This window comes from Starkeya nomas, assembly GCF_902703545.1.
Taxonomy (GTDB): Bacteria; Pseudomonadota; Alphaproteobacteria; order Rhizobiales; family Xanthobacteraceae; genus Ancylobacter; species Ancylobacter moscoviensis.
In genome coordinates, this window is the sequence record NZ_CACSAS010000001.1 from 3,089,749 (window position 1) to 3,147,419 (window position 57,671).

Annotated in this window: 35 protein-coding genes and 1 riboswitch (1 of these 36 running past the window's edge); of the genes, 18 read left to right on the forward strand and 17 right to left on the reverse strand. The window is 64.1% G+C overall.

Annotated features, from left to right (window positions below; all coding sequences use genetic code 11):
* Positions 1-147: 147 nt before the first annotated feature.
* Positions 148-1,188, reverse strand: a complete 1,041-nt coding sequence (locus STARVERO_RS14885) for a DUF7146 domain-containing protein (protein ID WP_021240078.1) — start codon at positions 1,186-1,188, stop codon at positions 148-150.
* 251 nt (positions 1,189-1,439) lie between these two features.
* On the opposite strand from STARVERO_RS14885, the gene STARVERO_RS14890 reads away from it, so the two are divergent.
* Positions 1,440-2,624 (forward strand): IS110 family RNA-guided transposase, encoded by a 1,185-nt coding sequence (locus STARVERO_RS14890; protein ID WP_159599700.1) that lies wholly within the window; start codon positions 1,440-1,442, stop codon positions 2,622-2,624.
* An 8-nt stretch (positions 2,625-2,632) separates the two neighbouring features.
* On the opposite strand, the gene STARVERO_RS14895 is transcribed toward STARVERO_RS14890, so the two are convergent.
* The 6 genes from STARVERO_RS14895 to STARVERO_RS14920 form a co-directional block, all read right to left on the reverse strand.
* A complete protein-coding gene (locus STARVERO_RS14895) occupies positions 2,633-6,922 on the reverse strand; it encodes a strawberry notch-like NTP hydrolase domain-containing protein (protein WP_159599702.1) in 4,290 nt (1,429 codons plus the stop codon).
* Positions 6,923-7,077: 155 nt separating this feature from the next.
* Positions 7,078-7,374, reverse strand: a complete 297-nt coding sequence (locus tag STARVERO_RS14900; RefSeq protein WP_021240080.1) for a hypothetical protein — start codon at positions 7,372-7,374, stop codon at positions 7,078-7,080.
* Positions 7,371-7,637, reverse strand: a complete 267-nt coding sequence (locus STARVERO_RS14905; protein ID WP_021240081.1) for a DUF6117 family protein — start codon at positions 7,635-7,637, stop codon at positions 7,371-7,373. The genes STARVERO_RS14900 and STARVERO_RS14905 overlap by 4 nt, the downstream gene beginning before the upstream one ends.
* Positions 7,634-8,050 carry a hypothetical protein gene (locus tag STARVERO_RS14910; RefSeq protein WP_021240082.1) on the reverse strand — a complete coding sequence of 139 codons (417 nt, stop codon included), beginning with the start codon at positions 8,048-8,050 and terminating at the stop codon, positions 7,634-7,636. Before STARVERO_RS14910 ends, STARVERO_RS14905 begins: the two co-directional genes overlap by 4 nt.
* 99 nt (positions 8,051-8,149) lie before the next feature.
* Positions 8,150-10,270 carry a ParB/RepB/Spo0J family partition protein gene (locus tag STARVERO_RS14915; protein ID WP_021240083.1) on the reverse strand — a complete coding sequence of 707 codons (2,121 nt, stop codon included), beginning with the start codon at positions 10,268-10,270 and terminating at the stop codon, positions 8,150-8,152.
* 174 nt (positions 10,271-10,444) lie between these two features.
* Positions 10,445-11,638, reverse strand: coding sequence for a DUF932 domain-containing protein (locus STARVERO_RS14920; protein ID WP_159599704.1), 1,194 nt, complete (start codon positions 11,636-11,638; stop codon positions 10,445-10,447).
* A gap of 266 nt (positions 11,639-11,904) precedes the next feature.
* On the opposite strand from STARVERO_RS14920, the gene STARVERO_RS14925 reads away from it, so the two are divergent.
* The 4 genes from STARVERO_RS14925 (at position 11,905) to STARVERO_RS14940 (ending at position 19,392) form a co-directional block, all read left to right on the forward strand.
* Positions 11,905-13,125 (forward strand): ATP-binding protein, encoded by a 1,221-nt coding sequence (locus tag STARVERO_RS14925; RefSeq protein WP_021240085.1) that lies wholly within the window; start codon positions 11,905-11,907, stop codon positions 13,123-13,125.
* Positions 13,126-13,187: 62 nt separating this feature from the next.
* Complete coding sequence (locus STARVERO_RS14930) at positions 13,188-14,360, forward strand: DUF6361 family protein (protein ID WP_244616778.1); 1,173 nt, start codon at positions 13,188-13,190, stop codon at positions 14,358-14,360.
* Positions 14,357-16,210, forward strand: coding sequence for a phospholipase D family protein (locus STARVERO_RS14935; protein ID WP_159599708.1), 1,854 nt, complete (start codon positions 14,357-14,359; stop codon positions 16,208-16,210). The genes STARVERO_RS14930 and STARVERO_RS14935 overlap by 4 nt, the downstream gene beginning before the upstream one ends.
* Positions 16,207-19,392 carry a C-terminal helicase domain-containing protein gene (locus STARVERO_RS14940; RefSeq protein WP_159599710.1) on the forward strand — a complete coding sequence of 1,062 codons (3,186 nt, stop codon included), beginning with the start codon at positions 16,207-16,209 and terminating at the stop codon, positions 19,390-19,392. Before STARVERO_RS14935 ends, STARVERO_RS14940 begins: the two co-directional genes overlap by 4 nt.
* Positions 19,393-19,459: 67 nt before the next feature.
* Here the strand turns inward: STARVERO_RS14940 and STARVERO_RS14945 are convergent, their stop codons facing one another.
* From STARVERO_RS14945 to STARVERO_RS23390, 4 genes are read right to left on the reverse strand one after another with little or no spacing between them, the layout of a single operon-like run.
* Positions 19,460-22,801 carry a DEAD/DEAH box helicase gene (locus STARVERO_RS14945; RefSeq protein WP_159599712.1) on the reverse strand — a complete coding sequence of 1,114 codons (3,342 nt, stop codon included), beginning with the start codon at positions 22,799-22,801 and terminating at the stop codon, positions 19,460-19,462.
* 14 nt (positions 22,802-22,815) lie between these two features.
* The gene (locus STARVERO_RS14950) at positions 22,816-26,211 is read right to left on the reverse strand and encodes a UvrD-helicase domain-containing protein (RefSeq protein ID WP_159601807.1); all 3,396 of its coding nucleotides are present in this window, start codon (positions 26,209-26,211) and stop codon (positions 22,816-22,818) included.
* Positions 26,211-28,865, reverse strand: a complete 2,655-nt coding sequence (locus STARVERO_RS14955; RefSeq protein ID WP_159601809.1) for a PD-(D/E)XK nuclease family protein — start codon at positions 28,863-28,865, stop codon at positions 26,211-26,213. The genes STARVERO_RS14950 and STARVERO_RS14955 overlap by 1 nt, the downstream gene beginning before the upstream one ends.
* Positions 28,866-28,885: 20 nt before the next feature.
* On the reverse strand, positions 28,886-29,029 hold the full coding sequence (locus STARVERO_RS23390; protein WP_004434301.1) for a hypothetical protein: 144 nt from the start codon (positions 29,027-29,029) through the stop codon (positions 28,886-28,888).
* Positions 29,030-29,157: 128 nt separating this feature from the next.
* Here STARVERO_RS23390 and STARVERO_RS14960 point away from each other — a divergent pair, with 128 nt between their 5' ends.
* Genes STARVERO_RS14960 through STARVERO_RS14985 form a run of 6 tightly spaced genes read left to right on the forward strand, consistent with a single transcriptional unit; the run spans position 29,158 to position 44,383 of the window.
* Positions 29,158-30,042: a BrxR family helix-turn-helix transcriptional regulator gene (locus STARVERO_RS14960; RefSeq protein WP_159599714.1), complete on the forward strand. Its 885-nt coding sequence runs from the start codon at positions 29,158-29,160 to the stop codon at positions 30,040-30,042.
* A 22-nt stretch (positions 30,043-30,064) separates the two neighbouring features.
* Positions 30,065-33,568, forward strand: coding sequence for a protein NO VEIN domain-containing protein (locus STARVERO_RS14965; protein WP_159599716.1), 3,504 nt, complete (start codon positions 30,065-30,067; stop codon positions 33,566-33,568).
* A gap of 8 nt (positions 33,569-33,576) precedes the next feature.
* Complete coding sequence (locus STARVERO_RS14970; RefSeq protein WP_159599718.1) at positions 33,577-34,068, forward strand: hypothetical protein; 492 nt, start codon at positions 33,577-33,579, stop codon at positions 34,066-34,068.
* Positions 34,065-38,285, forward strand: coding sequence for a sacsin N-terminal ATP-binding-like domain-containing protein (locus STARVERO_RS14975; protein WP_159599720.1), 4,221 nt, complete (start codon positions 34,065-34,067; stop codon positions 38,283-38,285). The genes STARVERO_RS14970 and STARVERO_RS14975 overlap by 4 nt, the downstream gene beginning before the upstream one ends.
* Entirely contained in the window at positions 38,269-41,073 is a 2,805-nt protein-coding gene (locus tag STARVERO_RS14980) for a DUF1156 domain-containing protein (RefSeq protein ID WP_159599722.1), read from the forward strand. The genes STARVERO_RS14975 and STARVERO_RS14980 overlap by 17 nt, the downstream gene beginning before the upstream one ends.
* A 13-nt stretch (positions 41,074-41,086) precedes the next feature.
* Positions 41,087-44,383 carry a DUF499 domain-containing protein gene (locus tag STARVERO_RS14985; RefSeq protein WP_159599724.1) on the forward strand — a complete coding sequence of 1,099 codons (3,297 nt, stop codon included), beginning with the start codon at positions 41,087-41,089 and terminating at the stop codon, positions 44,381-44,383.
* A gap of 68 nt (positions 44,384-44,451) precedes the next feature.
* On the opposite strand, the gene STARVERO_RS14990 is transcribed toward STARVERO_RS14985, so the two are convergent.
* The 5 genes from STARVERO_RS14990 to STARVERO_RS15010 form a co-directional block, all read right to left on the reverse strand.
* Entirely contained in the window at positions 44,452-44,871 is a 420-nt protein-coding gene (locus tag STARVERO_RS14990; protein WP_159599726.1) for a thermonuclease family protein, read from the reverse strand.
* Complete coding sequence (locus STARVERO_RS14995) at positions 44,868-46,121, reverse strand: tyrosine-type recombinase/integrase (RefSeq protein WP_159599728.1); 1,254 nt, start codon at positions 46,119-46,121, stop codon at positions 44,868-44,870. The genes STARVERO_RS14990 and STARVERO_RS14995 overlap by 4 nt, the downstream gene beginning before the upstream one ends.
* 147 nt (positions 46,122-46,268) lie before the next feature.
* On the reverse strand, positions 46,269-46,925 hold the full coding sequence (locus STARVERO_RS15000) for a JAB domain-containing protein (RefSeq protein WP_159599730.1): 657 nt from the start codon (positions 46,923-46,925) through the stop codon (positions 46,269-46,271).
* A 16-nt stretch (positions 46,926-46,941) separates the two neighbouring features.
* Positions 46,942-47,769 (reverse strand): type I methionyl aminopeptidase, encoded by an 828-nt coding sequence (gene map / locus STARVERO_RS15005; protein WP_200837914.1) that lies wholly within the window; start codon positions 47,767-47,769, stop codon positions 46,942-46,944.
* Positions 47,770-47,873: 104 nt separating this feature from the next.
* Positions 47,874-49,046: a GNAT family N-acetyltransferase gene (locus STARVERO_RS15010; protein WP_159599734.1), complete on the reverse strand. Its 1,173-nt coding sequence runs from the start codon at positions 49,044-49,046 to the stop codon at positions 47,874-47,876.
* 124 nt (positions 49,047-49,170) lie between these two features.
* Here STARVERO_RS15010 and STARVERO_RS15015 point away from each other — a divergent pair, with 124 nt between their 5' ends.
* The 5 genes from STARVERO_RS15015 (at position 49,171) to STARVERO_RS15035 (ending at position 54,008) form a co-directional block, all read left to right on the forward strand.
* Positions 49,171-50,379: a pyridoxal phosphate-dependent aminotransferase gene (locus STARVERO_RS15015; RefSeq protein WP_159599736.1), complete on the forward strand. Its 1,209-nt coding sequence runs from the start codon at positions 49,171-49,173 to the stop codon at positions 50,377-50,379.
* A 16-nt stretch (positions 50,380-50,395) separates the two neighbouring features.
* A complete protein-coding gene (locus STARVERO_RS15020; RefSeq protein WP_159599738.1) occupies positions 50,396-51,034 on the forward strand; it encodes a lysozyme inhibitor LprI family protein in 639 nt (212 codons plus the stop codon).
* 121 nt (positions 51,035-51,155) lie between these two features.
* Complete coding sequence (locus tag STARVERO_RS15025; RefSeq protein WP_159599740.1) at positions 51,156-51,917, forward strand: SDR family NAD(P)-dependent oxidoreductase; 762 nt, start codon at positions 51,156-51,158, stop codon at positions 51,915-51,917.
* A 148-nt stretch (positions 51,918-52,065) separates the two neighbouring features.
* The gene (locus STARVERO_RS15030) at positions 52,066-52,974 is read left to right on the forward strand and encodes a sugar kinase (RefSeq protein WP_159599742.1); all 909 of its coding nucleotides are present in this window, start codon (positions 52,066-52,068) and stop codon (positions 52,972-52,974) included.
* Between the two features lie 146 nt (positions 52,975-53,120).
* Complete coding sequence (locus STARVERO_RS15035) at positions 53,121-54,008, forward strand: cation diffusion facilitator family transporter (protein WP_144344408.1); 888 nt, start codon at positions 53,121-53,123, stop codon at positions 54,006-54,008.
* Positions 54,009-54,024: 16 nt separating this feature from the next.
* Here the strand turns inward: STARVERO_RS15035 and STARVERO_RS15040 are convergent, their stop codons facing one another.
* Positions 54,025-55,272, reverse strand: a complete 1,248-nt coding sequence (locus tag STARVERO_RS15040) for a lytic murein transglycosylase (RefSeq protein WP_159599744.1) — start codon at positions 55,270-55,272, stop codon at positions 54,025-54,027.
* A gap of 123 nt (positions 55,273-55,395) precedes the next feature.
* A riboswitch (TPP riboswitch) is annotated at positions 55,396-55,524 on the forward strand.
* A gap of 79 nt (positions 55,525-55,603) precedes the next feature.
* Between STARVERO_RS15040 and thiC the strand changes: the two genes are divergently transcribed.
* Complete coding sequence (thiC, locus tag STARVERO_RS15045; RefSeq protein WP_159599746.1) at positions 55,604-57,433, forward strand: phosphomethylpyrimidine synthase ThiC; 1,830 nt, start codon at positions 55,604-55,606, stop codon at positions 57,431-57,433.
* 75 nt (positions 57,434-57,508) lie between these two features.
* Positions 57,509-57,671: the beginning of an NUDIX hydrolase gene (locus STARVERO_RS15050; RefSeq protein ID WP_159599748.1), read on the forward strand. Its footprint extends 296 nt past the window's final position; the window shows 163 of its 459 coding nt (coding positions 1-163); the start codon lies at positions 57,509-57,511; its stop codon lies beyond the right edge, outside the window.

Sequence of the window (57,671 nt, forward strand, 5' to 3'; positions counted from 1 at the left end):
AAAATAGTCGGCCGCCGCCATTGCCGGGCCGCACCGGCTGTGGGCCGATCGCCCTCTCAAAGGCCGAGGCGCGGTTCATCTTCCGATGGATGAACGCATCCGGACGGGCACGATGACGGAGCACCGTTATCGCTTCCCTGTTCCAGGCTACGCTGCCAGGAGCATGAAGCGGGCGACGTCCTGCGGGACGAGTTGCACCCGGATATGCGCCATCAGTGCGTCACGGCCGAACGTGCGGAGATCTTCATTGAAGTCCCCGAGCATGGGTGACAGGGCAATCGCCTCAATCCCCACCGCGTTTGCCCGTTCGATCAGCGTGTTCCGCGCACCGTCCCCGGCGCGATCATTGTCGCGGACGACATAGAGCCGGCGCAGTGGGTCGTGGAACTGGATGGCAGCTAGGTGCGCCGCGGAGAGTGCCGCTGCCGCCGACATGCCGGGCATGACCTCACGAGCCGATAGCACGCTTTCGATCCCTTCGCCGGCCGCCAGCACGTCACCGGAGAGCCCGAAGCGGACCGCATGCCCAAGAAGGTCGCCCATCGCCTTGCGCTGGACGTCGATCGGCGCCTTGCCTGAGCCGTCGGGCGCGAGCCAGGTCCGATGCGTGCCGGTAATCCTGTCGGCGAGGTCGGTGACGGCGGCGACCATGGCCGGCCAGGTCTCGGTCGGGCTGTGCTCGTCGGGTTTATAGTAGCAGCGCGGATGGAAGCGTAAGTTTCCGGTTCCGTGCAAAGCCGTAATGCCGCGATTGCGGAGATACGTTTCCACGAGTGTGCCACCGATTGGCTGCGATATGGCGAACAGCCGCCGTGCCGCTTCGGCTGAGCCTGACGGCGCCGGCGCTGTTGCGTGCCGCTTTTGTGCGGGCTCTGGTTCGGGATGCGGGATGCTCAGAAAGCTGCGAGCCTCTTCGGCAACATCTGCGAAGTCGATGAGGCCGAGTGCTTCCCGTATCACGTCGAGTAGATCGCCGTGTTCGCCCGTCGCCGCGTCGGTGAATTTACCGGCAAGCCCCTTGGGCGAGTCCTTCAGCCGCACGAACATGGATCGCCCGGGATTGTTGCGGGCATCGCCAACCTGCCAGTAGTTGCCCTGTTTGCGGCCTGCCGAGAGATAGTGGCGGCACACCGCTTCGGCCTGACGGCTGAGACGGTGGGCAAGATCGGAAGCGTCGTGACGCGCCATCACGCAGCCCTACCAATGAAAAGCGTTTCAACATCTTCCTTTGCCGGACGGCTTTTATGTCCGAGGATGTTGGAAGGCAGGAGACTGGGTATGGCTATCATGCTGGCCGCCCTTGATGGCTCGGGAGGCAGATCCGCCCGGTCTCCACACCTGACCCGACCGCTGATTAGGCTCTGCGATTGATCGCTGTGTAGGGCGAGGACGGCGTGGGAAGGTTGCCAATTTAAGGAGGACCCTTCAGGGAGGAAGCCATGCACTTCTACGTTGGCGTCGATGCCGCCAAGGACATTCATTGGGCCTGCGTGATCGGCGCGGACGCAAGGCCTGTCTTCAGCCATGCCGTCAGGAACGATCCGGAAGGAATCGCGGCGCTGATCGGCGAACTGTCCGTGCTGAACGCCGAAAGTATAACCGTCGCCCTCGACCTGCTGGGCGGCTGTGCCACGCTGTTGTGCGCGATGCTGGCCGAAGCTGGCATGCGGATCGTTCATACACCTGGCCTGGCGGTCAACCGCGCGCGGCAGGGTATGCGCGGCGGAGAGAACAAGTCCGATCCTCGCGATGCGGCAACCATCGCCGATCTCGCGCGAACCCGCACCGACCTGCGGCCGGTCGAGATCGAGACCGAGATCGATGTCGACATTCGCTTGCTCGTCGGTCGGCGCCGCGAAGTCGTTGTCGATCAAACCCGACGCCTTGCGCGCCTGCGTGATCTTCTCTCCTCGCTCTTTCCCGCGCTGGAAAGGCGCATCGACGTGAAGACAAAGGCCGGCCTCGTCTTCCTGAGCCTTTTCGCCGCTCCGCACGAGCTGCGCGGCGCCAGGCCGCATCATCTCGTCCGCGCGCTGACGAAGGTCTATCCCCGCATGCGGGATGCCCAGTCCATGGCTCAGGACGCCATTGCTCTGGCCAAAGCTCAAACCATCAACGTGCCAGGCGCGCAAACCCGGGCCAAGCTGGTCCAGGACCTTGCCGGCGAGGCGCTGGCAGCCCGCGCCCAGCGCGACCGTATCGACGGCGATCTCCAAGCGCTTCTTGAAAGCCACCCTGACGCGGCCCTCATCCTTAGCCTGCCAGGGATGGGGGCCGTGCTCACGGCAGACTTCATCGCCTGCGTCGGTTCCACCCGCCGCTTCCGTTCGGCCGATGCGCTTGCAGCCGCAGCCGGCCTCACTCCGGTCCTGCGCCAGTCCGGAAAATCCAGAACCGTCCGACGATCCACAGGCGGCAACAAGACCCTCAAGCGTGTCTTCTTCCAATCCGCCTTCAACGCTCTCGCAGACCCGGAAAGCCGAGCCTTCTACGATCGGAAACGTGCCGAGGGAAAGCGTCACAATCAAGCCGTCATCGCCCTCGCACGCCGTCGCGTAAACGTCGTATGGGCAATCCTCCAGACCAGAATGCCATTCAGCCAAAACTTCAAAAATGCAGCTTGACGAAACCATTAGGCTGCCTCCCGTTCGGAGATACGATCGATGGGGTAGGTGTCGAGCAACTTGCCGAGCACGGTCGGTCCCGTGCTGTCGACCGGAACGAAGAACCGCAGTGACCAGGAGATGATCTCGGTGAAGAGGCCGTAGGCCCGCAGGCGTTCGCGCATCGTTTCGGCGAAGCCGGAGAGTTCGATGCGGTTCGCGCCCATGACGCGGACGCGGCGAAGCTGGAGGCCCTCGGCCAGATCAAGTATGGTCCGCCCATCGACCAACGCTGTATAGGCGTCGTCCGCCGTGAGGCTGGCTCTGCCGGTCGACGCGGCGTTTGCCGCCCATGCCGGAGAGACACGGCGGCCAATGACGCGCTCGCCGTTATCGGTCTGGAGCCGATAGACCCGCGTCGACTCGTTCGGCAGGCGTTTCCACACCGGCAGGAGGAGCCCGGCGACGATATGGATAGTGCTGTCGGCGAAGGGTGGTGTCTCTAGCACCTCCCGCTGCCATGCGGCTGCGAAGCTGGCATGATCAGCTTCCTGCCAATGGCTCTCTGCCATCATCTTCAGCGGAGCGTGGGTGTGTTCCATCGGCCGGATCAGCCGGACACGGCGTTCGATCTCGCCGTCATCAAGCATGAGCGAAGGGGCGGCCACCTGCACGGCAGCGCGGCCGGATTTGGCGTTCACCAGCAGCCTGCCGTGGTCATCTTCTACATGGGCAAGGGCGTCCGTCAGTGTCATCGGGCGATTGCGACGACGTTCGGTGATCGTAAGGAGCCGCGTTTGAGCACCCGTCGCGGGATGGGTGTAGATGGTCTTCCGGTCGGTGACGACGAAGCTCTCCGCCGTCAATGTCTCCAGCCCGATATCATATATGCCGCTGGCGATGGCGCCTTGGACCTTGGCATCGAGCAGTTGCTCGAAGGCGGTGAAGAGGATGCCCTGAAGCTCGATGGTCAGCGCCAGCAGACGGTTCAGGAACGTGGTGATCGGCGGCAGTTCGTCCTTGATACCGTTCATGTCCATCAGCTTCAGACCGGTGGAGGACTCGAACCGTTCCAGCGAGCAGCCGTCGATCTTGCCGCGCACGATCAGCACATAGAGCTGGCGGAGCGCGCCGCGCGCATAGGGAGATTCAAGATTGTCCTCCGGCCGGAACAGGCCCTGGCCACCGGTCTGCCGTTGTCCTCGCGTGATTGCGCCGAGCGTGTCGAGCCGCCGCGCGATGGTCGAGAGGAAGCGCTTTTCGGCCTTCACATCCGTTGCGATCGGGCGGAAGAGTGGCGGCTGTGCCTGGTTCGTGCGGTTGGTGCGCCCGAGCCCCTGAATGGCGGCGTCGGCCTTCCAACCCGGTTCGAGCAGATAGTGGACGCGCAGGCGTTGGTTCTTTGCTGAGAGTTCGGCATGATAGCTGCGGCCGGTGCCGCCCGCGTCCGAGAAGACCAGGACGCGCTTCAGGTCGTCCATGAACGCGGCGGTTTCGGCGAGATTGGCGGAGGGGGCGCGGTTCTCGACAACGAGGCGGTCGCCCTTGCGAACGATGCGGCGGGAACGGCCCGTTACTTCTGCCACCATGTCGGTGCCGAAGCGCTGGACGATCTGGTCGAGCGCGCCAGGCACTGGCGGCAGCGATGCGAGATGTTCGATCAGCTCGTCACGCCGGGCAACAGCTTCCCGGCTCTCGACCGGTTGGCCGTTGCGAAACACTGGCCGCGAGGAGAGGTTGCCTTCGCCGTCGGTGAAGGGCTCATAGAGCTGCACCGGGAAGCCGGTCTGCAAGTACGACAGCACATACTCGCGAGGAGTAATGTCCACCCTGACGTCGTTCCATTCCTCGGTGGGGATCTCGGCCAGGCGCCGTTCCATCAGGGCTTCGCCGGTGGACACGATCTGGACGACGGCGGCGTGGCCCTGCTCCAGATCGCGGTCGATGGACCGTATCAGGGTCGGCGTCTTCATGCTGGTCAGAAGATGCCCGAAGAAGCGCTGCTTTGCCTGCTCGAAAGCGCTGCGGGCGGCGGACTTGGCCTGGCGGTTCAGCGTGCCGTCGCTGCCGGTGATATTCGCCGCCTCCATCGCTGCGTCGAGGTGGTTGTGTATGACTTGAAAAGCTCCGGCATAGGCGTCGTAGATGCGGCGCTGCTCGTCGGTGAGCTGGTGCTCGACCAGTTCATATTCCACGCCGTCGTAGGACAAGGACCGCGCCGTATAGAGGCCAAGCGACCGAAGATCGCGCGCCAGAACCTCCATGGCCGCGACGCCGCCGTCTTCGATCGCCTCCACGAATTCGGCGCGGGTGGCGAACGGGAAATCCTCGCCGCCCCAGAGGCCGAGCCGCTGGGCATAGGCGAGATTGTGGACGGTGGTGGCGCCGGTGGCCGAGACATAAACAACGCGGGCATTGGGAAGCGCATGTTGCAGGCGTAGGCCGGCGCGCCCCTGTTGCGAGGGAGCGACGTCGCCTCGTTCTCCTTTACCGCCTCCGGCGTTCTGCATCGCGTGGCTTTCGTCGAAAATGATCACTCCGTCGAAGTCGGAGCCCAACCATTCGACGATCTGCCGGACGCGCGAAACCTTCTCGCCACGGTCGTCGGAGCGTAGCGTGGCGTAGGTTGTAAATAGGACGCCTTCCAAGAGCGTGACCGGCTTGCCTTGGGGGAAGCGCGAAAGCGGTGTGACCAGCAGGCGCTCCATGCCGAGCGCGGACCAATCACGCTGCGCGTCCTCGATCAGCTTGTCCGACTTGCTGATCCAGACGGCCTTGCGGCGTCCGCGCAGCCAATTGTCGAGGATGATACCGGCCGACTGACGGCCTTTGCCCGCACCGGTCCCGTCGCCAAGCATGAAGCCACGACGGAAGCGGACGGAGTGCTCGGCGTCGGCGGGCGCGGCCCGAACGACATCGAAGGTCTCATCGATCGACCACGATCCGGCGAGATACTCGCCATGCGCCTCGCCAGCATAGATTACCGTCTCGATCTGGGCATCGGACAGAAGGTCGTGGATGTTTGCCGGCAGCATCGGCCGATAGCTCGGCTTCGGCGGCGCAACGCTCGCCATCGCCGCTGACTGCACCAGCTTGGTGGGATGCGCCTGGGAGCCGGGAATACGGATCGACTGCAATCCGTATTCCTCATAGATGGCGTCGGTTAGCCGTGCGCCGTCCGGCGGCGTCCAGTCCATGGTTTCATAGGCGAGTTCGACGCCCTCGGGATCGACGGCAGCCATGGCGGGACGTGCGGCGGTCGAGCGGGCGAGGTAGCCACGAACAGTGCGTGGTGCGGTGATGGACGCCGTCGCGTTGCAAGTCGGCATGGCTGCGACAGGTCGCGGCGGAATCTGCGCCGCAATCCAGCCGAGCAGCGTGGCGATGTCCGGCGCCCTGCCGGGCGAGGTCGGAAAAATGGTCGGATCGTCGGCGGGCTGCTTGTCGATGACGGTGATCCGCGTCGGAAACGTGGTGCCGTGTTTTGCATAGACGGAACCATCGATCGCGGCCGTGAAGGCGACGCGGCTGCGCGACTGCAAGCGAATGAAGGCGTCGCGCCAGTCGGGGGCATCGGGCGCGAAGTTCGCGCCGGTGATCGTTACCAGACGACCGCCGGGCGCGAGGCGAGCAAGCGCCGAGGCAACATGGCGGTAGCAGGCATCGGCCATGCGGCCCGAGACGTTCGCCATTGCCGAGAATGGCGGGTTCATCAGCACAACGCTGGGGACCGCGGTGTGACCCAGATGATCGTCTATTTGGGCCGCGTCGAAGCGCGTGACGGCGATGGCCGGAAAGAGCGAGGCGAGGATATTGGCCCTGGTCTCGGCCAATTCATTGAGCAGCAGCGTGGCGCCGGAGATTTCGGCAAGGACCGCGAGCAGGCCCGTGCCGGCAGAAGGTTCCAGGACGACGTCGTTTGCCGTTATGTCGGCGGCGGTGACGGCGGCGAGGCCGAGCGGAGCAGGCGTCGAGAATTGTTGTAGCGCCTGGCTCTGCTCGGAGCGGCGCGTATGCGTCGGCAGGAGACCTGCAATCCTTCCGATAGCGGAAAGTCGTGCAGGCGGAGATGCTGCTTTACGGAAAAGCGCCTTTCCGTATTTGCGCAGAAACAGGACGGTCGCCGCTTCGCAGGCGTCATAGGCCGTCTTCCAATCCCAGACGCCAGTTGAGTCGGAAGCGTCGAACGCGGATTCCATCGCGCCGCGCAGCAAGGTGGCGTCGATGCGCTGCCCACGTTCGAGATGGTCGAGAAGACGATGCGCGGCGGCCAGAACGGTGGGTGCGGCTGCAGCGGCGACGGGAGATGCGATGTTCATGGGATGAGCTTTCGGGAGAGCGGGAACGGGAAAGCCCGGATGGCGCTCTCTCTCGACCGCCCGGCCTCATCTCGTCCCGGCGGCCCTCTTCCTCTCCGCGTCGCGACCGCGACATGAAAACAGCGCCCGGCCATGAGGCGAGGCGCTGTGAAGGCTCAGTTCCAGAGTCCGTCGGCGATCTCACGGGCGAGCACGGCACGCGCCCTGCGCATCACCGTGTCGCCGCTCGTATCGACGTGCCCGAAGAAGCGGGCTCGGGCGCCGTTTTCGGTCCAATCGGAATAGGTGCAGTATTCCTTGGCATCGAGCCGGAACGCGCGAAGGTCGCCCGCCCAGTGAGGCTTTGGCTCGATGATGACGGTGACACCGCCAGAAGTTTCCGGCCACGGCAGCGACCGTTCCGGTGGCGGACGTGTGCGATCGTCCGCGAAGATTGTTTCGACATCGGTCATGACGCCTCTCCCTGTGTATCAGGGCGCAGGAAGGTCGCAGGATCGTCGGGGGCTGGCGGAAGATAGGCGTCGTGGGGGTTCCCGTCGGCGAGATGACCGAAGGGCGTGAAGACGTAATCGCCGTTGTCTCGACCCACCGCACAGATCACATAGCGCCGGTTGCCGGATTGGGCGTCGAGGCACTCCATGAGCGCGAGATTGCCGTCCGCTGCTGCGCGCAGCAGGGTTTGGAAGTTGATCCGGGCGAAAGAGGGGATGCTCATATCTGGTCCCCCTCGTTGGACAGCGTTTCGGCGAGCCAGCCGTCGGTGTAGGTCCAATCCAGCGTTTCACCGGTGGCGAGATCGAGAACGTGCGCGCCGCCGCCGAAGCCGTCGAGCCGGGGCTTCGAGCAGGTGTTTGCATATTGGAATCCCCAACGGCCCGTCAGGCTGAATTGGGCGGCGCAGAGCTTCACGAATTGGATCAGGCGTTCGGGGTCGCCCGTTTCGTCGTCGCGCATCCAAAGCTGCGGGCCGCCATGTTCAGGCTGGATAGAAAGGAGGAAGCCGTCGGAGGGTGGATCTTCCGATGCGCCTTCTTCTGAGAGCTTGTTGTAGAGATCGAGCGCGCCAGCAGCGTTCTCGGACGTACCAACATCGAGCAGGCACGAGAAATGCGTGAAGTAGTCAGCCATGGTGAGCTCCTGAAACGAAAACGCCCGGCGCAGGTCGCCGGGCTGAAGGAAAAAAAGTGGGAAGGGGCGGGACGGTTGATGCCGCCCCGCGTCGGTGTGCTATTCGGCGGCGATGGCGTGCAGGGCTTCATCCTCTTCTTCCGACAGCTCATCCTCGTCGTCGAGGAAGGCAGGGAGCGCATCGTCGCCGTCGCCGTCCGTCGCCGGCTCGCCCTGCTCGACCAGGCGCAGCGGTTCGGGGAGCCAACCGGTGTCGGCCAGCAGGCGCTCGGCCTCCTTGGCCATGTCGCCCTTCTTGAGATGCTCGATGAGCTGGGCGGCCCGTTCGCCGGCGCCCTCGCGAACGGCTTCGAGGATGCGGGGCTTGGTGACGCGGCCGAGATAGTTGCCGACGGTCGGCCGCCAGCCTGCCGCAACCATTTCGAGGCCGGTGGCCCGCGCAAGCCGGTCGGCCTGCGAGAGGCGCACATCCAGGCCATGCTGGCTGACACTCGATCCGCTGTGTGGGTTCGGCCGCTCGAACAGCGCGTTCACGCCGAAGCTGACGCAATGGGCGAGCAGATCGAGCCGCGTCCCGTCGTCGAGATGGGTCAACCAGTCCCACAGAGCCTGATCGTCGGCGGGAACATGATCGCCCCATCGTTCATGCCGCTCGGTCACCTCACGTGCCGGTATGCTGGCCTTCAGGTCCTCCGACTGAGCAGAGAAGAAGACATGGCGGACGCTCGCCTCCAGGCAGCCGGTTGGCGCGGTACGCAGGAAGGTGTCGCTGACCAGCTTGTGCAGCAGCATGGTCATGGCGACATCGGGATGTTCCGCAACGGCATTGCGCAGCGCCAGGGTGCGGTGCGCGGTCAGCTCGATGACGAGGCGTTCGGGTAGCGGCTTGACGCCGTCGTCTTCGTCGTCTTCCGGTTCCGCAACCTGGCCGCCGATGGTGATGACCGCGCGCTGGATCGCAGGCGACCGGATTTCACCGGTTTCGGGATCGACCTCTTCATCCAACGTGTCGTGGTCGGCATCTTCGACCGGTCGCTCGTCCTCGGGACGGACATAGCCGCGATCGACGGAGAGCGAGCCGTCTGAGTCGAGGCTGACGAAGACGCCAGCGATGGCGATGTCGGCTGGATCGTAGATCGTTGGGCGCTGTTCGAAGGCGTCGAGCGCCTGTTCGATCTCGCCAAGGCGCGCATCGATCTCCTCGGGCAGTTCGTCGGCTTCCGCATATTCGGCTTCGAGCCGGTCATATTCGTCTCGCAGAGCTTCGCGGGTGGTGCCTTCGTCGTCGGTCAGATCGACCGTGGTCCCGGTCAACGCACGAAGCCCGTGCTCGTGGCCATAGGGGAAACTCAAGGCGGCCTCGACCCACTTCCAGCCTTCGCCCGCGATCTCGTCGGCAACGATCTTGAGCTTCTCGCTTACCAGGCGGTCGAGCAACCCAACATCTTGAAGCCAGCCGCCATCATCGGACTGGAACAGGTCACGCAGGGCGATGCCGCCGGCTGCCTCATAGGCCTCGATGCCGACGAAGATCGCCCGCTTGTCGGACGCGCGTACCGAAGTCTCCGTCAGCATGCGGCGGATCTGGTACGGTTCCTTCTGCCAACTGTCCTTGACGGCATCCCAGACCTGTTCCTGGCGGGCATGGTCCTGCGAGATGGTGAAAGCCATGAGCTGTTCGAGCGTCATGCCGTCATCGGCATAGATCTCCAGTAACACCGGCGAAACGGAGACGAGGCGCAGGCGTTGTTTCACGACGTTGACGCCGACGAAGAAGGCAGCGGCGATGGCCTCCTCGGTCATGCCTTTGTCGCGCATGGCCTGGAAAGCGCGGAACTGGTCGAGGGGATGGAGCGGCGCACGGTCGATGTTCTCGACGAGCGACACTTCATCAATGGTCACGTCGCTGTTCGGGTCGCCGACGACGCAGGGGACCGGTGCGGTCTTGGCGAGGCGCTTCTGCTTCACCAGCAGTTCGAGCGCACGATAACGGCGGCCGCCGGCGGGCACCTCGAACATGCCGGTCTCGGCTCCGTCGGCATCGAGAACCGGCCGGACGTGGAGGCTCTGGATGAGGCCGCGACGGGCGATGGACTCGGCCAACTCCTCGAGCGAAACGCCGGCCTTCACGCGCCGGACATTGGACTGGCTAAGTACGAGCTTGTTGAAGGGAACGTCGCGCGACGACGACAGGATGATCTTCTGAACGGCAGTTGCCATGTGAGTTACTCCGCGACGGGCGCCGAGAGCCTCTCTCTCGACCCGAAACCCGTCACGAAGCGAAGCGCCGCCCTCTTCCTCTGAAGGGAGCAGCGCCGCCGTACCGGAAAAACGTGGAGACGGAGATGCACGCAGCCGGAAATACGGAGAACAGGATTTCCGGCTTCGCGAGGTTCAGGCTGCCCGGTCCAGGAGTTTCTTCGCCTTGGCCTCCATATCGAGGCGAGCGTCCTGATGAGGCTTGGTGCGCGCGAGCGCGGTGATGCCCTGAACGAAATCGAAGATCGACTGGGGCGGACGACCTTCCTCGGCCAGCACCGTATCGATGATCTTTCCGGTTTCCGCTTTCGAGAAGCCGCGGCGGCGCAGGAAGTTCGTGCGGTCTTCGTCGGTCTTGGCCACGATCCGTTCGCGGGCCGCCTTGATGCCGTTGACGAAGGGCATGGGCGACGAGTTAGCGAAGTTCAGCAGTGCCGGAGCCGCCTCATGGGCGAAGCGCGAGGCGGCGTATTTGCTGTGGCGAATGGTGATTTCCTCGAAATCCTCGACGCCCCACAAATTTCGATTCTGGCATACCGCTCGGAGATAAAAGGACGCAATCCCAAGGGTTTTCGCGCCCACTTCGCTGTTCCAGGCATAAAATCCCCGGAAGTAGAGATCGGGCGATCCGTCCGGCAGGCGGCCGGCTTCAATCGGGTTCAGATCGTCGACAAGAAAGAGAAAGACGTCGCGATCGGAGGCGTAGAGCGTGGTGGTATCCTTCGAGATATCGACGTTGGGATTGTAGATCCCGCTTGACCAGTCGAGCACGCCGGGGACCTTCCAGCGCGTGTCACCCGTGCCGTTGCCCGCGATGCGCTGTACGGCCTCCACCAGTTCGTAGTCATGAATCCTGCCGTAATCGGGTCCGGTCACGGCGCGCAGCTCGACCCGTCCGTCCTCGATCTCGAAGGTTTTGATCTGCTCGGCCCGGTGCGAAGACAGACCATATTGCAGGTTGATTCCGGCAAGCGCGGCGGGAAGCTGACGTAGATAGGCGGCCGGTGCTCCAACCAGGCTGGCAAGCTGGCCGAAGCTCCAGTGCGTCGGCGCGATGGGGGCATCGGCGCCGGGCAGGGTCAGCGCCAGGCGCTCGGGATCGGAGCGGCTGGCTTCGACATGGATCAGTTCGCTCTCGACTACGCGTGTGCGGCTGCGTTCGGAGCGCCCGCGAACCGTGCGTGCCAGATCCGACAGGGACAGATAGCGCTCGTCGTCAGGGCGCGAGAACCATTCGGACGAGACGCGGCCGACGCGCTGGCCACGGGTGACATCGACCTTGTAGCCGCCGCTTACGTCGCGACGGGCTTCCAGAACCTGCATATTCATGGGACGAAACTCCATGACGGGCGCCGGAAGCCTCTCTCCCGGTCCTCAACCCGTCACGGACGATCCGGCCACTCTCTCACTCTACAGGGGGCGTTGCGGGGATCCCCCGCAGAAGGGGTCGGACGAGACCAAGGGCTCGGCCGCAGGGGAAGGCCTTCCCCCTTCACCCATTCCCGGATCACTGCGCTACCATTTCCAATCTACGGGTCATTGACTTCCAATTATCATGCATCATAGTTCCAGTCGTCAAAGAATCGGAAACAGGCATGTACGAACGGCTCGTCGAGCATCGGGTGGAGGAAGCCCTTTCAGACACCCCGGTGGTCCTGATCGTAGGACCTCGCCGGGCGGGCAAGACCACGCTTGTCCGGAAGATGGGGGAGGAGGGCCGGAGCTATATCACGCTCGACGATCAGACGGTGCTCGACGCTGCGCAGTCCGATCCGGCCGGTTTCATTCGTGGTCTGGATCGCGCGATCATCGATGAGATTCAGCGCGCGCCCGATCTGCTGCTGGCGATCAAGAAGACAGTGGACGAGGACTATCGCCCCGGCCGCTTCCTCCTGACCGGCTCGGCCAATGTACTTACCTTGCCGCGAGTTGCCGACAGCCTGGCGGGTCGAATGGAAACCATTCGAATGCTGCCGCTGGCCCGGGCGGAAATAACAGGCCAGGCGCCGACCTTTCTGGAGCGTTTGTTCGCGGGGAAACTTCAGGGGGACCGTGGGGCGATTGTTGGCGATGACCTCATCCAACTCGCCCTGTTCGGAGGCTTTCCCGAGGCGATCAGCCGTGACAGTGAACGGCGGCGGCAGGATTGGGCGCGGTCCTATCTGACGTCGGTTCTGACCCGTGATCTCAGAGACATCGCCGAGATCGAGAAGCTGACCGAGCTGCCGAAATTCGTTCGCCTGCTGGCGGAGCATTCGGGGCAGTTGGTCAACTACTCGCAGTTCGGCTCCAGCATCAATGTCAGCCACAAGACGGGACAGCGCTATGTGGCGCTGCTGGAGCAGGTCTTCCTCGTCTCGACATTGCAGCCTTGGTACACAAACGCGCTGAAGCGGATCGCCAAGACGCCGAAGCTGCATTTCCTCGATTCCGGCCTTCTCGCCACGGCGCGCGGGTTGACGTTCGATCGGGTGAAGGCGGACCGCGGCGTATTCGGCGCGCTTCTGGAAAGCTTCGTGTTTGCCGAAGTCCTGAAGCTCATGGATGCGTCCGACTTACGGCTTACGCCATATCATTTTCGCGATCAGCAGATGCACGAGGTGGATATTGTGCTGGAACGCGACGACGGCATGATCGTGGGGATCGAGGTCAAGGCGTCAGCGACGGTAAAGTCCAGCGACTTTGCCGGGCTGCGGACCTTGGCCGAAGCGTGCAAGGACCGGTTCGCCTACGGCGTCGTGCTCTACGATAGCACCGATCTCGTGCCCTTCGGCGACAAATTGGCCGCAGCGCCATTGTCCGCCTTGTGGAGCTGATGGTCATGCGACAATCGGCAAAACCATCCCGCACCAGACGCAGCCCGTCTATCGAACCTGCGTTGGGATGGACCTATCTGTCGCGGGAGGCGCTGGCGCGCGCCAAGGCGCAAATGGACGAAGAATCCATGGGCGTGCGCGATGAGATCGGCTTCCTGACGATCCATCAGCGTTATGCCGACCGCTTCTTCCCGGGTACATCGGTGCTGCACACGCGTGCCCGCTATGCGCTCTTCGTGCCTTGGCTGTTCGAGGATCTGGCAGGCCTGACGGGACCGGCCGCCGTGCGTGCTCTGCGCGAACGCGAAAGGGAGCTTGCGGGCCGGCTTAAGGACGCGGGCGAATCCCAGGTGATCGGGGGACGTGTGTTTCCCAAGCCGTCGAGCCAACCGCCATCGACCGTGTATTGGAATGCGCTTGCGGTCTGGGGCATATTGCGTCCCCGCATTGATGGGCGGACTATTTCGCGAGCACAGGCGCATCGGCTGTTGAAGAGCGCCGGAGCGGCGACCGATGACGATGGTCATCCGCTTGTCAGTTTCGACCCGCCGTTCGTGCCACTCCTCGATCGACCGGATAATTGGCGTGGCGGCCACATCACACTTCGGATGGCGGCCGCAGAAGCGGCTTTTCTGCGCGAGCATCTCGCACAGTTGCGTCGCGATGGTAGTCATGAGCTGTCCCTGCTCGCGAGACTGGCGCGTACCGAGGCTGCGGCGCCATCGGGGATGTGGGGAGCCGAGGTTAGCGCGGTCGCCGGTCCCGATCAGGCCGCGCTTGCCAGGGCACGGCAGGCCGCAAGTCTCGCGGGTGTAGGCCGGGCCATCTATGACGCGCTTCTGGAGCGTGTCGTCGAGACCGGCGACAAGCGGGAGATATCGACCCGACATCGTGACCATCTCGTCGCGATCATCGAAGAGCACGGTTCCATCGCGGCCAAGCTCGATGTCGATGCGCTTGAGACGGACATTGGCGCGCTGCCGTCGAGGTTGCGTGCTGTTCTGACGGCCACGAAGGACTGGATAGCATCCAGATCGGGAAATCCCGCCCCGCTCTTCGACGTCTACGCCGCGGCTGAAGCCCGCAAGGGGCCGCGCGCACGGCTTGCTTTGACTGTTAATGGACGAGATCGGCGCCTCGAATGGTCGAGCGATGAACATGGCCTCGCTGGGCCGCTCCACTATAGATGGGGGCAAGTCAGTACGCTCCTCGAAGATCTGGCGGACCCCGAATGAGCGAGGTGGTCGAAAGCTGGCCGGCGCTCTCGTTCCTGGAGGGGTTGCGTCCCGGCCCCGATGAAAGCGTCGAGCTCGCCTTGCTGGCGTCCTATTCGGCGGATCTGGGATCGATCGGCGCCACTTTGCTCGCGCTGGCGGGCAAGGACACCGACGCTGGCCGTGGCACTCCGTCCGATTTCGCCGATGCGGTCGAGAGGTTGCGCGGGAAAGTGCGCATTGTGATCCAGCGCGGCCGTCTCGCAAGAATGCGGCGTACCCCGCGCATCGCTGCCGTGCTGGATCAGTTCGTTCGCGAAGTCGATTTCGATGAGGCAACACATAGCTGGCACCCCAAGGCCGCTCTGGTGCGAACGTGCGGCGCGGACGGCGAGATCGGCTGGCGGCTTTGGGTCGGCAGCCGGAACCTGACCGAATGCGTAAATCGCGACATTGGGCTGCTGCTTGTTTCTGGTGGCAAAGGTGGTGCTCGGATCCCTGGTGCGGAAGATCTGGCGCGCGGACTGGCCGAGAAGGCCGAGCTGAAAGGCGCGCGTTCCGCTTCCCTTGCGGCGACGATTGCGAAGGTGGCCTGGCGGGCGCCAGCAGGCGTGCGCGTTGAGCGGATTCGCTGGTCGGCCGGGACGGGAGATCAGGTCGTTCCTGTCCCGCCACCGGGGACGGACGAGGTTGTCGTGGTGAGCCCCTTTGTCGACAAGAACTTTCTTGCCAGACAGACACCGAAGGGAACGAAACCGTCACGAAGCGTACTGCTGACGACAATGCGGGAGATCGAACGGGTCGGTCCGTCACTGGCGGTATTCGACGATTTGCTCGCACTCGATGCGCCCGACTATCCCATTGGCGATCCCGAACCTGCATCACAGCCTGCGGCGCTGGCGGTCGATGCTGGCGCGGCTGACGATGAGGAGGAGGAAGTCGGGCGCGGCCTTCATGCCAAGCTGTTGTTCATGCGGTCCGGGCGCAAGCGGACGCTTTGGCTGGGCAGCGCGAACGCAACGCTGCGGGCCTGGACCGGGCGCAACGCCGAGGTGACGGCCGAGCTGGCGGTTTCCGAGCCGGTCGAGAAAGGTCTGAGGGCGCTTCTCGGTTCGGCCCGTCCTGTAGCCGTCCCCGGCATGGAGTATTCGCCCGACGCGGCGGCCCTGGAGGAGGAGGCGCTTGAACGGGCGCGCGCCCAAGTGGCGGCGCGCTGGGCGGCAGAACTCAGCGTCGACGATGAAGGGATGCGCCTCACCCATCACTCCGATCTCCATCCCGGCGGACCGCATCCTGACGAAGCCGACATCGTGCTGGAAGTGGGCGCGCTTCATGGCGAGCTTCTGGTCTGGCCGGCACAGCAAACCGACATGCTTCTGGGGCCTGTTGCCGCCGCGGAGCAAAGCGAGTTCGTGCGCTTGCGAGTCAGTCGTGGAGACAAGGGGCTTTCGTGGCTGCAACGTGCGCCTGCCGAGCCACCATTCGGAGAGGATCGCGACCGCGCCGCATTCGTGCGCTTTCTTGGCGCCAGAGGGTTCCTCCTCTGGGTGGCTGGATTGCTCGCCGATGACGATCGGCAGGGTGAGGGCGACTGGACGAGTGACGAAACGCAGGAACGGGCTGGTTTGGCAGCGAATCCGGCGGCCGACACCTCGCTGCCGACCTTGGAAGAGATGCTGGCGGCATGGGCGCGCGACCCGAGCAAATTCAGCGAGATTGAGCGACGGGTCTCTCAATATCTGCCGGCCGTACTTGAGCAGGCTGGACAGGAAGACCCGCCAACAGGGGAGATGTTGAGGCGCTTCGATGCGTTGTGGGGCAAGCTTCGAAGCGGGCTCGGCGCGTCTGCAATCAAAGGCGGACGCCAATGAGCGTGCCCAAGCCTTTTCAGGAAGCCGCCGTGAATGCGGCGCTTGCGGCCTTCACGGACCAGATGGGCCGCCGCCGTTTTCTTGTGGCTGATGAAGTCGGTCTCGGAAAGACGGTCGTGGCGAAGGAATTGGCTCGCCGCATGTCCGGGGACGGCTCCCGGCCTTTGGTGATCTATTACATCGCCAACGGCCATGCGGTCTCGCATCAGAACAAGGGGCGCGTCGTTGGGTTCCTGGGCGATTCACAACGCAAGGCCGCAACCGCGACACCGGACCGACTCTCGCTGATCGCGATCACCAAGCGGCCGGACAATCCCGTTCTGATCTACGCGCTGACCCCAGCGACCTCCTTTCCAGGAGCGCGTGCGCGCCTCACGGGAGGACGCAAGGAAGAGCGAGCATTCCTCAAGGTGCTGCTCGAACAGACCTATCCCGCATTCGCCCGCGATCTTGATCCGGCCATATTGCGGCTCAGCGCGCGAGGTTCGTGGGACTGGGCCGTCAAGGACGCGGAAGCCAAATTCGCGGTTTCGCCGTCGCACCTCCGCCAGCGGTTTCGTGAGGCCCTGGCGGCAGAATTCGGTGAGCCGGTGCGCGCGATGCTTGATTTGGCGGTTCATGGTGATGCGAGCCGAAAGATCCATCCCCTCAAACCGACCACCTTCGTTGGTCGCCTCCGGCGCGCCCTTGCGCTGGCGACGTTGCGCCATCAGCCGCCCGATCTGGTCGTTCTCGACGAGTTTCAGCGCTACCGGCAGATTCTCGATGAAAAGGCCACCGATCCGCTTCTTCAGGCGCTTCTGGAACCTGAAGGCTCCGTTGCTCCGCCGGCGATCCTCCTGCTCAGCGCGACGCCTTATCGGCTTCTGAGCACACGCTGGGAGGAGGCGCGCGGCACGCTTGCCCATGCGGAACTCCTGGAACTGATCGAGTTCCTTGCCGGCCCCGTCGTTCGTGAACGGGCGAGGACGCTCTTTTCCGATTTCGGTGACAAGCTGCGAGACATCGCGGCGCATTCCGATGCGAGCCATCCTGAGTTGGAGCGTGACGTGGCGGACGCTGCCAGGATCAGGGATGAGCTTCGCACATTATTGACCCCGGTAATGTCGCGGACAGAGCGGGACAGTGTGGCGCTGGCCGATCCGCTCGCGGCAACGCAATTTCTTGATGCGGACCCGTCGCCCGAGGATTTTCAGGTCTATCGGCATCTTGTGGAGAGTTTCTCCGTGCAGATGCGTTATGAGGCGCTACCATATTGGTCCTCGGTTCCACTGCCCGCACAGGCCCTTGGTCCTCGCTATGCGGCCTGGAAGCGCGCTAAGATCAAGGCAGCGCCGAAGCTCACGCGGATGACGCGCGATCGTCGCAACAAACTCGATGCGCCAGCCGCATGGCCCGACGCGAAGCTCCGGGCGCTCAGCAGCGTCGCTCCGCCGAAGCTGCTGTCGCTTCCCTGGGTGGCGCCATCGTTCCCTTGGTGGCCGCTCGACGGTGGTTGGAAAAGCACTACGGCTGATCCCAAACTCCTAATGTTCAGTCGCTTTCGGGCAACCCCGCCCAGCGTGGCGGCACTCCTGAGTTTTGGTGTGGAGGCGCACTGCCTTCCCAAGAAGCATGGCGGCTATGAGAAGGCGTACCGACGGCGGCGCTTCAAGTTGGCGGCCGTCCCCGGTCCCGTGATGGCGGCGTTCCATCCGTCACCATGGCTGATCCGCAATACGGACCCGCTCGTGAAGGCCGGGACGACGATCGGCGCCGTTCGCAAGGAGGTTCGGCGGCAGATTCTCGCCGCTTTGCCCAAAGGCATCATTGAGCGGGATACCGTGAAGGCCAGGCGACGGCACAGGTCGATTGCAAGGACGCTGGCGGCGATCGAACGGATGGCAGATGTTGCCGACCTGTCCGTCGCGGGCTGGAGCAGCGCGATCGGTGACGACCGTGCCGCGCAGTCCGCTGTCCGGAAGTGGCGTCAGGCGCAGCCGATCGACCGGCTGTCCCCAATCGAGCTTTCAGACCTCGTGGATTATGCGATTGGGGCGCCGGGCGTCGCGCTCGGCCGGGCGTTGCTGCGGCATGACCCGACGATCCTTGACCCGGCACGCTATCCGGAGCTGGTCCAACTCAGTTGGCAGGGACTGCGCGCCTATCTCGACAATCCGGTGATCCTGTCATCGTTGTCGGGGAAGAGCGCGGTCGAGCAAGTCATGAGCGCGGTCGTGGATGGTGGCTTCGAGAGTGTTCTTGACGAGCATTGCTGGCTACGCGCTCAAAACCTCCATGAAGGCGTCGCGGGTCTCACCAAGGATTTGCAATCGTCGCTCGGGCTACGCGCGGGCAGCTTCAGCTTTCACGGAATTGGCGGGGCGCCGCACAAGATCCCTGTTCGTTGCCATGTCGCCGTGCCGTTTGGCGATGCCGAGACCGAGCCTGTCGTCAAGGTGGAGGGCGGCGCGGCACAAACCGCTCCAGCCCGACCCGATGAAGTTCGCAGGAGTTTCAACACGCCTTTCTGGCCGCACGTCCTGGCGACGACATCCGTTGGGCAGGAGGGCCTGGATTTTCACCCGTGGTGTTCGCATGTGGTTCATTGGGATCTCTCGTCCAATCCGCTCGATCTCGAGCAACGTGAAGGGCGCATCCAGCGCTATGCTGGTTTGGCTGTCCGACGCCGGCTTGCGGCAACATTGCGAGACGAAGTGCTGAGGGATTCTACGATGGCGGAAGGCTCACCTTGGCGATGCGTGCAGAGACATGCGGAGCGTTCCGTCGATGCGAGCGGCCTTCGTCCATGGTGGGTGCTCGATGGCGCCGAAATCAGCCGTCATGTTTTCGAGCGTCCCTTTGGAAGGGATGTCGCGCGCTTTGCCCAACTTCGAGAGCAGCGCATGATTTATCGTCTGGCTCTTGGACAGCCCAATCAGGAAGATTTCATCGATGTGTTGTCGCGGGGCGGCGAGGCAACGCGCAGGCTGCTGCAACCACTCGTTCTCGATCTTTCCGCAATGGGCCTGCGCCAGACCCCGATGACTGCCCGTGCAGCACCGACCAATGGCGACGGGCGACCAATGGCGATTGCCCCTTCGATAATGAATGGCGGGGATATGTTGGCGGCGACGACTGTGGCGATGCCGATTGATCCCAGACCAGCCGACCCGATCCTTCCCGGCGCTGATCCTGGCTGATCGGGGAAGGGCGACGATCGCCCCTCATGTCGAACGGAGCACCGGAGGCTGAAGGCTTGCCGGGAGATCACGCGCTGCCGATAATCCGCAACTTCATCGCTCGGGTTTCCAGCAGATACGTCTCGACTCCGGCTAACAGGTGCAAGCCTTCTTCGGTGACGGCTGCGCGGGAGAGGCCAGGTTGCACGATCCTGACGTCGAACTCGTAGCGATAGTCCTGCCAGCTCGCTTTCAGCTTTTTGAGAAACGCCGCCGTCCCTTGCTCGAAGCGCGAAGTCTGGCCTTTATCCAGACGCAGCTTCTCTCGCTTCAGCATGTGCGTAAACATGCGGTTGGGACGATCGCGCCATCGGGCAGATTTTTGGGCTTGGCCGCAGACCTCGTAGAGATCCTTGACGCGGGCTCCGGGCGCGTCCGCGCTGGAATATTTGCAGTGATGCAGGGTTACCTGCACAAGACCTTCCGTCACGCGAAGGGTGACGACGTCGGCGATTTCGCCGGCGCCGTCGTCGTCAAAGACGAGGTCATAGGCCTCCCCGTCAGCGAGCAGCACGTCGATCACCCGCCGTTGCACAGAGTCTGCGCGCTTTTCAGGTCCCTGCGCCTCAGCCCGGATATTTGTCCGGGACCAGTCCCAGACCTCGATCTGGTCCGAGGGGTAGGGGGCGACGGCAACACCATCTGGCAAGGCGTAGAGGTGGCTGTAGATCAGCAGTGATCCGTCCCCGAAATCGATCTGCGGGGAATCCTCGCCAAACGATTCCGACAAGGTCTTCACTTTGCCGCCAACCTTGATGGTCGTTTTCGCTCCCGATCGCTGGGGATAGCGGGCGCCGCCCTCGGCGAACACGATTTCGAACTCAGCGACATCAACATCGCTCCGTACCGAGAAGCGCAGCGGTCCGGTACGTTCATGATCGAGCAGTTCGATGTCACATTCGGCAAATGGCACGGCCCGGTCGCCGAAACTGATCTCTACACGGTCCTCGATCTGCGTGAGCAGCGACTCCGGCCAATGGATGGCGACGGGCGGCACGGTCGGCCGTTCATTGATCTGGCGGGGCCGCATTGCACTCTTGAACACACCGTCGGTGGTGATCCCCGGATCATTCACAGCCCGGCCGATATCGGCGCACCATTCGACCCAGTCGGTGAGATCGCGAACTGGAGAGATCGACCAGAATTTGCCTTTGGCCGAACAGCCGCGCGAGGCCGGCACCCCATCCAGGAAGCCGGTGGCGAAGACATTGTTCTTGATGCGGGACTGCGACTTGGCGGTATCGAGACCGTCGGCGACATCGACGCCCATATACATGGAGTAGCGAACGCCGCGGCCCTGATGATGGGTCAGGCCAAGATTGCGCAAGATGAGGCGGTTGAACCCGTGCAGGCTGCGGAAGACTTCCTCGCCTTCGACGCGGCGCGCCGTGTCGCCACAGATGGCTTTGGCGAGCCGGTCGTAGGGGCCTTTGGCCGAACTGCTGATATAAAGAAGCTGTCGGTCGGGATCCCAGTGCATCATGTGCAGGTCCCAGATGACGTTGGTTGCGTGTTGCGCGGTTGTCCAGCCGGCCTGCTCCTCAGAGCGCGTGACGAAGATGGCAACGCGTTGGTGCGGGTTGATCTTCATGCCGAGATAGACGCCGGGATTGTATAGATCTTCGGCCCGGAGCGGTTCCCAGGCGTCGCACGACGTCCGATAAACCACGGCGTTCATCTTCGGTTCGAGTGTCTGAAGAGGGATGTCGCTGAGGTCGCCGACGAAGCCCTTGAACATTTCGGCGCGCCGAACCTGCCGGTCGATTTTTGCGGTACTGAGCGCTTCAACCAGCGCATTCCAATCGGCGTCCTCCGCGTATAGCTTTGCAAGCGACCGGTCGATGTCGTCCACGCCAGTATTAGCGATGACGGTGGCATCGCCCAGGCGCGGATCTTGCCGGGTGAAGCGGCCGACGAACTGGATGGTGACGGCGATGCTCTTGTGCGGATCATGTAGGCCCGCGATCTTCAGCTCCGGGAGATCGAAACCTTCGCCCAGCATATCGACGCAGATGATAACCCGGCTGTCGAAGCGCCTCAGCGCGGCGAGGTTGGCGCGGCGCTCGCGGATAGACTGCTGGCTGTGAACGATAACCGGCCGGAATTCCGGGAACATCGCGCTGTAGAGCTGGTGGAGGTCCTTGGCGCGGTCAATCGTCTGGCAGCGTGCCATAGCGAGGTGATTCAGGCCTGCGTCCAGATCGCCCTGCAGAACCTCGCCGAGCTTCTCGGCAATGGCCAGGTCGGCATCGGCCTGGTCGAGCCCGAACACAGCCTCGAAACGGATCGGTTTGAAATAGCCTTCGGTCTGCGCCTTTTTGAGCGGATATGTGTAGATGAATTCGCCATCGACGCGCCGGCCGTCCTCACGGAAGGGGGTGGCCGTGAACTGGACGATGGGTAGCGGCGGTTCCCGATCGATAAAGAGGCCACGGAAGCGAGCCCAGGTCGGGGCGCCGATATGATGCGCCTCGTCGATGAAGAGCGCCGAAGCGCGCGCTGCCATCTGCTCCTGAATGGGCGCGTCCGCGCGCCCGGCGATCTGCATCGTGGTGACGACGACATTGGCGCTGTCGAAGATTTCATCGACCTCCGCCGGGCTCGTCGGAATATGGGACAGCCGCATGACAAGCGGAAAGGCTGCTGCGTCGGCGAGGCATTGCTGTTCCCTGAGAACGCCGAAGGTCTCGAACTTACCAGCGATCTGCTCGCGCAAGGCATCGGTCGGCACCACCACCAGCAGCCGCTCGAAGTTCTGATGGGCGTTGAGCGCGAGCATGGTCTCGGTCTTGCCCGTGCCGGTCGGCATGACCACGGTTGCCGGATCGGTTGACCGGGTTGCGTGGGCCAGCGCGGCGTGAAGCGCGCCGATCTGAGGACGCCGCAAACCCGGTCGCGCCGGCTCGCCAGTCTCGGCGGCACGTCCTTCGCGCAAGTAAACCGCGTCCGTCCAGGAGGCGGAGACGGCAGCCAGTCGATCGGTACGCTCGGCACGATCCAGCGTGGCGATATTGGCCGGCAACACGTTGACCCATCGGCCTTCGCCCAGTTCCAGCGCTTCGGCGATTTGCACAGCCTCGGTTGCGCCGGGCACCAGGAGAATGAGATCGGCCTCCAATGGTGTTGCCGTCTTCGCACTGATGATCTTCAGCGTCTCGCCCGATTTGAGGGAGGCCTCATAGCCGGTGACACGGCGGATCGCGAAAGGACGTAGTTTGCAGCGCACGCGGTGCGCTGGAACCGCCAACTGACGCACGGGGCTTCCCAGCACCTTGCCGTCTACGGCAAGGCGAGGGGGCAGTAACAGCTCGACCTCGGGATTGAAGAGATCGTCCTGGCTGGAATTGGTGGCACGCTTGCGGGTGGCCATCGGGGCGTCCTCCGTCAGGCCGCCATCGTCTGCAGCGAGGGCGAAACGGAGATCACCGTCGCGCTCGTCATCAGGACGATCAGGCCCTGCTCGGCACCGGTCATGTCGAGATAGGCACGCACCTGACCGCGGTAGTGGTCGAGCGTCTGCGGATCGGGGGCCACGTCGCTCTTCCAGTCGACGACGACGACCGGGCGGCCTTCCGCACCGACTGTCAGCGCGTCGGCAATGCCTGCCGTCGCTGCCAAGTCGGTTTCTTCGCCGCGAAGGGCATAGACGGGGAATTCCGCGAGTAGCGCGGGCCGGAGGGCCGCGATTTCCGGCAACGCCAGCGTCCGCGCGACACAGCCAGCCTGTTCTTCCGGGGCGAGCCCAGCAGCCGGATCAGTGACGGGAACCTTGCCGAGCGCCCGGATAAGTTCCTCGGCGCGCCTCGCGAGTGCCGCAGAGGCGTCATCGGTCTCGCCGGTCAGTACCTCTTCCATGAGCTTGTGCAAGACGAGCCCGCGCTCACGTCCACCTTGGACGGCCAAGGGCACCCCCAATTCGCTCGAAGTGTCGTCGTCCGACCCTGCCCAGATGTTGGCTTCCTCTTCCTGCAATACCGTGCCGGTCGCATTCTCGTCGCGGCTCGGGGCGAGCCAGGTCAGTCGCACCTGCCTGTCGGCGATTGCGCCGGCCTCCGCGGCAAAACCCTCGCGGGTCTGATTATTGATGGCGCTGCCGGCTGTGACAATCGCATCGAGCGGCAAGTGCGATACATCAAAAGCCGGAAGTTCGGCCAGCGTCAGGTCAACAAGGCCAATCCAGGCGGACTTGGAGGGCGTCACATCGAGCCGTGGTAGAAGCAGCAATTCCCGGGCGCGTGTTGCTGCGACATACCAGAGGCGCACGCGTTCGCGATCAAGTTCATCCTTTTCGGCCTGGCGCGCAACGTCGTAGCCAGACGGCGCGACGCCGAGAACGGGGCAATAGAAGGTGTCGGTCTGGCGATCGATCACCGCGCTGTCGGGCGCCATCACACCGGTCATGGTGTTGATGGGAATGACCACCGGCCATTCGAGACCCTTGGCGGCGTGCATCGTGAAGAGCGCGACGGCTTCCTCCTGAGCGTCGGGCCGCCCTTCGACCGCGCGAGCTTCATCGGTCCAAGCCGCTGTCATCGCCTCGGAGAAGGCCCGCAGGCCACGCACCGCGTAGCTGGTCGAGAGGCTGAGATAGAGATCGACATTGGCGAGCGCGCGTTCGGCCTGGCCGCGATGCCGATCGAGCAGAATGGGACGCAACCGCAGGACATCCACGGCTTGCGAAAGCAGTTCGTGCGGCGTCGTACTGTTTCCGCGCCGATAGAGCGCTTGCAGCTTTTCGACCACATCGCGCGCGAGCGGATGGACAATCGCCGTCGGGTCGACGCCGAGATCGAGGCGGGGGATCCGGTCAGGCTCGTCCTCGGTGCGCGGAAGCGCCCAGACGATGTCCAGCAGTTCCTCTTCGCTGAGCCCGACCAGCGGGCCTCGCAGCATTGCGCCGAGCGCCAGGGTGTCACGGCGATCGGCCAATACACGGGTCAGCGCAATGAGGTCCTGAACCTCCTGTCGGCGAAACAGGCCCTTGCCGGCCTGCGTCGCCACCGGAATGCCGCGCCGCTCGAGGGCTTCCTCATAGCGCCACAGATCCGCGCCGGTCGGCGCAAGGAGAGCAATGTCGCCCGGCTGGCAGGGGCGTTCGGTGCCGGCTTTGCGATCCAGAACCGGATGGCTGCCGATCAACCGGGCGCACAGGTCGGCCACGGCATCGGCTTCAGCGTCGCGTTGCCGCTCGGCGCTGGCCTTGCCATCTTCATCGGCGACGGCAATGTCGAGCGCGGCGACGCAGATGCCTTCGCCGCGATCGTCATGGAAGGGATCAAGCGACGTAAAGCCGGGTTGGCCATCCGCCGACAGGATCGCCTCGAAACGCTCGTTGACGAAGGTGAGGATCGAGGCGCAGGAGCGGAAATTGGTCGAGATCGACACGAGGCCGTCTGCATCCTGCACCGTGAAGGCGGTGCGGGCCTGAACATAGGCGCCGACGTCGGCGCCGCGGAATCGATACACGGCTTGTTTGGGATCGCCCACGAGGAAGAGTGCGCCCGGCCGAATCCGGAAGCCTGTCCAATCCTGCGGATCGTCCCCGGGCTCGCCGCACAAGCGCCAGAAGATTTCAGCCTGAAGCGGGTCGGTGTCCTGAAACTCATCGACGAGGACCTTCGCGAACCGCTGGCCAAGCGCCTGCCGCACCGCCTCATGATCCCGCAGCAGATCGCGGGCGGCATAGATGAGGTCGTCGAAGTCAAGCTGGGCACTGGCGCGCTTGTGTTCGTGATAACGCTCCATGATCGGCCTGGCTTCGCCGATCAGCGCCGCGAGAACCTGACCGGAAACTGCCTGGAGAAGGGCGTCCCAGGCCGAGCAGCACGCTTCGAAATGGGCTTGAGCGGCATCGTTCAGTCGTTCGCCGTCCGCCTTGGACAGACCCGCCTGCTTGGCCGCGGCGGCCCATTTGCCCTTCTTTCGATAGGAGGAAAAGGTGCCGGCCTTGGTGCAGAGATCAGGATGGGGGCGCGAGACGAGCAGTCCGACCAGGCCTGCAGGCGCGGCAGCGTCTGTGGCGGTCGGCAGCATCGTTGCCATTTCGGAGAACCGTGCCGCGTAGACTTCCGTTTCCGGTTCGCTTGCGGCGGTTGCCTGCATGAGAGCGGAGAAGTCGTCGGCCGTCTGCCGAAATGCCAGAAGATGGCCGGCGAGCGGTATCACCGCTGGCGCCACGAGGCTCCGGCGACGGCGCAGAGCCTCGGCGATCTTGTGCATCAGTGCCACGGTCTCGCCGGGACTGTGCAGCACCATCTCAGCCAGGATTCCACCTTGGCCGCCTGACAGGCGCTCGCGCAGCCAGCCATCGACGATTTCGAGAAAGGCAAGATCGGCTTGGTTGCGGTCCATGACGGCCGCGCCCGGATCGATATCGGCCTCGGCGGGATAGGGCTTGATCAGGCGCTGACAGAAACCATGGATGGTCGAGCAGGTGATCTCGTCGATGGCGGCGGTCGCTGCGATCAGATTATCGCGCTGCCCTTGTGACAGACCATCGGGTAGCCCGACTGCAAGCTCGGGTGCGATGTGACCCGCAGCGAGGTCGGCGACGAAATCTCGGACGCGGGCGAGGAGCTCGCTCGCAGCCAGTTCGGTGAAGGTGACAGCGGCGATTGCGCGTGGTGCAACGCCCTGCGCCAGCATGAGGGCGATGCGCCCAGCCATAACCGCGGTCTTGCCCGAACCCGCACCGGCCTCAACGAGGATGGAACGATGGTGATGGCTGATCGCGTCACGCCGAGCGCCATCGTCCTTAAGAGTCTTCGACATCATGTTCATCATTCCGCCTCCCAGACCAGAGCGACATCGCCGAGCCGCTCGGTTGCGGCGGTTTGTTTACGTTTGCAGTAAGTGGCGCTGGCATTGGCCGGCAGCGCAAAAGCGAGATCGTCATAGTCACCGCCTGTATCCGGACCCGGCAGTGCCGCGCCGCTCGACAATGCAATCCGTGCGGCCTGCAGATAGCCCGTGATTTCCGCCAGCACTGCCGCTGGATCGTCGAGTTGAAGGTCGAGCGGTTCGCGTGGGTAGAGCAGGGAGGCGCTGATCGCGACATGGTCGCCCAGCAGCGCCTTGACCGCGAAGGCGTAGAGACAACGCTGAAGCTCGCGCCCTCCGTTCAGGCGAATATCGCTCTTCGGGGGCATCCCGGTTTTATAGTCGCGCACGAGCGCACGGCTGCCGTCATCGGCGATGTCGAGCCGGTCGATGTAGCCGGCGATACGAAAGCCGGTGTCCGGGATCGTCACGGGCAGGCTTGCATCCCAAGGAAGCTCTGCCTGCGTCTTGGGGTCGGACCCGCCGAAAGGCACTTCGCCATAGGAGCGGCTGCCGGGCAGATGGTCGTCGCCGTAGATAAGAGCCTGACTGGAGAGAAGACGTGCTTCGCCAAGCGTCCGGCCCCAGATGACGTTGGGCGGAACTGGCCGCTCGCTTTCCCATTCGGCAGCTACCGCGTCCGCAGCTTCTGCCACGGCAGCGTCAATGGCGGACGCATCGGCGGAAGCCAGCCCTCCGGCCGCTTCGAGATTCCGCAAGGCGCGATCGAGCACCAGATGGATGAGATCGCCTGCCGCAAGCGCGTCGAGCACGAGCGGTTCGGTACTGCTTTGCGGGGATTTCCAACCAAAGGCATAGCGCCAGAGGAAACCGAGCGGGCTGCGCAGCAACGTCTTGAGCGAGCTGGCCGACTGGGTTCGCGCAAGAATCGCGAGAATGAGTGGATGGTCGGGCCGGACGAGGCCGTCATGCGGTGTGACCTCCGCCTGGCGCCAGTCGCTCCAGCAAGTACGTGCGCTGACCGCCTGGGGATCGCTGGTGAACTCCTGCGGCCGGGCCATAAGCCGATCGGTTTCGCTGAAAGCGTGGGTTGGGATCGCGTTGCGGCGCAAATAGGTTTCGTCTCCATGGCCGGCGAGCAAGGGGCTCCGGCCCAGGAGCCGTCCGTCGCTGTCGCGCCGGGCGCGTGACAGGACCACCTCGCCGGACGTTGTCGCGAGGATCGTTTCGAAATCACGGCGGTCGGCCAAGCTCACGGGCAGCGGGTCGAGTTCGCTGGTCGGGACAATATGGTCGGGGATCAGCCGGTCCTCGGCGATTCCGCGTGGCCAGCGCGAGGAGTTGAGGCCAACCAGCCGGACGAAACGGCGAGGTGACGCTGCAAGGGCGCCGGCTGGCATCCAGGCGACCGACACGCAGGCTTCCAGCCCGTCATCCTGTTTCAGCGTTTCGAGCGTGACATCGATCGAGGCGGCAGGCCCGGCGAGCAGCGCCTTGCGCCAGATCGACAAGGCTCGTCCCTTGAGAAAGGCTTCCCCGATGTCCTGCGCGGCATCTGGCCCCTTAGCCAGAAGGTCAACCGCCGCCCGCAATGCTGGGGCATGATCCATGCCATCGGGCCAGTCGTCCGGTTTGAGGCGTGTCAGCAGGCGGTTCCAGGCCGCAGAGGTGGACAAGGGCGCATCGCTCGGGAGGACGCGCAGCCACCCGTCGGGAAGCGAGGCCATTGGTGTCGACTCCCGGCACAAAGCCGAAAGGCGGCGCAGGCGCGATTGCGAGAGGCCGCGCACGACGATATCGGCAAGTGCTGCGGCGGCCTGTCCTTCGCGGGTCGTGGCGGTCCGGACGCCGTGAACGAAATGCAGATCGATATTGGCGTCGGCGCGCAACGCCAGAAAATGGTCATCGTAATCGGCGGGCGACGCCGTGGCGATCGCGACGTCGGAAGGTGAGACGCCTGACGCAAGCAACGCGCGCGCCCAGCGCATGGCCTCGATGGCTTCGTGATAGGCGGTCGCGGCGCTGACGGAGCCAACTGTCGGCTCTTCGGCCTTGGTCTGCACGACTACGACGCCGCTATCGCGGAGCCAGTCTGGGACGAAACGGGGGCCTGCCGTCCATTGCACCGGAATGCGTGCGGAGAGTTCCTTCACCAGAGGGCGCCAGCACGGAGACAGTTCGGTCAGCCCGGCGATTTCCATAGAGCCGAGAACGGCTGGCGCATGGGCGATACGGTGGCTGGCTGCGGCGACAATATCGACCGGACGCATCATCCCGTCGGGAAGTTGGGTGAGAACGGCCGCTTCCAGGCGAGCGATAGCGTCGAGACGGGGATGATATGTCGACCGGCCGGCCAAATCGATGCCCGAACGCCAAGCCTTATGCAGCGTGTCCGCGGCCGCGCCAATCATGCCCGGCAGCATCTTGATGCCTTCCAGCTCCCCCATCGGCGTGGCGGGAAGCACCGCCTGGATCGCCGCGCACAGGCTTTCCTCATCGATCGGCCGGACGAACCCGCCCGCGAGTCGCACGGCGGCTTGCTCGAAAGACATGATCTGGAGGCCATGGCGGCCGCTGCGCGCGGCCGCGAGGCGGGCCTCCCGCATAGCGAGGCGACCATGAACGATAAGAGTGGATCGACTCGCGGCTGTCATCGTCATCCCCCTTTTCCGGACTACTTCTTGTTCGGACGCTGGGTCAGCGCCGAGGCTGCCGCGCTTTTCGCGGCCTTGCTGCTCTTAGGATCCCGCAAAACCTTCGATGCGGCGCTCGCCGCCTTCTTACTGGTCACTTCGCGGTTTGGACTACGCTTGGGCATTGCCGTTCCTCACGAATTTCGCGCTCATCACCATTGACGAGCGCGGCTGATGGGAATAATAGTTATACGGATCGCAGCGACATGTCCATATACTTTTTATTCGCATTGCGATTTGGAGGCGAAGTGCAATGTTGGAAGGCGCCACGGCGTTGAAATGGGGTGTGGAACGCCGGCTCGAATTCATCGAGTTCCGGCTGTTCTGGGAGGGCTCGATCAATCGGGCCGACCTCGTGGAGATATTCGGCGTGTCGGTTCCCCAAGCGTCTAAGGACCTGACGCTCTATCAGGAGCGGGCGCCTGGAAACATGGAGTATGACACTCGCGCCAAGCGCTATGTCGCCGCCGAGCAGTTCGTTCTCCGTTTTTTGGAGCCGGATCCCTATGTCTATCTCTCGCAGCTTCGCTCGGTTGCCGAAGGCGCTGTGCCGGCGCACGATTCGTGGATTTCGGCGCTTCCCAGCGCAGACGTCGCGCTGACCCCTCGGCGGGACATTGACATCAAGGTTCTGCGCAAGATTCTCGACGCCAGCCGCGAGGGCGTCTCCCTAGACATTTTCTATCAGTCGATGAACCAGGCGCGGCCGGATCCGATCTGGCGCCGGATCACGCCTCACGCCTTCGGCTATGACGGTTTCCGCTGGCACGCCCGGGCCTATTGCCACCTTGAGCACAAGTTCAAGGATTTCCTGTTGCCGCGTGTTCTAGAGGTTGGTGCGAAGGGCGAGCCGGGGGTGGCTGGTGAGCAGGACTGGCTCTGGAACAACTATTTCGATGTCATCATCGGGCCACATCCCGCGCTCACGGCTAGCCAGAAGAAGGTCGTGGCCAAGGATTACGGGCTCGATCACGGTAATGGCGTACTCACAGTCCGGTACGCGATGCTCTTCTATGTTCTGAAGCGTCTGGGGTTGCTTGGTGACGCGGCAAAACAGAGCGCCCATACCCAGCATATCGTGACAATAAACCGCAAGGAGACTGAAGCTGCGCTTGAGAGGGCGGAGTTTCAGCTATGAACGGACGGGGGAGCGCCGACTGATGGTGGCACGGCTTGAGGAGGTAAAGAACGGCGCATCCGTGCGGGGCGTGGCCTCGGCGCAGGCCGTGCATGTCGTTTCCGTCGACTGGATCGGTGATCAGGCGATCAGCGTTGTTTACCGTGATCACAATGGTACGGTAGCCGAGGCTATTCTTTACCGGGACGACGAACATCGCCTTGAGGTCGAGCAGAACGGGCGGCCCTGGTCGTTCGACGCCGATGGCGCGCTACTGCGCCTGGTGACAGAAGCTAACCGCATCAAGCTGGCGCATTATTTCGACCCGTATTTGGCGATCCATACGAGTTTGGTCGATCCGTTGCCGCACCAGATTTCTGCCGTCTATGGCGAGATGCTGCCGCGCCAGCCGCTGCGCTTCCTGCTTGCCGACGATCCCGGCGCCGGCAAGACGATCATGGCCGGGCTGCTGATGAAGGAACTGATCGCCCGCAGCGATCTCGAACGCTGCCTCGTCGTCGCGCCGGGCAGCTTGGTCGAGCAATGGCAGGACGAACTCGGCCAGAAGTTCAATCTCGAATTTGACATCCTCTCTCGCGACATGATCGAGAACTCGCGGTCGGGCAATCCGTTCAGCGACCGTGATCGGCTGATCGTCCGCCTCGACGTGCTGGCGCGCAACGAGGAGCTTCAGGAGAAGCTCATGAGCGCGCGAGAATGGGACCTGATCATCTGCGACGAAGCCCACCGCATGTCGGCCACCTATTTCGGCGGCGAGGTCAAATATACGCGGCGCTATCAGGTCGGCCAGAAGCTCGGACAGGTCTGCCGCCACCTGCTGTTGATGTCGGCGACGCCGCACAATGGCAAGGAAGAGGATTTCCAGCTCTTCATGGCGCTTCTCGACGGCGATCGGTTCGAGGGCCGTTTCCGCGATGGTGTCCACTATGCCGACACCGAAGACATGATGCGGCGGCTGACCAAGGAGGAACTGCTCAAGTTCGATGGCCGACCGCTGTTCCCCGAGCGGCGGGCACGCACCGTCAAATATCAGCTCTCAGAAGGGGAGGCCGCGCTCTACACCGCCGTCACCGAATATGTGCGCACCGAGATGAACCGTGTGCAGCGCTTCGCCGAGGGTGACGGGAAGAAGCGCAACAATGTCGGTTTCGCCTTGCAGATCCTACAGCGGCGTCTCGCCTCGTCGCCGGCCGCCATCTACCAGTCGCTCAAGCGCCGCCGGGAACGGCTGGAAAACGAGTTGGGCGAAGCGCGCCTGGCCGCCAAGGGGCGTCGGGCCGGCGCATCCGAACCGGCGATCAACGCCGACATGCTGCGGAACATCGAGGAGTATGGCCAGGAGGAGATTGACGAGCTTGAGGATCTGATCTCGACGGGCGCGACGACAGCCGAGACGGTCGAGCAGCTCGCCCTGGAAGTCGAGACTCTGAAGGGCTTGGAGACGATGGCGCTCGGCGTACTGCGATCCGGCGTTGATACGAAGTGGAGCCAACTCAATCGTATTCTCGACGACGATTTGATGGTCGATGCGGCCGGCAATCGCCGCAAGCTGATTATCTTCACCGAGCCCAAGGACACGCTGCACTACCTGCTCGACAAGGTGCGGGCGCGACTCGGCAACCCCGAGGCCGTGGATGTGATCCATGGAGGCGTGTCGCGCGAAGAGCGGCGAAAGGTCGTGGAGCGCTTCATGCAGGACAAGGACATGCTGGTCCTGATCGCAAACGATGCGGCGGGTGAAGGCGTGAACCTCCAGCGCGGCCACCTCATGGTCAATTACGACCTGCCGTGGAATCCCAACAAGATCGAGCAGCGGTTCGGCCGTATCCACCGCATCGGTCAGACCGAGGTTTGTCATCTTTGGAATCTCGTCGCGGCCGATACCCGCGAGGGTGAGGTTTACGCGCGGCTGCTGGAAAAGCTGGAAGCTGCGCGCGAGGCGCTGGGCGGTCGTGTCTATGACGTGCTCGGCGAATTGTTCGACGGCGTGGCCCTGAAGGACTTGCTGTTCGAGGCGATCCAGTATGGCGAGCAGGAGGACGTGAAAGCACGTCTTTTCCAGCAGGTCGACGGTGCGGTCGATCAGGCGCATCTGCTCGAATTGCTGCGCCGCCGCGCCCTGACCAACGACACCATGCCGGAGGCGAGGGTCGAGGAGCTGCGGCTGGAAATGGAGCGTGCTGAGGCGCTGCGCCTACAGCCGCACCACATTCAGAGCTTTTTTGTCGAGGCGTTCCAGCATCTGGGTGGCCGGATCAAACGTCGGGAGGAAGGGCGTTGGGAGATTGCGCATGTGCCGGTGCGCATCCGCGAGCGGGATCGCCAGATTGGGACCGGCGCGCCGCTCCAGACGCAGTATGAGCGAATCTGCTTCGAGAAGGACAAGATCAACCAGCAGCCGGTCGCCGCCTTTGTTTGCCCAGGGCATCCCCTGCTTGAAGCGGTGATCAGCCTGATCCGCGAGCAGTATGAGCAGATCATGCGGCAGGGCGCGATCCTGGTGGACGACACTGATGCCGGCGACGCGCTGTCGGCGATTTTCCTGCTGGAACACGCCGTCCAGGACGGTCGCGTTACCAGCGCCGGCAAGCCGCATGTGATTTCGCAGCGGCTTCAGTTCGCTGCCATCGACAAGGCCGGGAATATCGTCAACGCCGGCATCGCGCCGCATTTGAATCTTCGGCCCGCCAAGCCGGAAGAGGTCGCCAGCGTGCGTCACCTGCTCGAGGAGAGCTGGCTGACCACCGATCTGGAGAAGGCCGCGATCCGTTTTGCGACGGTCGAGTTGGCCCAGGGTCATGTCGCCGAGGTCAAGGCGCGGCGCCTGCCCGAGATCGAGAAGGTCGAGCAGGAGGTTCGCGCTCGGCTCAAGAAAGAGATCAATTACTGGGACTCGCGCGCCTTCGAGCTGAAGGAGGAGGAGCGCGCCGGCAAGAAGACGCGCGTGAACTGGCAGAACGCGCAACGCCGGGCCGAAGACCTGGCGGATCGGCAGAAGCGCCGCATGGACCAGCTTGAACGGGAACGGTTCATCTCATCGCAGCCGCCGCGCGTGCGCGGCGGCATGGTGGTCATTCCGCGGGGCCTGCTGGAAGCACGTCAGGCGCCAAGCGTCCCGGACCATTTCGCGGAAGACCCCGCTGCACGCCGGGAGATCGAGCTTGCGGCGATGGAAGCCGTCATGGCGGCCGAGCGGGCGCTGGGCAATGAGCCGGCGGACGTCTCCGCCCAGAAGATCGGCTACGACATCGCTTCGCACGATCCGAGGGCGGGGCATTTGCGCTTCATCGAGGTCAAGGGGCGTATCGACGGCGCCGACAGCGTGATGGTCACCCGGCAGGAGGTCATCACCTCGCTGCATGAACCGGACAAGTTCATTCTCGCCATCGTGCCGGTCGCCGCCGGTTCTGCCCATGCGCCGCGCTATGTGCGCGGCCCTCTGGTGGACCGGGAACCCTCGTTCCTCGAAACCGCGATCCAGTTTGACCTCCGACGCCTGCTAGAGCGGGCGCAAGAACCGGCATAGGGGGCTACATGACCGGCATTTCGGATTTTTCCATCCTGGCTCCCGTGCCATTGGAGCACCTGCAATCGGGGCGCACAATCGCCAGCGCCACGGGTTTTGTCGCTTTCGGATCGCGGAAGTGGGAGCTGTTTCGCAAGGTTGACGAACTGCGCGGCGGTGCGCGGGTGCCGGTCCTGATCTATCCGTCGCACGAGGATGTGGCTGCCAAGCTCAGTTTTGTCGTGTCCTGGCTTGGTTGGTATGTCGGTTGCGAAGAAAGCGGAAACGGCAAGCATTCAAAGGGAATGACGCATCGCCCGCCGACGACGGGCCAATATACGGGCGATAATCAGGGCCACTGGGCGGTGTTCTGGCATGTTTGTGATCTGCACGAGCTGCCTGCCGGGCAGCGGCTGCCGATCTCCGCCATCCAAACTATCAAGGGTGGTTGGCGTAAGACCGCGCCGCCGCGCGGCCCGGAATTGGTCGCCACGCCTTCGACGGTGGAGCTTTCGCTATGAGCGTAAGCCGCCAGATCGAAACCATTGCTGCCGATCCGCCCGACTATTTCCGGTCGATCCAGGAGCGCGCGACCAAGCGTTGGGACCAGCTTGAGGCGGACCCGGAACTGGCCGGCCCTTGGCACCAGCTCTTCAAGCAAGTGCAGAGCCCCAGGCACATTCTGTCCGAGTTGCTCCAGAACGCCGACGACGCCGGCGCCAGCGAAGCGCGGGTGTCGATCGAGGACGATCGCTTCGTGTTCGAGCACAATGGCGAGGACTTCATTGAGGCGCATTTCGCCTCGATCTGCCGCTTCGGCTATTCCAATAAGCGCGCCCTGCATACGATCGGCTTCCGCGGAATCGGATTCAAAAGCACGTTCAGCCTGGGCGATCGGGTTGAACTGTTCACGCCGACGCTGGCGGTGGCCTTCGAACGTGTGCGGTTCACTCAGCCGCATTGGATCGATAGCCGTCATCCGACAACGGGAACCACGCGCGTCGAAGTGGCGATCGCCAACCCACTGCTGCGCCGAGAAGTCGAGAAGAACCTCGACGAGTGGCTGAAGAGCCCGGTGTCATTGCTGTTCTTCAAGAAGATCCGCCGCCTTCAGATCGGCGACAGCGAGGTGCATTGGCAGAGCCTTGGGCCTGGCCCCATCGCCGAGAGCGAATGGATGGCTTTGGATGAAAAAGCGGAAGCCCCCTTCCTCCTCGTGCGGTCGGGCGAGGAATCCTTTCCGGCCGAGGCGCTCGACGAGATCCGCAAGGAGCGGATGCTGGGGGCAGAGGATGGCGGTGATTTCCCGCCCTGCCGGGTGGAGATCGTGCTGGGTGCAAAGGGTCGCCTCTATGTCGTGCTGCCGACCGGTGTCGAAACGCCGCTGCCTTTTGCCTGCAATGCGCCCTTCATCCAGGACCCGGCGCGTCTCAAAATCAAGGACCCGGAGACCTCGCCAACCAATCGCTGGCTGCTGAACCGCGCCGGCGAGTTAGCCGCCAGCGCCATGATGGAGTGGCTGGAGCAGACGAAGACTGGCCCCCAGGACCGTGCAGACGCCTATGGTCTGCTGCCGGACGTCGACCGTGAGTCGGCCTCGCTTGAGGGAGCGTGCGGCGCGATCGTCGAACTGGCGTTTGACGCGGCCATCGAAGGCAGACCGATCCTCCTGACCGAGGAGGGGAGACTGGTCGAGGCAAAGGCCGCGATCACCGTCCCGCGGCCTGTATTCGACATCTGGCCGGCTGACCAGGCGATGGCGTTGCTCGACGCCAAGTCCCGGCCGGCGCTTTGCCAACATGTCTCAGCCAAGAACCGGACCAAGCTCGTTCACTGGGGGCTGATCGAGGAGTTCTCGAAGTCAGATTTGCTTGAGCGTCTGCGCAGCAACCATCTGCCGAAACCAGCGACGTGGCGCCACCTTCTGAACCTGTGGATCTATATCGCGCCCGAGGTGACGGGATGGCAGTGCCATGATGCCGACGCCCTGCGGATCGTGCCTGTGCAGGGCAAGGAGGTGCTCTATGCGGCATCGGAGATCGTTCGGCTCGGCGAAAAGAAGTTGCTTCAGTCGGAAGAGGATTGGGAGTTCCTCGCCAGCCATCTTATCGTCCTCAATCAGAACTGGACCCGCTTCCTCGCCGATCAGCGCCGTGACAAGGCCGAGGGCGTAACCCGCAGCGATCCCGTCGAGGCGGCCTTCGCGGTGCTAGAGGAGATCGGCCTCGACGGGACGAGCGACGTCAACGCGGTGATCGAGCGGGTCGCCGCCGACTATTTCGGCTCCGGCCAACCGAAACTCGTCGAATGCGTCCAGCTTGCCCAGATCGCAGCCAAGCTCGGCGTCACGATCGGCGACTCTTTCCGATATGCCTGCGCCGATCGAACACTCCGAGGGATCGGCAAGGGGGTGTTGTTCGACGAGAATGGCGGGCTGGAGGAGCTGTTGCCGGAGGCCGCCCGAAAGACGCAGCTCCTGCACGGCGACTATGTCGCGAGCTTCAAGTCCTGCACGCGGGAGGATTGGCTGCGCTGGGTGTCGTCTGGCCGGTCAGGGCTTCAGACAATGGCGCCCCTGGTCCAGAAGCGGCAGAGCCTTTACGGGCGACAGCAGCTCACATCGGAGGTGCAGGCGCGCGGCGCCCGTAGCGCGCTCTATTATCCCTATGTCACCAACCAGTTCGTCGTTGAGGACTGGGATTTCCCTGCGGACTATTGGCGGCATTGGGAGGGGCTGGCGAAGACGGACGCGGGTATCTGGGCGAAGATCGTCGGCAAGATCCTGGATCAGCGCGACACTTATTGGTCGCGAGCCGTCAACGCGCGCTTTTCACAGGTGGCGACCACCGGGTCTACGCGATCGGTTTCATCGGAGCGCTTGCTGACCGACTGGCTGCTGAAGCTGCGAGCCAAACCCTGCCTTCCCGACACCCGCAACATGATCCAGCTACCGGCCGACTTGGTGCGCAGGACACCCGAGACGGAGGCGTTGATCGACGTCGAGCCCTTCGTGCATGGGCTGCTCGATCGCGAAACCACGCGCCCGCTGCTCGACTTTCTCGGCGTCCGAAGCACGCCGAGCGGTCCCGGGCGTTTGCTCGACCGGCTGCGTGCCCTGGCCAAATCCGACAGGGCTCCGGCCCATGAGGTTGAGAAATGGTATCGCCGCCTCGATCAGATGCTCGACGGATGCTCGACCGTTGATGCGCAAAACATCAAGAACGCCTTCAAAACCGAGAAGCTGATCCTCGCCCAGGACGGGACGTGGGTGACGTCCGGCGGCGTCTTCCTGGCGGGGGACGAGGAGGATGTTCCCGGCGCGGCAATCGTGCGCGCGTCGGTGCTCGATCTCAGCCTGTGGCACCGTGTCGGTGTCGCCGATCGCCCATCGGCGGACCTGGCGCTGCAATGGCTCGGGACGCTGGCCTCGGGGAAGGTGCTGTCGGCCGACGATGCTCGGCGCGTTCGCACTCTGCTGGTCCGTTACCCGACCCGCATCTGGGAGGAGTGCCGGCACTGGCTGAACCTCGTGGGCGAGTGGGCGCCGGTCGAGACGCTCGCCTATGGCCTGAGCATGCAGACCCTGTTCCGGTGGAGCCACCTGCACGAATGGGTCAAGCGCAAGACTGCCGATTTTCAACGCCTGTCGGGGGAGACCGTGCAGGCACTGCCTTTTTCGGCGTTGCCGGCGCTATCGGACCTTGTCGAGGAACGCTTCAATCAGCCGTCGCTGCTGGCTGGTATGGAAGATCGCCGCGCCTGGCTCACGGCGTTCGGAACGCAGCTCGGACGGATCGAACTTGCCGATGCCGCCGAGACCGTGCGTGTGCGGGCGCTGGCGGAAGCGATCGCGGCGACGAGCTGGGTCCAGACCCCCAGGCTGGAGGTCGTACCTTATCTTGATGGCGTCCCCGCGGGGACGGCGCGGCTCACCGACATCCTGTGGCTCGAGGGCAAGCTGTTTGTCAGTCCGCTGTCCAAGGCCAAGCTCGCAAAGCGGGTGCCGGAAGAGATCGGCAGGAACCTCAGCGCAGATATTCGCGCGGCGCTGGCCTATGCGTTCGAGCGCTCGCCGGAGGACATCAGGGAGTATCTCGAAGAGAATTTCACCCTCGGCCCTGAGCACATCGTCGTCGCACCGATGGTCCAGCCCGTGGCCGAACCCGACGATGACGATGGCATCGACGGGGTTGCCGAAGAGGCGCACAGCGATGGCGAGCCGGTCGCGGCGGAAGATCTCTACCCGGAGAAGGATGAGCCCGAAACGCAGCCCACAGTCACGCCATCGGCTGGGGAGCCAGATCGAGAGCTGATCGAAACGGAGGTGGCGACCAAGCCCCGGGCCGCACCGAAGCCGCCCCGTCCGAGCGTGATGGCGCGGTTTGCGTTAGCGCAAGGCTATAAGGCCGATGGCGAGGATCGCTTCTTCCATGCGGACGGAAGCTGGATCGGTCGTGGCAATGGCACGCGCTTTCCCTGGGAGCGCCGCTCGGCGGGCGGGGAGATTCTGCGGCACTACTATCCCAAAGACCATTGCCTGGAGCACGAACCGCTCCAGCTCGAAGCCGACGTCTGGGGCCTGCTGGACCAGAAGCCGGACCTCTATTCGTTCATTCTCATCAACCCGGAAGGTGGTCCTGTCGAAATGACGGGCGCCCGCCTGCGCGCTCTGCGCGACGGCGGCGAACTGACCATCCATCCCGCAACCTACAGGCTTGTTTATGACCTCGACGACTAACACCAAGAAGAAACTGATCGAGGTTGCGATTCCGCTCGAAGCGATCAACGCCGCGTCCGTGCGGGAAAAATCGATCCGGCACGGGCATCCGTCCACGCTGCATCTGTGGTGGGCACGACGGCCGTTGGCGGCCTGCCGGGCCGTCTTGTTCGCCCAACTTGTCGATGATCCGTCGAGCGACCTCGAAAAATTCCCCACGCATGAAGCGCAGGAGGCCGAGCGCAAGCGCCTGTTCGGCATCATCGAAGAATTGGTGAAGTGGGAGAATTCGACCAACGAGGAGGTGCTGGAACGCGCCCGCACCGAAATCCGCAAGAGCTGCGGTGGCGAGCTGCCGCCGGTCTATGACCCGTTCTCGGGCGGTGGGTCGATCCCGCTGGAGGCGCAGCGTCTCGGGCTGCCAGCCTATGGGTCAGATCTGAACCCGGTCGCGGTGATGATCGGTAAGGCGATGATCGAGATCCCGCCCAAGTTCAAGGACCAGGCGCCCATTCATCCGGGCGCCAGGAACCGGCAGTTCTATCGCAACGCCGAGGGTCTCGCTGAGGACGTCAAATACTATGGCGAATGGATGCGCGAAAGGGCGTGGGAACGCATCGGGCGCCTTTACCCGCAAGTGGATCTGTCGAAGGAATATGGGGGCGGAAAGGCGACGGTGATTGCCTGGATCTGGGCGCGCACTGTCCCCAGCCCCGATCCTGCCTTCTCCGGCGTTCAGGTTCCGATTGCGTCGAGCTTCCTGCTCAGCACGAAGCCCGGCAAGGAGGCGTGGGTCGAGCCCATCGTCGATAGGCAGGCGAAGACCATTGCCTACAGGATCAGGCATGGCGGCACGAAGGCCGAGATTGCTGCGGCGAAAGAGGGCACAAAGGCTGGCCGCGGCGCGAACTTCCGCTGCCTTATGTCGGATACAGCGATCACCCCCGACTATGTGAAAAGCAATGGGCGCGCTGGCAAAATGGGGCAGACGCTGATCGCTATAGTTGCCGAGGGCAATCGCAGCCGGGCCTATGTGCCGCCCACGGAGGCGCACGAAACGCTGGCTCTGTCGGCAAAGCCCGAGCGGAAACCGGAAACCAGCCTGCCGAACGATCCCCGCAATTTCTGGACCGTGGACTACGGCCTAACGACCTTCGGGGATCTGTTCACCGATCGCCAGTTGGTAGCTCTGAACACGTTCAGCGATCTCGTGCATGAAGCGCGAGCACAAATTGAGACTGATGCGCGGACCGCGGGCCTTTCGTCTGACCCAACTCCGCTGCGCGATGGCGGAAATGGTGCAAAGGCTTATGCCGAAGCGGTGAGTGTTTATCTGGCTTTTGGCGTCTCAAAAGCGACGGACTATCATTCATCGATAACTACATGGCACAGTAGCAGGGAGATCATTAGAAATACATTTGGGCGACAGTCTCTCCCGATGACTTGGGATTTTACAGAGGCGAACTTTTTCTCGGCATCTACGGGAAATTGGCTCAACTGCATCGAGTGGGGTGTGAAAACCTTAGATGCGCTGATGCCGCGAAATACTGGCTTGGAAATTCAGCATGACGCTCAATCAGTCTCGTATCCAGAACGGACTGTTATCTCCTCCGACCCTCCCTATTATGACAACATTGGGTATGCTGATCTTTCGGATTTTTTCTTCGCCTGGATGAAGCCCGCGCTGCGACCGATTTTCCCTGAAATTTTCGGGGTCCTTGCCACACCGAAAGCGGAAGAACTGGTCGCAACTCCGTATCGGCATGGAGGGAAGGATGCCGCAGAATCGTTCTTTCTTGATGGCATGAGTCGCGCGATTGCCAACATGGTCGCGCAATGTTCGGACCTGTTCCCTGCAACAATCTATTACGCCTTCAAGCAGAGCGAGGTTGCACAAGAAGGCATCAGCTCGACTGGCTGGGCAACTTTCCTGCAAGCTGTTGTCGAAGCTGGCTATGCTGTCGTCGGCACTTGGCCTCTGCGCACCGAAATGGCGAATCGCATGATCGCCTCTGGGACAAATGCTCTCGCCAACTCTGTCGTTCTCGTTTGCCGGAAGAAGGAAGCCACGGCCGAGAGTATTACTCGCGCAGAGTTTATCCGCGCCCTGAAACGCGAACTGCCCCCGGCGATCGCCGAACTTCAAGGCGCGAACATTGCCCCCGCCGATATGCCTCAATCCGCCATCGGCCCCGGTATGGGCGTGTTCTCGCGCTACAGAGCCGTGCTGGAATCCGACGACAGCCCGATGAGCGTGAAGACCGCACTCCAGCTCATCAATCGGGAACTCGATGAATATCTCGGCGGCATCCAGGGTGAGTTCGACGCGGACACGCGGTTCGCCATTACCTGGTTCGAGCAGAACGGGACCGGCAAGGGGGATTACGGTGTCGCCGACAACCTTGCCCGTGCGCGCGGTATTTCTGTCGATAGCGTCAAGCATGCCGGGATCGTCGAGAGCGCTGCCGGAAAAGTCCGTATACTCTCGCGTGATGAACTCGACGAGGATTGGGACCCGGAAGAAGACCGCCACCTGACGGTGTGGGAGTGCCTTCAGCACCTCGTCCGACAGCATGAGAAGGACGGCATCTCCCGCGACACCGCCGTCCTTTTGAAGAAGATCATCACCCAGGCCGAGGCGGTGAAGGATCTCGCCTACTGCCTCTACGACATCAGCGCCAACAAGCGGAGGGATGCGAAGGAGGCCACGGCCTACAACGCCCTGATCGCCGATTGGACCGAGCTGACAAAGGCCGCGGCGGCCATCCACGACACAAGCGGCGATCGTCAGATCCGGCTGGATATTTAAGGGGGAACGGAACGTGGCAAAAAGCACGCGCCAATATGTGTTTGAAGGGATGGAACTGCTGCCGGCGGCGCTGATTCCCTTCGTCGAAAAGAGACTGGAAACCTCCCTCAAGGGACACTGGCAAGTCCAGGTTCTGGAGAAGCTGCCGAGCCTACGCCCCAACAGCAATGGCGAAGTTGGTTGGGATCAGGCCGCGCTGTTCAATGCGATGGATCGCTTCTGGAGCGAGGCGTTCAAGGCCGTTCTCGGCCGTGCCGAGCGGTCGCTGGTCAACGAGTTGGGAGACGTCCGCAACAAGCTCTCACACAACGAGACCTTCACCTATGACGACGCCGAGCGGGCGCTCGATTCCATGCGTCGGTTGATGGAGGCGATCAGCGCCGGCGAGACGGCCGAGCAGCTCGGCAAGATGCGCGACACCATCCTGCGCACGAAGTTCACCGAGTTGGCGCGTAATGAAGAGCGACGGAAAACCCAGCGACTCGAAATCTCGGTCGAGACCGTGGCCGGCCTGTTGCCGTGGCGGGAGGTGGTCGAGCCCCACCAGGATGTCGCCACCGGCGAGTTCCAGCAGGCGGAGTTCGCGGCCGACCTCGCCAAGGTTCATTCCGGCAGCGCGCCGCCGGAATACCGTGATCCGCGCCAGTTTTTCAGCCGCACCTATCTGACCGAGGGCTTGAGCGCGCTGCTGATCGGCGCCGCGAAGCGGCTGTCCGGCAGCGGCGGCGATCCCGTCGTCGAACTGCAAACCAATTTCGGTGGCGGCAAGACGCACTCGATGCTCGCCCTATACCACATGGCGGGGCCGACGCCGGTGCAGGACCTGTCAGGCCTGGATCAGTTGCTCGACAAGCTCGGCCTAAGCGTGCCGAAGGGCATCAATCGGGCGGTGCTCGTTGGCACGTCGCGGGGGCCGCAGGACGTGTTGAATGCCGACGGAGGCCAGAAAGTCCGCACGACCTGGGGCGAACTGGCCTGGCAGCTCGGTGGCGCCGACGCCTTCGCCATGGTGGCCGAGAATGACGCCAGCGGCATTGCGCCAGGCTCGAACTTGCTGGAGGCGCTCTTCAAGAAGTACGCACCGTGTCTGATCCTGATCGACGAATGGGTCGCGTACCTGCGGCAAATCTACAAGGTCGAGGGGCTACCTTCGGGATCGTTCGACGCGAACCTGTCCTTTGTCCAGTCGCTGACCGAGGCGGTCAAGGCCAGTCCCGGCACGTTGCTGGTCGCCTCCCTGCCAGCCTCGCAGATCGAGGTGGGCGGCGAAGGTGGTCAGGAGGCGCTGGCCCGTCTCAAGCAGACGTTCAGCCGCGTGGAATCGTCGTGGCGACCGGCGAGCCAGGAAGAGAGCTATGAGATCGTCCGGCGGCGGCTGTTCAAGGACATCCCCGGCGACAAATTCCATCACCGTGACAACACGCTGAAGCAGTTCGCCAAGCTCTATCGGGAGAACGCCAACGATTTCCCACAGGGCTGCGCGGATGAGGACTATCGCCGTAAGCTGGAGAAGGCCTATCCGATCCATCCCGAACTGTTCGACCAGCTCTATACGAGCTGGGGGTCGCTCGAAAAATTCCAGCGCACGCGCGGCGTACTGCGCTTGATGGCGCAGGCCATTCACGAGCTTTGGATGAACGCCGACCCGTCGGTGATGATCATGCCGGGAAGCGTGGCCGTGAGTTCGCCGCGCGTGGAGCCGGAATTGCTCCACTATCTCGACGTGAGCTGGCAGTCGATCATCGCCGGTGACGTCGATGGCACTGCGTCCACGCCTTACAAGGTCGATCAGTCGGCGCCGAACCTGAACCGCTATTCGGCGACTCGTCGCGTCGCCCGCGCGATCTTCATGGGAACCGCGCCCACCGCCCAGCAGCAGAACACTGGCCTCGACGACAAACAGATCAACCTCGGCGTCGTGCAGCCCGGCGAGCGCGCGGCGATCTTCGGAGATGCGCTGCGCCGGCTGACCAACCAAGCCAAGTTCATGCATGCCGATCTTGGCCGGTACTGGTATTCGATGTCGGCGAGCCTCAACCGCATCGCGGCGGACAAGGCTGCGCAGATCGAGGCGGCCTTGGTCGACGTGACGATTGACACCCAACTCGGAAAATATGTGAACGGTCTTGCGGATCGCGGGCATTTCGATGCCGTGCAGGTGGCGCCCGCCTCATCGGCGGAAGTCCCCGATGAGGCGGGCGGTGTGCGCGCCGTCGTGCTGGGCGTCAAACATTCGCATAACGGGCGCGATGGCTCGGATGCGCTGGTCGAGGCGAAAGACATCCTCATGCAACGCGGAAGCACGCCACGTGTCTATCGTAACATGCTGGTGTTCATCGCCGCGGAAACCCGCCAGCTAGATCATCTGAAAGACGCCGTTCGTGCTTCTTTGGCTTGGGGCGAGATCGTCCGCGATACGGAGCGGCTCAACCTCACCCAGAGCGACAGCGCGCTTGCCAAAGCCAAGCTTGCCGAGGCGAACGAAACAATGAAGACGCGCTTGAAAGAGGCGTGGTGCTATCTGCACTACCCGGTTCAGGAGAGCGCCCAGGCCGATTGGGAGTGGCAGTCTGGCAAGATCCCCGCTCAGGACGGACTGCTGGCGCGGGCGAGCAAGAAGCTGGCGGCTGAAGAAGGTTTGCTCGTCGAACTGGGGCCGTCGCGCCTCGATCGCGATCTGCAGAAATACATCTGGAACGACAAGCCTCACCTGTCGCTGAAGGATCTGCGGGAATATCTCAATCGGTACATCTATCTGCCTCGCCTGCGGGGCCAGGATGTCCTCGTCAAGGCGGTCCAGTCGGCTGTCAGCGGCATGTTGCCCGGTCCGTTCGCTTATGCTGAGCGATGGGACGAGAAGTCGGACACCTATCTGGGACTGGCGATCGAACGCGCGGTAAACGCTGTAGTCGTGATCGACAGCGACAGCATCATTGTGAAACCGGCTGTGGCAGAGGCCCATCGTCCTGTGCCCACCCCGTCCGTTCCGGGCGACACGCCCACGGGGCCTGGTGACGGCGCGAAACCCACCGGCAGTTCGCCAGAGAGCGATAGACCGGCTGCACCGCCAGTAGAAAGAAAACCAACGCGGTTCACCGGCGCGGTGATGATCTCGCCGGAAAGACCTGCGAGGGACATCCATCAGATTGTTGAAGCCATCGTCGAACAGTTGACAACGCTACCCGGCAGCGAGGTGAAACTTCGACTGGAAATCGATGCGGAGGTCCCCTCGGGTCTCGATCGCGCGAAGGTGCGCACCCTTATCGAGAACGCAAACACCCTCGGATTTACGGAAAAGTCTGTGGAGTAAGAAGGGAACGGCGTTTTCTGAGAGCTAGGCCATTCGCTACCGTCGGTCCAAGATTGCGAGGACCGCCTTCAATGGCCCCCCTCGGCAACGCCAGCGGCTCGCATAGCGTCTCCCAATGAACGTCCGTCGATCTGGCAGCGGGCGATCACGCGATCAAAGGAGATAACACGTCCGCTACGTCCGCGTTCGGTCCTGCATAGGACGGATCGGCCAAAAGCGATCTTGGTAAGTGTTTGTTTCGCTGCTTCACCTGCGGGATCATGCAATTCCGGTGCGTTGAAGTCAGCGAGACGAACCTCGATCCATTCTTCTGGTCTATCGGTTCGCCCGACGCACAGGCTGTCGCCATCGCCCACGTATCGTATGGTGCCGGTGAAGGTTGCACCGAGTTGTTTGGGGAGAGGGCCGTCACAGGGATCCGCCGCGGCTGGGGCTGCGAAACCAAACAACACAAAAATCGCGGCGGCAAGGAGTGAGCACTTGTTCATGCCGCTTTCCTTAGAGTGCGATTGCCCCGCTTCTTAGCTAAAAGTGCGCGGACGAATTTGTCCCATTTGGCCATGGCGGCTCGCTTCTCGGGCATATAGTTCCAGCGGTCATAGCTCTTTGAGCTGACGTCCTGAAGCGTGTGATTTTGGAGGCGATCGCGGATTTCCTTAGAGAGTCCTGCTTTGCCAGCCAGCGTCTTCCAGGTCCTGCGCAGATCCCGATTGGTGACATATGGAATCACCTCACGGTCGCGCTGTCGCCACATGAAGGAATAGAGCGTGCCATGGCTGACAGGCTTCGAAGGGTCCTTGGCTGACGGAAAAAACCAGCCGTGAGCGTTGGGTGTGATGGACTCGAGCAACTCGGCGGCGGCGCTGGGTACTGGGATGGCATGGGGCTTGCCATTCTTTGTCTTGGACCAGTCGATTATGCGCTCTTTGGCATCCCACTGATCGATGTGCAGCCGAGCGATCTCCTCTACGCGCTGTCCGGTCAACATGAGAATGCGGACAGCCCTGGTGTAGGGCGGATGGACAGGTGTGTCGGGGCATTCGAGCCACCGATAGAGACGCAGGAATTCTTCCTCATCCAACCAGCGCGTCCCAACCTTCTTGGGTTCCGTCGGAATGCCGGCCGCAGGGTTGTAGACGAGGCGGAAGCGTCGAGAAGAAGACGATCGATAGTCGTGCTCTGATTTCAGGCCCCAGCTAAAGGCAGAACGGATATAGCTACGGACGTGGTCGGCCATCGACCGCTTTCCGCGCTCGTAAATGGGGCGGATTACATCGGTAATTTCCGCGGGCTCAATGTCCCGCGCTGGGCGGTTGCGTCCGAGTGTGTCCGCGACTTTGTTCAACCCCTTTTCGGCTTCCTTCCAGGAAGGCTTCCCTGCGTCCTTGAGATAGGCGACATAGGCTTCGAAGAGGTCCGCGACCGTGCCAGGTCGGGTGTCGCCAGCGATCTTGATGCTCCGACCTTTCTGGATCATATCGGCAAAATCGCGCTGAAAGACCTCTCGCGCCTTCGCGAGTGGCATCGCGGGATACGACCCGAGCTTCTTCTTGATCCGCTTTTGGTCCCGCCACTGCTGAGCCATCCAGTCCGCTGTCACACGTGTTGGCATTGGCTTCATCACCAAAACCAGGCGGCCGGTCCCGTGTCCCTCGCCATCGACGAGGGTAAGCTGCTTGCCGGTCTGCTCTACCTGTTTAAGGGCGCGGCGAATTTCTCCATCTGTAAGGCTTGGCACTGGGGTCTCCCGTCGGCTTCCAAGTGGGGTCGCCAGACGGTTTTGTGGGGTCGGCGACTGGGGTCAAAAAGGGCGTCGACCCCCTTAAAACCGACCCCAATATGCCACGATATCCCGCAGTACGACAAGCAAAAAAATCATTGTGTTTCAATGGTATTGAGCGTGATCCAGCGTGATGGAAAAGGGGGTAGTGGGATGGTTGTGCACGAGAATGATGGCACTCGCCGCCACCTCCAGCGCCCGCTTGACGACCTCGCGGGGATAGACCGGCGTGTGGTCGACGGTGCCGCGCTGCTGCACCTCGTCCAGAATGAGCTGGTTGCGCTTGTCGAGGAACAGGATGCGGAACTGCTCCTGCTCGGCGAACGCCATGGCGGCGCGGCAATGCGCGAGCACGGCGCTCCATGAGGACAGCACCGGCCGCTCGCGTACCTTGCCGCGCGTGACCCTCTCCACCGCCGCACCGATCAGCTTGAGTTCGGTGACGATGGCATCCCCCACCCCCTTCACCTCGCGCAGACGCCCCGGAGCCGCGGCGACGACCTCAGCAAAGGAGCCGAAGCGGTCGATGAGGCTTTTGGCGAGCGGCTTCACGTCCGCGCGCGGTACGGCACGGAACAGCACCAGTTCCAGCAGTTCATAGTCGGGAAGCGCGTCGGCGCCGGCCTGCCGGAAGCGCTCGCGCAGCCGTTCGCGGTGGCCGATATAGTGGGCCGATGCCTCGGCGAGCCCCGGGGGATCGGTCACGGCAAAGCTGTCAGTCGACAAAGCGTTGCCGTTCCGCCCTGCCCCTTTCCGCGCCATGCGGGCTCCCGCGTGCTCAGGCGTCGCCGAAGATCGGCTTGTGATAGCCCTTGGGCGAGAGCGTGAAGATCTCGCAACCGGTCTCCGTGACACCGACCGTGTGCTCGAACTGGGCGGACAGTGAACGGTCGCGGGTGACCGCGGTCCAACCGTCCGAGAGCACCTTCACATGCGGCCGGCCGAGATTGATCATCGGCTCGATGGTGAAGATCATGCCCGGCAACAGCTCCGGGCCGTCGCCGCGCCGGCCGACATGCACGATGTTCGGCTCGTCGTGGAAGAGCTGGCCCACGCCGTGGCCGCAGAAATCGCGCACCACGCTCATGTGGAACGGCTCGACATATTCCTGGATCACCGCGCCGATGTCGCCGACATGCCTGCCCGGCTTTACCTCGGCAATGCCGCGCATCATCGATTCATAGGTGACGTCGAGCAGCCGCTCGGCGCGGCGCGGAATCTCGCCCACCGGGAACATGCGACTCGAATCGCCGTACCAGCCGTCGACGATCAGCGTGACGTCGACATTGACGATATCGCCCTCGCGCAGCGGCTTCTCGTTGGGGATGCCGTGGCAGACGACGTGATTGATCGAGGTGCAGGTGGACTTGCGATAGCCGCGATACATCAGCGTCGCCGGCAAGGCGTCGTGGTCCATGGCGAACTCGAACACCAGCCGGTCAATCGCGTCGGTCGTCACACCGGGTGCCACCAGCTCGTGCACGAGATCAAGGGCCTCCGCCGCCAGTTTTCCGGCTTTGCGCATGCCCGCGAAGCCTTCCGGCCCGTGCAACTTGATATGGCCGGTCTTGCGCAGCGGCGCGCCGGCTGCCTCCACGTAACTCATCATCGAACGTCCAGAAGAAAACCTGAGCTGAATGTAAGCCATCCGCCGCCAGGCGCAAGAAACCGGCGAGAGCAAGCTGCCGCAATCGGCATCCTGCCGGCGGTTCAGCCCACCGCCTTGGCCATGTGAACCAGCCGCCGGTCGGGCAGTTGCTCGACCCGCTCGATCGCGTAGCCCTTGCGGCGATACCAGTGGATGTTGGCCGAAAGCGGCTCGCCCGTGTAGAGCCGCACGGTGCGCTTTCCAAGGGCACGGGCGCGGACTTCGCCAGCGGTCAGCAGCAGGTTGCCGAAGCCGAAGCCCTGCGCCTTGGGGCAGGTGGCGATGCTGTCGGTGAGCAGATCATCGGCGCGGGCCTGAAGAATCGCCACGCCCGCAATGCTGTCCGCTCCGTCCAGAACCCAGACCTCGCGCTCGCGGAAAACCCGTGCATAGTCCCACAGCAACGGCACCGGCTCGACGCCGAGCAGGATGCGGTTGCGGGCATAGGCGGCCTTCTGCAGCGCCTCGATCTGCGGCAGTTCGTCGAAGCGCGCACGGCGCAGCACGCGACCCTCGACCTCCATCTCCCGCGCATTGAGGATGGAGAGCGGCACGATCTGCCGGCCCGCGCCGTCGAAATTCTCCGGCGCCAGCCACGTCTCCATCGCCACCGCGATCTGCGGCCATTCCTCCGCGAGGATGGAGAACCAGGCAGTGTCGCGGTTGCGGCCCTTGACGATCATGTGGTGGCGGAAGGTTCCCTCGAAGCGGAAGCCATAGCGCTCGGCCGCGCGGCGCGACGGGGCATTCAGCGCGTTGCATTTCCATTCATAGCGCCGGTAGCCCAGCGTCTCGAAGGCATGGCGCGCCATCAGATACATCGCCTCGGTGCCGCCAGGCGTGCGCATCATCGCGGGGGTGTAGAGGATGTTGCCGACCTCGATCACCCGGTTCGCGGTGTCGATGCGCATATAGGTGGCGTGGCCCACCACATGGCCGTTCTTGTCGAGGATGGCGAAGAGCAGCGGGTCGTCGCGCTCCGCCGCCGCGCGATAGGAGGTCTCGAAGGCCGCGAGATTGGCGAAGGGGCCGACGCCCAGATAGGCCCAGAGCGCCTCCTTCTCGGGACCGTGCGACGCCTCGTAGAGCGCACGCGCATGCAAATCCGGGTCGAATGGGACGATGTCGACATGACGTCCGGACAGGCGCATCCGCTCGGGCCGCGGCGCCGGCGTCGCGTCGATGACGTCGCCCACGGGCGGCGAACTCTGCTGCATGTTCATGAGTTGGGTCATCCCCCTTGACCGCCCCGACCGTGCCGGGGGCCCCTTGAACCACGCCCCCGTCCCGTGTGACAGGAATGCGAAAGACTGCAAGCGCTTTGTGCGACTTGCGCCGGGAAGCGTTGCGAGGAACAGCATGACGTCAGCCAAGTCCCACTTCCAGTTGCACCCGATCGAGGCGTTCAATCGCATCGGCGAGGAAAATGCCTTCGCCGTGCTGGCGCGTGCCGCCGCCCTCGCGGCGCAGGGGCGCGACATCGTCAATCTCGGCATCGGCCAGCCCGATTTCTCCACCCCCGCCCACATCGTCGAAGCCGCCATCAGGGCGTTGCGCGACGGCCATCACGGCTACACGCCCTCCATCGGCATCGAGCCTCTGCGCGTGGCGGTGGCGGCCGATGTCCATCGCCGCTTCGGTACCGAAATCGATCCGGGCCGCGTCGTCATCGTGCCGGGCGGCAAGGTGACCATGTTCAGCGCCATCCTGATGCTGGGCGAACCGGGCGCGGAGATTCTCTATCCCGATCCCGGCTTTCCCATCTACCGCTCCATGATCGAGTTCACCGGCGCCACTCCGGTCCCGGTGCCGATCCGCGAGGAGAACGGCTTCGGCTTCTCGGCGGAGGAGGCGCTCACCCTCATCACGCCCCGCACGCGCCTCGTCATCCTCAACTCGCCCGCCAATCCGACCGGTGGCGTCACGCCGAAGGCCGAGATCGACGCCTTCGTTGCCGGTCTGGAGAAGCACCCGCACGTCGCCATCCTGTCGGACGAGATCTACGACCAGTTCCTGTTCGACGGCGAGCAGCACACCACCCTGCTCGCCTATCCCGAAATCCGCGACCGCCTGATCCTGCTCAACGGCTGGTCCAAGACCTACGCCATGACCGGCTGGCGGCTTGGCTGGGCGCTGTGGCCGCCCGGCCTCTTCGAGGCCGCGCGCAAGCTGGCGGTCAACGCCTGGTCCTGCGTCAACGCTCCGGCACAGTACGGCGCCCTCGCCGCGCTGACCGGCCCGCAGGATTGCGTGGCGGAAATGGTCGCCGAGTTCGACCGGCGCCGGCATCTGGTGGTTGCAGGGCTCAACGCTTTGCCCGGCGTCTCCTGCGCTGTGCCGAAGGGCGCCTTCTACGCTTTCCCGAACATCCGGGGCACCGGATGGACCTCGGCGAAAAAGCTGGCGGCGGCCTTGCTCGATGACGCAGGAGTTGCAACCATAGGCGGACCGGATTTCGGCGTCTTCGGGGAAGGCTATATCCGGCTTTCCTACGCCAATTCGGCCGAGAACATCACCCGCGCGCTCGAGCGCATGGGCGCCTTCCTCAACGAAGCGCGCGCCGCATGAGGAGACCGAGACCGGAATGCCACGTCCTGCCGGCATCGCGAGGGTCGGCGCCGTTTTGCTGGGCACCCTGGGTTCCGCCACGGCGGCCGAACCGCCGACAGGATGCACGCGCGGCGGCTCGGATGCGCGCGCCTATCTCGACTGCCTGAACGCCCGCCAGAAGGCGAGCGAGGAAACCCTTGCCCGCGCCGAAGCCGGCGTGGAGCAGGCCATCGCCGCCCGGCAGGATCTTCCGCCGCCCCAGCGTAATCGCTGGCGGGCCTTGTTCGAGGAGTCCCAGAGCCGCTTCGTGCTCTGGCGCAATTTCGAGTGCCAGAGCATCGCCCCCTTCGAGGGCAGCGAGGCGGAACGCAGCGTCGGCGGCCGGCTCGGCGGCATCGGCGTTCTCGAACAGCGCATGGTCTGCCTGATCATCCACAATGAGCACCGGGCGAGCGATCTTGCGGACCGCTACGCGCCGCCCGGCGGATGGAAGCAAGCGCCGCCGGTTGCCGGGGAAGCCTCCGCCAACCCTTCTGCCGCCCAAGGCCAGCCGACCGCGCCAGTCTCGCCCACCGTGAATTCCGTCGCGCCGGACCCCGCCTCCCGAAGCAGCGCCACATCCGGCTCCGCAATGCCCGGCGGCACAATGCGCATCATCGAGATGTCGCCCTGAGCCGCGCGCCGGACGTCGCGCCTCTCCTCCAATACCGGGATAATCACACCGGCGGTCTTGTGCTGTGCACACAGAGCGCGGGATCATACCCGTCTCACTCCGCGCACAAGGAAGACAGGATATGGATCTCGGACTGAAGGGACGCCGCGCCATCGTGACCGGCGGCACCAAGGGCATAGGCCTCGCCATCGCCGAGACACTGGCCGCCGAGGGCTGCAACGTCGCGCTCTGCAGCCGCAACACCGCCGAGGCGGAAGCCACCGCCGCGGCACTCGCTGGGAAGGGCGTGTCCACCCTCGGCGCCGGTGTCGACGTGGCCGACGGCCCGGCGCTCGCCGCCTTCGTCGAGAAGGCGGCCGAGCAATTCGGCGGCCTCGACATCGTGGTGGCCAATGTGAGCGCGCTCGCCATCGGCAGCGACGAGGAGAGCTGGAAGAAGGGCTTCGAGACCGATCTGCTCGGCACGGTCCGGCTGGTGAACGCGGCGCTGCCCTATCTCGAGAAGAGCGACGCCGGTTCCATCGTCACCATCTCCTCGGTCTCCGGCCGCGAGATCGACTTCGCCTCCGGCCCCTACGGCGCCTTCAAGGCCGCGCTCATCCACTACACCCAGGGCCTCGCCTTCACGCTCGCCCCGAAGAAGATCCGCGCCAACTCCGTCTCGCCCGGCAACACCTATTTCAAGGGCGGCGTCTGGAACACCATCCAGGACACCAACCCGACCCTGTTTGCCGAGGCGCTGGCGCTCAATCCGACCGGCCGGATGGCGACGCCGCAGGAAATCGCCAACGCCGCCGTCTTCCTCGCCAGCCCCGCCGCGAGCTTCATCTACGGCACCAATCTCGTCGTCGACGGCGCCCTGACCCGCGGCGTCCAGCTCTGAGCCAATAGCCGCCTCCCGCCCGAGACCGGCGGCGGGCGGCCTCCTCCGGCAGGCCGCGAAACTTGCCCCTCGCGGCGAATAGGGCGAGGGTGGCCGCCGAATCCGGCCGCCGCCCTTGGCGCCGGAGGCTCTGAACGGAGGAAGCACCATGGCCAAGGTAGTCTCAATCGGCGAGGTCATGGTCGAACTCGCGCGCGGCGCGGACGGGCGGTTCGGCCTGTCGCTCGGCGGCGACACCTTCAACACCGCCGTCTATCTGGCCCGCGCCGGCGTCGATACCGCCTATGCGACGGCGCTCGGCGACGACCGCTACTCCGAGGCGATCCTCGCCTCCGCGCAGGGTGAAGGCATCGAGACCGCGCTCATGATGCGCGTGCCCGGACGCACGGCCGGGCTCTACCTGATCGACACCGACGCCAAGGGCGAGCGCACCTTCACCTATTGGCGCGACAACGCGCCGGCGCGCGAGCTGTTCGAGCTGCCCGGCTGGGAAAGCGTGGCCGAGCAGATGATCGAGGCGAGCCTCATCTATCTCTCCGGCATCACCCTTTCCCTCTACTCCAACACCGGCCTCGGACGGCTGTTCGCAACCCTGGAGTTCGCCCGCGAACGCGGCGCGCGCATCGTGTTCGACGGCAATTTCCGCCCCAGCAACTGGAAGGGCGATGTCGCCCGCGCCCGTGCCGTCTACGCCCAGGCGCTCAAGCGAGCCTCCATCGCCCTGCCGACCTTCGATGACGAGGTGATGCTGTGGGGCGACGGCTCGCCAGCCGCGACCGCCGAGCGCCTCGCCACCTTCGGCGTGCAGGAGATCGTGGTGAAGAACGGCTCGGAGGGGGCGCTGGTGGTTACCGGCGACGCCTCGCAGTTCGTGCCCATTCCGCAGCCGGTCGAACCCGTCGACACCACCGCCGCCGGCGACAGTTTCAATGCCGCCTACCTCGCCGCCCGCCTCGGTGGCGAGGCCCCCGCCGGCGCCGCGGAAGCAGGACACGCTCTCGCCGGCCGCGTCATTCGCCATCGCGGCGCGATCCTGCCGCGGCAGGCCAACGCCTGACTGTCGATCGACACCATCGCCCGATTGCTTGCGAACGCTTCTGCGAATGACTTGCAAGTCATTGGTCTTGCTTGATTTTCTGTTCCCGACTCTCTAAGCGGTCGGCGCAGGGGCGCTGGGCGCCGGAGCAGGTAGTGGCGGCGCCGATGAACCAGTCCTCGCGGATTGCACTGATCAATGTCGGCATCAGCATCCTCGTGCTGTCGCTGAAATATGTCGCCTATCTGCTCACCGGCAGCATCGCGCTCTACTCCGACGCGCTCGAGAGCATCGTGAACGTCGCCACGGCCGCCACCGCCGTTCTCGCCCTGCGCGTCAGCCACAAGCCGGCCGACGCCGCCCATCCCTACGGATACGCGAAGGCGGAGTATTTCTCGGCCGTCGTCGTCGGCGTGCTCATCGTCGTCGCGGCGATCTCGATCTTCCGCGAGGTTTATCTCGGCTGGTTCAGCCCGACGCCGCTCGACGCCTCGCTTCCCGGCCTTGCGGTCAATGCCGGTGCGACGGCGATCAATGCGATCTGGTTCGCGGTACTGCTGCGCACGGGCCGGCGGGCGCGCTCACCGGCGCTCATCGCCGATGCCCGCCATCTGCTCACCGACGTCATTTCTTCAGCCGGCGTGCTGGTCGGCGTCGCCATCGCCGCCTTCACCGGTTGGGAGAGGCTGGATCTCATCCTCGCCGGCCTCGTCGCCCTCAACATTCTCTGGTCGGGCTGGAGCGTGCTGAAGGAGAGCATTGACGGGCTGATGGACCACGCCGTGCCGCCCGAGACGCTGGCGCTCATCCGCCGGCGGATCGCGGCGGAGGCGACCGGCGCCATCGAGGCGCACGACCTGCGCACCCGCCAGGCGGGCCGCATGACCTTCGTCGATTTCCACCTCGTCGTGCCCGGCGACATGGCGGTGAGCGAGGCGCACGCCATCTGCGACCGGATCGAGGACGCACTGGAGGCCGAGGTGCCGGACGTGCTCGTCAACATCCATGTCGAGCCGGAAGCCAAGGCCAAGCAGCACGGCATTCCGGTGATCTGACGAAGAGAGATCGCCGTCAGCGTCCCGCCCGCAACGCCGCCAGCAAGTCCGGCGTCGGATAGGAATCGGCCGGCAGGCCGAGACGCATCTGCTCGACCTTGATCGCCTGCCGGGTGGCCGCCCCGGCAATGCCGTCGATGCGCCCGACATGATGGCCGCGGGCATTGAGCAGGCTCTGCAGCTCTTTCACCTGCGCCATCGACAGAACCGGAATCCGGTCGCCCTGCCCGCGATTGAACGGCCCCGCCCCGGCGACGCGCGTGGCGAGATAGGCCGCCGAGGTCGCGTAGACGAGCGAGTTGTTCCACTCGGTGAACACGTCGAAGTTCGGATAGGCGAGGAAGGCCGGTCCGCTACGCCCCATCGGCAGCAGCAGCGACGCGGTGAGCTGGTCCGCCGGAAGCTGCCCGCCACCGGCCCGCACCACCCCCATCCGCGCCCACTGCGCGCGGGGCAGCTTGGTCGAAAGGTCCGCCTGATCCCAGGCGATGTTGGCCGGTACGCGCACCTCTTCCAGCCAGGGCTGGCCGGCCTTCCAGCCGAGAGCGCGAACATAGTTCGCCGCCGAGGCCAGCGCGTCGGGAGCGGAGCGGATGAGGTCGACACGGCCGTCGCCGTCGAAATCGACGCCGTAATTGAAATAATGATCCGGCAGGAACTGGAACTGGCCGAGTTCGCCGGCCCACGGCCCGCGCATGGTCTGGGGCGTCAGGTCGCCGCGATCGATGATCTTGAGCGCCGCGAGCAGCTGGGTGCGGAACATGTCGGCCCGCCGGCAATCCCAGGCAAGCGTCGCCACCGAACGGACGGTGGACTTGTCGCCCATATTGGCGCCGAAATCGGTCTCCAGCCCCCAGAACGCCACCAGCACCGGCCCCGGCACCCCGAAGGTCTGCTCGATCCGGCCGAACAGCGACGGGTTGCGCTGGATCTGCTGGCGCCCCTGCTGGATGCGGTAGTTCGCGACCATGCGGTCGGAGAACTGGAAGAAGTTCTGCCCGAACACGCGCTGGCCGCGATCGGTGGCGACGATGTTCGGATCGTAGCCCACGCCATTGAGCGCCGCCGTCACGGTCCGGGGGGAGACGCCCTGAGCCACCGCCTGCTGCTTGAAGCCCGCGAGCCACTGGTCGAAGCCGGCACCGCTGTTGCCGCAGGCTTGCTGCGCCGACGCGGCGGCAGGCAGCAGAAATGGGCCGGCGACCAGCGCCGCCAGGGCGGCCTTGCGGGTTGCCGTTCGGAGCGGATTCTTCAAGCCGGCCATGTATCCCTCGGATTGCTCGATGCGTCGTTCCCTCACGAATCAGCAATCTACAGGAAATGCGGCAGCGGCGGGGTGACAGCCGCCCGCCCAAATTGACCCGCGCCCGACTTTGGTCGAAGATCGCCGCGTTCCAAGGGGAGCCCCGTTAGGGGGCTGAGAGAGCGCCCGCCATGCTGAGAGGCAGGGCAACGCGCTGACCCTTCGAACCTGATCCGGGTCATGCCGGCGAAGGGATCGGAACCGAATGGCGATAGCGCTCGTGCGCCCAACGTCACCCTTCCCCAACGTCATACACCCGGATCTCCCCAACCTCTGGTTCTGGAGATCCATCATGCCGACCAAAAACCCGAACAATGCCGGCGCCATCGGCGTCGCCACCGGGCCGATTCCCGGCTCGCGCCGCATCTATGCCGAATGCCCAGCGCGCGGCTTCCGCGTGCCCTTCCGCGAGATTCTGCTCGCCCCCTCCGTCGGGGAACCGAACCTCGCCGTCTACGACGCCTCCGGCCCCTATACCGACGCGGCCGCCATCATCGACATCGAGGCCGGCCTCGCCCGCCCGCGCGATGAATGGGTGCTCGCGCGCGGCGACGTCGAGGAATATGTCGGCCGCGACGTGAAGCCGGAGGACAACGGCAATGTCGGCGACGACAGGCTCGTCGCGCCCTTCCCGCTCCAGCGCCGGCCCTTGCGTGCGAAAGGCGGGGCTGCCGTCACCCAGATGGCCTATGCCCGCCGGGGCATCGTCACCCCGGAGATGGAATATGTCGCCATCCGCGAGAACGGCCTGCGCGAGCGCGTCCGCGAGATCGTCCGCGACGGCGAGGATTTCGGGGCCGCCATCCCCGACGTGGTGACGCCGGAATTCGTGCGCGACGAGGTGGCGCGCGGGCGTGCCGTCATCCCCGCCAACATCAACCATGGCGAGCTGGAGCCGATGGCCATCGGCCGCAATTTCCTGGTCAAGATCAACGCCAATATCGGCAACTCCGCCGTCACCTCCTCGGTCGCCGACGAGGTGGACAAGATGGTGTGGGCGATCCGCTGGGGCGCCGACACGGTGATGGACCTCTCCACCGGCCGCAACATCCACAACATCCGCGACTGGATCGTGCGCAACGCCCCGGTGCCCATCGGCACCGTGCCGATCTATCAGGCGCTGGAGAAGGTCGGCGGCATCGCCGAGGATCTCACCTGGGAGATCTTCCGCGACACGCTGATCGAGCAGGCCGAGCAGGGCGTCGACTATTTCACCATCCATGCCGGCGTGCGCCTGCCCTTCGTGCCACTTACCGCGAACCGCGTCACCGGCATCGTCTCGCGCGGCGGCTCGATCATGGCCAAGTGGTGCCTCGCCCATCACCGCGAGAGCTTCCTCTACGAGCATTTCGCCGAGATCTGCGAGATCATGCGCGCCTATGACGTCACCTTCTCGCTCGGCGACGGGCTGCGCCCCGGCTCCATCGCCGACGCCAACGACGCGGCTCAGTTCGCCGAGCTGGAGACGCTGGGCGAGCTGACCCGGATCGCCTGGGCGAATGACTGCCAGGTGATGATCGAAGGCCCTGGCCATGTGCCGATGCACAAGATCAAGGCCAACATGGACAAGCAGCTCGCAACCTGCGGCGAGGCGCCGTTCTACACGCTCGGCCCGCTGACCACCGACATCGCGCCGGGCTACGACCACATCACCTCCGCCATCGGCGCGGCGATGATCGGCTGGTTCGGCACGGCGATGCTCTGCTACGTCACGCCGAAGGAGCATCTCGGCCTGCCCAACCGCGACGACGTGAAGACCGGGGTAATCACCTACAAGATCGCCGCCCACGCCGCCGATCTCGCCAAGGGTCATCCGCTGGCGCGGGCCTGGGACGACGCGCTGTCGCGCGCGCGGTTCGAGTTCCGCTGGCAGGACCAGTTCAACCTCGCGCTCGACCCCGACACGGCGACCGCCTTCCATGACGAGACGCTGCCGAAGGAGGCGCACAAGCTGGCGCATTTCTGCTCCATGTGCGGGCCGAAGTTCTGCTCGATGAAGATCAGCCAGGACATTCGCGACGCCGCACGGCAGGCCGAAGCCGAGCAGGGCATGGAACGGATGAGCGAGGCCTTCCGGGCCGGCGGCGGGCAAATCTATCGCGACTCCGCAGCCGCGGAGTAGGTTGTCGCCGAGCAGCCCCGGCCGGGGAAACCGCCCTCCCCGGCCGGCAGCCGACGTTCAGAAGAAAGGCCATCCATGTCGTCGCCCTCTCCCGTCCGTCCCATCCCCGCCGTGCTCGCCGTGGTCGAGCGCGACGGCGCCGTACTGCTGGTCCGCCGGGCCAATCCGCCCGATCAGGGCCTGTGGGGCTTTCCCGGCGGACGCATGGAGATGGGAGAAACGCATCTGGAAGCCGCGT

Excerpts from the sequence above, each read along its gene's own strand:
- STARVERO_RS14920 (WP_159599704.1), bottom strand. The coding sequence starts at position 11,638 with ATGAATATGCAGGTTCTGGAAGCCCGTCGCGACGTAAGCGGCGGCTAC.
- STARVERO_RS14980 (WP_159599722.1), top strand. The coding sequence starts at position 38,269 with ATGACCTCGACGACTAACACCAAGAAGAAACTGATCGAGGTTGCGATT.
- STARVERO_RS14890 (WP_159599700.1), top strand. The coding sequence starts at position 1,440 with ATGCACTTCTACGTTGGCGTCGATGCCGCCAAGGACATTCATTGGGCC.
- STARVERO_RS15020 (WP_159599738.1), top strand. The coding sequence starts at position 50,396 with ATGCCACGTCCTGCCGGCATCGCGAGGGTCGGCGCCGTTTTGCTGGGC.
- STARVERO_RS15025 (WP_159599740.1), top strand. The coding sequence starts at position 51,156 with ATGGATCTCGGACTGAAGGGACGCCGCGCCATCGTGACCGGCGGCACC.
- STARVERO_RS14950 (WP_159601807.1), bottom strand. The coding sequence starts at position 26,211 with ATGAACATGATGTCGAAGACTCTTAAGGACGATGGCGCTCGGCGTGAC.
- STARVERO_RS14955 (WP_159601809.1), bottom strand. The coding sequence starts at position 28,865 with ATGACAGCCGCGAGTCGATCCACTCTTATCGTTCATGGTCGCCTCGCT.
- STARVERO_RS14970 (WP_159599718.1), top strand. The coding sequence starts at position 33,577 with ATGACCGGCATTTCGGATTTTTCCATCCTGGCTCCCGTGCCATTGGAG.
- STARVERO_RS15015 (WP_159599736.1), top strand. The coding sequence starts at position 49,171 with ATGACGTCAGCCAAGTCCCACTTCCAGTTGCACCCGATCGAGGCGTTC.
- STARVERO_RS15000 (WP_159599730.1), bottom strand. The coding sequence starts at position 46,925 with ATGGCGCGGAAAGGGGCAGGGCGGAACGGCAACGCTTTGTCGACTGAC.
- STARVERO_RS14885 (WP_021240078.1), bottom strand. The coding sequence starts at position 1,188 with ATGGCGCGTCACGACGCTTCCGATCTTGCCCACCGTCTCAGCCGTCAG.
- map (WP_200837914.1), bottom strand. The coding sequence starts at position 47,769 with ATGAGTTACGTGGAGGCAGCCGGCGCGCCGCTGCGCAAGACCGGCCAT.
- STARVERO_RS14935 (WP_159599708.1), top strand. The coding sequence starts at position 14,357 with ATGAGCGAGGTGGTCGAAAGCTGGCCGGCGCTCTCGTTCCTGGAGGGG.
- STARVERO_RS14965 (WP_159599716.1), top strand. The coding sequence starts at position 30,065 with ATGGTGGCACGGCTTGAGGAGGTAAAGAACGGCGCATCCGTGCGGGGC.
- STARVERO_RS14900 (WP_021240080.1), bottom strand. The coding sequence starts at position 7,374 with ATGACCGATGTCGAAACAATCTTCGCGGACGATCGCACACGTCCGCCA.
- STARVERO_RS14960 (WP_159599714.1), top strand. The coding sequence starts at position 29,158 with ATGTTGGAAGGCGCCACGGCGTTGAAATGGGGTGTGGAACGCCGGCTC.
- STARVERO_RS15010 (WP_159599734.1), bottom strand. The coding sequence starts at position 49,046 with ATGACCCAACTCATGAACATGCAGCAGAGTTCGCCGCCCGTGGGCGAC.
- STARVERO_RS14905 (WP_021240081.1), bottom strand. The coding sequence starts at position 7,637 with ATGAGCATCCCCTCTTTCGCCCGGATCAACTTCCAAACCCTGCTGCGC.
- thiC (WP_159599746.1), top strand. The coding sequence starts at position 55,604 with ATGCCGACCAAAAACCCGAACAATGCCGGCGCCATCGGCGTCGCCACC.
- STARVERO_RS14910 (WP_021240082.1), bottom strand. The coding sequence starts at position 8,050 with ATGGCTGACTACTTCACGCATTTCTCGTGCCTGCTCGATGTTGGTACG.
- STARVERO_RS14990 (WP_159599726.1), bottom strand. The coding sequence starts at position 44,871 with ATGAACAAGTGCTCACTCCTTGCCGCCGCGATTTTTGTGTTGTTTGGT.
- STARVERO_RS14945 (WP_159599712.1), bottom strand. The coding sequence starts at position 22,801 with ATGGCCACCCGCAAGCGTGCCACCAATTCCAGCCAGGACGATCTCTTC.
- STARVERO_RS15035 (WP_144344408.1), top strand. The coding sequence starts at position 53,121 with ATGAACCAGTCCTCGCGGATTGCACTGATCAATGTCGGCATCAGCATC.
- STARVERO_RS15030 (WP_159599742.1), top strand. The coding sequence starts at position 52,066 with ATGGCCAAGGTAGTCTCAATCGGCGAGGTCATGGTCGAACTCGCGCGC.
- STARVERO_RS14925 (WP_021240085.1), top strand. The coding sequence starts at position 11,905 with ATGTACGAACGGCTCGTCGAGCATCGGGTGGAGGAAGCCCTTTCAGAC.
- STARVERO_RS23390 (WP_004434301.1), bottom strand. The coding sequence starts at position 29,029 with ATGCCCAAGCGTAGTCCAAACCGCGAAGTGACCAGTAAGAAGGCGGCG.
- STARVERO_RS15040 (WP_159599744.1), bottom strand. The coding sequence starts at position 55,272 with ATGGCCGGCTTGAAGAATCCGCTCCGAACGGCAACCCGCAAGGCCGCC.
- STARVERO_RS14940 (WP_159599710.1), top strand. The coding sequence starts at position 16,207 with ATGAGCGTGCCCAAGCCTTTTCAGGAAGCCGCCGTGAATGCGGCGCTT.
- STARVERO_RS14895 (WP_159599702.1), bottom strand. The coding sequence starts at position 6,922 with ATGAACATCGCATCTCCCGTCGCCGCTGCAGCCGCACCCACCGTTCTG.
- STARVERO_RS14975 (WP_159599720.1), top strand. The coding sequence starts at position 34,065 with ATGAGCGTAAGCCGCCAGATCGAAACCATTGCTGCCGATCCGCCCGAC.
- STARVERO_RS14915 (WP_021240083.1), bottom strand. The coding sequence starts at position 10,270 with ATGGCAACTGCCGTTCAGAAGATCATCCTGTCGTCGTCGCGCGACGTT.